This is a genomic window from Leucobacter sp. wl10 (genome assembly GCF_003569785.1).
Classification (GTDB): domain Bacteria; phylum Actinomycetota; class Actinomycetes; order Actinomycetales; family Microbacteriaceae; genus Leucobacter.
The window spans coordinates 115,074-172,744 of sequence record NZ_KZ983988.1 but is presented as its reverse complement, the minus strand read 5'-3'; the positions used below and the strand labels follow the sequence as shown (position 1 = coordinate 172,744).

The window sequence follows — 57,671 nt, the reverse complement described above, 5'->3', positions numbered from 1 at the left end:
CTCCGACGGGTTCTACGTGAACCGCGAGACCGGCGGGGCGATCGCGGTCCCGCGCGGCGACCGGCCCCCCGGGCTCGCGGCGGGCGACGGGTACACCGCCGACATGGAGACCGCGCCACCCGGCGGCGAGCTCGGCGGGCCGGGCAGCGAGGCGCCGCTCGTCGACCTGGAGGCCGCGCCGGAACTCGCCGCCTGGATCGAGCGCCAGGGCGTCGGGACCGACGCCGAAGGGCTCGCCGAGCTGATCGAGCGGCTGCGCGCCCGCGGCTACCTCAGTCACTCCATGAGCAACGGCGACGGCGAGCGGGCCTGGATCGATCGGCTCGGCGAGCGCTACGGCACGCGGTTCGAGCCGAGCCCGGGCGGGCACTCGCTCGCGCGGATCGAGGATCTCTTCGCGCAGCTCAACGCGCAGCAGTCGGCCGCCGGCGACCGGCCGGGGGAGGCGATGCTGGTGGCGGGCGTCGGCGACGACGAGCAGTTCGCCGCCGCCGCGGCCCTGCTGGCTCGGGCGCTCGGCTACGAAGCCCGGGTCGTGCTCGGGGTGCGGCTCGGCGGCGACGGGGTGCCCGGCGTGCCCGCCTGCACAGGTGCCTGCACGGGCGAGAATCTGGCCGCCTGGATCGAGGTGCGCGGCGACCGCGGCGAGTGGGTCTCCCTCGACGTCACCCCGCAGCTCGAGAACCGTCCGCAGCGGCTCGAGGAGGGCGAGCAGCTGCCGGAGTTCCCGACGACGCCCGAGGAGCGCGACGTGCGCGAGGTCGATCCGCCCAGGGGCCTCGGAGAGCCGGGCGAGAGCGACGGCGGCAACTCCGACGGGCAGGCGGCGTCGTGGCTGTGGCCGGTGCTGCGGGCGGCGGGACTCTCCCTCTCGGCGGCGCTGCTGCTCCTCGTCCCGCTGCTCTTCCTGCCGTGCGCGAAGCGGTTGCGGCGTCGGCGGCGGCGGGCCGATCCGGTGCCCGAGCTGCGCGCGCTGGGCGCTTGGGAAGAGATGCTGGATCGCGCCCGCGACGCGGGGGTGAGGATCCCCGCGGGCGCCACCCGCAGCGAGGCGGCCGCCGCCCTCGCGACGGCACCAGCCGCGTGGGCGGCGGCGCGGGTGGATCGGGCGGTGTTCTCGCCGGACGCCATCGGCGACGAGGAGGCCGCCCGACTGTGGCGCGCGGCGGACGACGACCGAGCCGAGCGGGCGGCGCGTATGTCGCGCCTCGCGCGACTGCGAGCCGAGTACTCGCTGCGCTCATACGGCATCGCCCCGCGCTCGGGCGGCATCGGACAGGGGAGGCGCCGGCCGGCGCCTCCGGAAAGCGAGGCCCAATGAACACGCGACACGACGGCGCGACGGCGAGCTGGGCGGTGAGGTGCCCGGATCCGGTGATCGAGGCCGCCGCCCGCAGCGACGTCGGCCTGCACCGCGCCGTGAACGAGGATGCGGTGCTGGCGCAGCGACCGGTCTTCCTCGTGGCGGACGGCATGGGCGGTCACGAGGCGGGCGACCTCGCGAGCGCGGCGGCGCTCGCTGCCTTCGCCGCGCTCGCCGCCGTGGGGCGCTCGCCCACGGTCGATGAGGTGGCGATCGCGGTCGGGGCGGCCCGGGAGGCCGTCGACGAGGTCGCGCTCCGCACTCGGCGCGGCGCGGGCTGCACGCTCACCGGGGTCGTGCTGGTGGAGCATCACGACGGGCCGCACTGGTATGTGCTCAACGTGGGCGACTCGCGCGTCTACCAGCACCGGGGCGCAGCGCTGGTCCAGATCACGATCGACCACTCGCTGCACGCCGAGCTCGCGGCCGCGGGAGACGAGGCCGCGGCGAGCACGCCTCGCAACGTGATCACGCGAGCGCTCGGATCCGATGACTCCCGGCACGACGCCTGGCTGCTGCCGGTGCGCGCCGGCACGCGCCTGCTGATCTGCTCGGACGGGCTGACGACCGAGCTCGGGGACGAGGAGCTGCGCGCGGTGCTGACGGTCGGCGGGCGCGCCGAGTCGGTGGCGGAGGAGCTGGTGCGCCGCGCCCGCGCGGCCGGCGGACACGACAACATCTCCGTGATCGTCGTCGACACGGTGACGGGGCCCGTGTCGCCCCCTCCGTCGGCCGAGTCCGCCGCGGTCGCCGAGATCGAGGAGGAGACGCTCGACGTGACGAGGCCGGTGCGATGACGGAGAGGCGGCGGGATCGGGATCGGGATCCGGATCGGGATCCGGGCGCAGAGACGCCCGACGAGGCGACGGTGGTCGTGCCGCGGCGCTCGCTGCAGGATCGAGCGCACTCGGGTCGCGCCCCGATCGTGCGCCCGTTCGAATCGGACGACGCCACGACGGTGGTGCGGCCGGAGCCGGTCGATGACGATCCGACGGTGGTGCGGCCCCGACGGGGGCTTGGCGCTCCTCGGCCGGGCGATCCGGCGCCCCCGCTCGCCGACCCCGAGCCTCCGCCGGATCCCCTCGCGGGTGCGCCCCCGATGCACGTCTACGGCGCCCGGGCGGTGCCCGAGGCGGGCCCGTCGGGGAGCGACGATGCGGAACCGCGCATCGGGCCTCCCCCCGCCTCCGGGTTTCGGCCCGCGTCCGAGCGACCGCCCCTGCCGTCGCTCGCCAAGCGCGCCCGGCGGGAGCGCGCGATCACGCTGGTGTGCTACGCCGCCGCGGTGGCGCTCTCGGCGGCCGGTCTGGTGCTGGTCGCGAGACTGGCCTTCGGGTGACAGAATGATGCCGCCCCCGCGCGATCCATGGCAGAGTTGTAGCGGTGCACCGGGCGTCGATGCGGCGCCGGGAGTGAGAGAACGGAACAGAGCAGATGGATAACAGCCCGAACGTGGACTTGACGCCGATCTGGGCGATCTTCGGCGTCTGGTCGCTGGTGGGCCTCGCCTACTACGTCTGGTATCTCTGGTCGCTGTCCCGGCTCTTCCCGAAGCTCGGGCTGCCCTCCTGGGCGGGCTGGGTGCCGCTGTGGAACCAGTGGCAGCTCATCCAGCGCGGCGGCCTGCCGGGCTGGACCGTGGTGCTCGGTCTGGTTCCCGGCCTCGGCATCGTCGTGCTCGTCATGACGATCATCGCGATCAACCGCCTCAACGCCGAGCACGGCAAGGGCCCCGGCTTCACGGTGCTCGGCGCCTTCATCCCTCCGCTGTGGGCGATGCTGCTCGCGGCGCACATCGACGACTACGGCTACTCGGGCCGTGACTACGGCTCCGTCGAGCAGGGCGGCTCTCCGCAGTATCAGCGAGGCGGGGCCTACCAGCCGGGAGCTCGGGAATACCAGCAGTCCACGGGTGACGGGTGGGCGGCGGTTGCGCCTCCGGGACCGGCCGCTCCCGGGGTGCCGGGTGCGCCGGCTCAGCCGCAGCAGTACGCGCCCCCGATGCCGGCCCAGCACGCCGTTCCGCCGCCCGCGCCGCAGGCCGCGCCCGCTGCCGGGTCTCCGCCCTCGGGCCCGGGGCAGCCGCAGCCGGTGAACGCGTGGGGGTTCAGCAGCACCACCGAGGGTGCCTTCGAGCGCCTCGCCTCAGACGAGCAGGCGCCGCGTAGCGCGCCTCCGCTCGGTTCGAGGACGCCCCCGCAGCCCTTCTCCTGGCCCGAGCCGCAGGAGGAACTCGAGGCTCGGCGCGCTCGTGAGCAGGCCGCGGCCCCGGGGCAGGTGCCGCCGGGGCAGGCGCTGCCGGGGCAGGCGCCGCCGGGGCAGGTGCCGCCGGGGCAGGCGCCGCCGCAACCGCCGCAGCCCCAGCCGCAGCCGGTCCGTCTGCCGGAACCGCCCGCCGGGCCCACCATCTTCGATCGTCCCGGGTATCCCGTACCGGAAGCGCCGGCCGTGCCCCGGGGCATCCCCGCCGCGGCAGGCCCGGAGCACGCGCAGGCCCCGCCGCCGCCCGTGGTCCCTGCTCCTGCTCCTGCTCCTGCTCCTGTGACGCCTGTGACGCCCGCGCCGGCCGCGGCGGCCCCCGACGATGAGGACAGCGACGACCGCACGGTCGTCGTCTCGCGGCGGGTGCGCTGGGGAGTCGAGCTGCCCGACGGAGAGGTGCTGGAGCTGGAGGGCGACGACATCGTGATCGGGCGCAAGCCCGAACCCGCGGGCGGCGCGACGGTGCTGCAGATCGCCGATCCCACGCGCACGATGTCGAAGACGCACGCGCGTCTGCGGCGCGACGGCGACGACTGGACCGTCGAGGATCTGCAGTCGACCAACGGCGTCGCCCTGATCGACGAGCGGGGAGAGACGGTGGCGCTCGAGCCGGGTCGCGAGTACGAGGTCATCGACCAGCTGGTCATCGGCACGCTGGAGGTGCGCCTGCGCCGGATCGGCTAGCCGGCGTCCGAGTGCGCTCGCGGCGCCCGGCCCTATTCGCCGCGCCCTGATCCCGCCCGCCGAACCCGGCCCTACCGCCGAACCGGGCCCTACCGCCGCGCCCCGATCCGTGTGCGCCTTTCGGCCGCTGTCCCCGCCCGGAAGGCCCCGGAAGGCGCACACACTTTGAGCGGGTCGTCGCCAGCGGGTCGTCGCCAGCGGGCCGTCGCCAGCGGGCCGTCGCCAGCGGGTCGGGGGATCCGGGGCGCGGGGATCCAGCGCGCGGAGACGACGGCGATTCGAGGCTAGATCAGCCCCTCTGACAGCTGGTTCGGCGTACCGAATCGGTGCCCGGTGATGGAGACGGCCTGCTCGTGCAGGTGGGGCAGCATCTCCACTCGGCCGGCCGAGACCACCTCGCCGCCGTAGACCGCGACGTCGGGCTTGCCCTCCGCGGCCTCGTACACCTTCGCGACCACGGCCTCGCGGGAGGCGCCGGCCACCACGCGGATGCGCGCACCGGCCCTCGGACCCTGCTGCGCCGCGAGCCGCTGCACGCGCGCGGTCCAGGCGGCGTCGTCCTCGAAGCGCACGGCCACGTCGGCGGCGGCGAGCGCGTCGATGACGGGCTGCGGCAGCGCGACGGGGGTGCTCACGGCCGGGGCGGATCCCGCGGCGAGCCCCGCGGCGATCGCGCGCACGGCGTGGTGCAGGGGGGCGTCCGCAGCGATCCGGATCGTGACCGGAACCGGCAGGTAGCGCAGCAGGTTGCGCTCGACGCCCAGTTGCGACGCGTCGTGCGCGATCCCGAACTCGTCGTCCCAGGCCGCGGCGTCGCTGCCGAGCGCGGCGCGCAGCCAGTCGAGTTCCTCGCCGGTCGCGGCCTGCTGGGCGGCGGCTCTCTCCATCGCGCTGAGCAGCGGAGCCACCCTGGGCAGGGGGGCCCACGGCTCGGCGGCGACGGGTGCGTCGACCCAGTCGCCGAGGCCGTGCAGGTAGTTGGGCCCGCCGGCCTTGGTGCCGGCGCCGATGGCCGACTTCTTCCAGCCGCCGAACGACTGGCGGCGCACGATCGCGCCGGTGATGCCGCGGTTCACGTAGAGGTTGCCCGCCTCGATGCGGCGCAGCCACAGGGCGAGCTCGTCGCGGTCGAGGGAGTGCAGGCCGCTCGTGAGCCCGTAGTCGATCTCGTTGACCATGTCGATGGCCTCGTCGAGGGTCTTCGCCGTCATGATGCCGAGGATCGGCCCGAAGTACTCGGTGAGGTGGTACTCGGAGCCTCGCTCCACGCCGTCGCGCACGCCGGGGCTCCACAGCTTGTTGCCGCCGTTCCCGTCGCGGGCGAGTGGGCTGTCGCTCTCGAGCGGCGCAGGCTCGATGAGCCACTTCTCGCCGGGGCCGAGGGTGGTGAGCCCGCGCAGCAGCTTGCCGTCCGGAGCCGTGATGACGGTGCCCATCTGGGTCTCGAGGTGCTCGGGCGTGCCCACCTTGAGCGAGCGCACCGCGTCGAGCAGCTGCCCGCGGAAGCGCTTGGAGGTGGCGACCGAGCCCACGAGGATGACGAGCGAGGCGGCTGAGCACTTCTGGCCGGCGTGGCCGAAGGCCGACAGCGCCACGTCCTTCGCGGCGAGGTCGAGGTCTGCGTTCGGGGTCACGATGATGGCGTTCTTGCCGCTCGTCTCGGCGAGGATCGGCAGGTCGCGGCGCAGTTCGCGGAAGCTGACGGCCGTCTCGTATGCGCCGGTCAGGATCAGCCGGTCGATGCGCGGGTCGGCGACGAGCTTCGAACCGAGTTCGCGGTCGCCGAACTGCACGAGCTGCAGCACGTCTCGCGGCACGCCCGCCTCCCACAGCGCCTCCACCATCACCGCGCCGGAGCGGGCCGAGTTCGAGGCCGGCTTGATGATCACCGAGGATCCGGCCGCCAGGGCCGACAGCACGCCGCCCGCGGGGATCGCGACCGGGAAGTTCCAGGGCGGGATCACGGCGATGAGCTTCTTCGGCCGGTACACGGCGCCGTCGACCTGCTCGAGCAGCTGCCCCAGCATGGCGTAGTAGTTCGCGAAGTCGATGGCCTCGCTCACCTCGGGGTCGCCCTGGTCGAGGGTCTTGCCGCACTCGGATCCCATGACCTCGAGCAGGTCGGCGCGGCGCGCCTCGAGGCGCTCTCCGGCGCGGTACAGGATCCGGGCGCGCTCGTCGGCGCTCAGCGCCTGCCAGGTCTCGGCGGCCGCGAGGCCGCGCTCGACGGTCTCGTTCAGCGTCGCCTCGTCGGCGATGCGCGACGACTCCACCAGTTCGGCGCCGAGGCGCGACGCGACCATGCGCTCCGCGATCCCGCGCCCCCACGCGCGGTTGCCCGGCAGGTCGGGATCGGTGTCGGGCGTGTTCTCGAAGCCGCCGTCGCGGCCGGCCGCCACGCGCGCCTCGACGCGCTCGTCGGCGCCGGCCTCGTCGTTCTCGCGGCGATCCTGCACGCGATTGGGCCGGGGCACCGCGTACGACTCGGCCGAGCTGTCGCCCGTGATGCCCTCGAGCTCGCCCAGCGAGGCGAGGAAGCGCTGCTTCTCGCGCTCGAACAGGGTCGGGTTGTCGTTCAGTTCGAAGACTGCCGACATGAAGTTCTCCTGGCTCGCGCCCTCCTCGAGGCGGCGGATCAGGTAGGCGATCGCCACGTCGAACTCCTGCGGGTGCACCACCGGGGTGTAGAGCAACAGCGATCCGACCTCGCGCTTCACGGCCTCGGCCTGCCCGGTCGCCATGCCCAGCAGCATCTCGAACTCGATCCCCTGCCGTGCAGGGCGGCCTGCAGCGCCCGTGGCGCCGTTCGCGTCGCGAACGTCGGCGGCCCCGCGCGCCTTCGCGAGCAGCCAGGCGAGGGCGATGTCGAAGAGGTTGTGGCCGGCCACGCCGATGCGCACGTTCTGCACGCGCTCGGGGGTGAGGGCGTAGTCGATGACGGCCTTGTAGCTGGTGTCGCTCTGCTGCTTGCCGCCCCAGGTCGCCGTGGGCCAGCCGTGGATCGCGGCGTCGACGTGCTCCATCGGCAGGTTCGCGCCCTTCACGACGCGCACCTTGATGGGGGCTCCGCCGTTCTGCACGCGGTCTGCCGCCCAGTCCTGCAGGTCCATCATCGCGCCGAGCGCGTCGGGCAGGTAGGCCTGCAGCACGATGCCGGCCTCGAGTGTCTGAAACTCGGGGCGCTCGAGAATGCGCTTGAAGACCGCGATGGTGAGGTCGAGATCCTTGTACTCCTCCATGTCGAGGTTGATGAACTTCTTCGGGCTCGCGGCGCTGGCGCGTTCGAAGAGGGGCACGAGCTGCTGCTCGATATGCCCGACGGCCTCGTCGAACGCCCAGTGGTTGTGCGGGGCAACAGTCGATGAGACCTTGATCGAGACGTAGTCGACGTCGTCGCGGGCCAGCAGCGCGTGGGTGCCGGCGAGGCGGCGCTCCGCCTCGTGCTCGCCGAGGATCGCCTCGCCGAGCAGGTTGATGTTGAGGCGCACGCCGTCCCGCTTGATCTTCGCGATCGCCGGGCCCAGCTTCGCGTCGCTCGCGTCGATGATGAGGTGGCTCACCATCTGCCGCAGCACCTTGCGCGCGATCGGCACGACCACGCCGGGCAGCGGCTTCGCGAACGCGCCGCCGAGCCCGATGGCGCCCCTCATGGGGGCGGGGAGAAACTTCGGGGTGAGCGTCGTGAGCTCGTTCAACTTCTTGGCCGCGGCGCTCAGGTCTTCCGGGCGCACGACGCCGTCGACGAAGCCCACGGTGAAGTCGAGGCCGTTCGGGTCGCGCAGCACGCCTGCGAGGCGCTCGGCCGAGGGATCGGCGGGCACCTGCGCCGCCTCGCGCAGCCAGCGCTGCACGAGCGCGACCGCCTCGTCGGCGAGATCCTGGGGGCGGGCGGAGGCGTCTGCGGTGGTCGAGGTGCTCACGGGGACCTTTCAGAGGGGTGAACTGCTGCGCTCGGTGATCATGTAATCCGTGCCGACGCGCGCGGGTGATGAGCACCAGTGTGAAGCCACTGAAGGATGAAGTAAAGCAAAAGTTTCTGGTGAATGATCGTAAAGTCGAGCTTAGCTATTATCGGGATCACGCATGAAGTCGAGGCGTGCGACGCGAGAGGACCGGAGGTTGTGGTGCTGGATATGAAACGATTGCGCCTGCTGTGGGAGCTGTCTGCTCGGGGAACGGTGGCCGCCGTGGCGGAAGCCCTGAACTACAGCCCCTCGGCAGTTTCCCAGCAGCTCGCGCAACTGGAGCGAGAAGCGGGTGTTCCTCTGCTTCGAAAGGTCGGACGTACGCTGGAGTTCACCGCGGCCGCGAAGGCGCTGGTGGAGGAAGTCGGAGAGCTCCTCTCGGGCCTGGAACGCGCAGAAGCCGCGCTGCACCGCGAGCACGACCAGGTGGTCGGCACGGTTCGCATCGCCATCTTCCAGACCGTCGCCCACGCTCTGATGCCCCAGGTGATGCGCGATCTTCGGGTGAAACACCCGGGGCTGCGGATCGAGATGACCGAGTACGAACCGGAGATGGCGCTCCGGGAGACCTGGACTCGCGGGTTCGATCTGGTCGTGGCCGAGCAGTATCCGGGGTATGCGCCCCGCCACTTCGAGGGACTGCGCAGCGAACGGTTGACCGGAGATCCGATCCGCCTCGCGCTGCCCGCTGATCCTTGGAATTGGGCGCGCAACTCGGAAGCGGTGCCGCCGCGTTTCGCCGTCGACGACGTGATCGCCACGCGGTTCGCAGAGGCGAAGACCCTGGTCGATGTTGCGGGCCTCCCCTGGGTGATGGAGCCGAAGGGGGCCGCCTCCCGCCACTTCGCCGAGCAAGCTTGCCGGCAGGCGGGTTTCGAACCCGACATGCGCTTCGAAACCCCCGACCTGCTATCGCACGCACGGCTTGTGGAGTCGGGTAACGCCGTGGCGCTGCTGCCCGGCCTACTCCATGCCGGCGAGGAGCACCGGTTGCGCTTCATCGAATTGGAAGGAGCTCCTCGGCGAACGGTGCTGCTTGCCGGCCGGGCCTCCAACGAGGCGAGACCTGCGCTGATGGCGGTGAGGGAGGCGCTCAAGCGTGCGGCGGACGAGCTGCCCTTCGAGTGAAGTTGGCGCCCCTCTCCCGCCGCTGGAGCGTGGAGTGACCAGCCGCCTATAGGTGAAGCTGAACTTCACGTTATCCTACATTTTTTACAGCTTTACTTCTTATTTTTTTGTGGATAACTTGGGCTCGAGAGACAGTGAGGTTGAAACTCGTGCACCAGGCCAGAGAAGTGAGCGTCGAGCTCGACGGCGTGTCATGCCGGTACGGCGACACCACCGTCGTGGCGGAGCTCGACCTGCAGGTCGGGCGCGGAGAGTTCTTCACGCTGCTCGGGCCGAGCGGTTGCGGCAAATCGACCACGCTGCGGACGATCGCCGGTTTCACCTTCCCGAGCGAGGGAAGCGTGCGTATCTCGGGCCACGATTACACCTACGCATCACCGAATGTGCGCCCGGTGAACTACGTCTTTCAGAACTATGCGCTGTTCCCGCACATGTCCGTCGTGCAGAACGTCGCCTACGGCCTGCGCCGCCGCGGCGTCGGCAAACGGGAGGCTCTGCTCCGGGCGAGGAAGGAACTCGACCGAGTGCGCATGTGCGACTTCTCGGAGCGCCTCCCCGCACAGCTCTCGGGCGGGCAGCAGCAGCGCGTCGCGTTGGCCCGTGCCCTCGTCAACCGCCCCGATGTGCTGCTGCTCGACGAGCCGCTGTCGGCGATCGACTCGCAACTGCGTCTCCAACTGCGTGCCGAACTCACGAAGCTGCAGAAGCAGACCGGCATCACCTTCGTGTTCGTGACGCATGACCAGGTCGAAGCACTGAGCATGTCGGATCGGATCGGGCTCATGGGCAACGGGAGCATCATCCAGGTCTCGACACCCGAAGAGATGTATCGGAGACCGAACTCCCTCGAGACGGCCGAGTTCATCGGCCACTCGGCCATCTTCGAGGGCGTGCTGCAGCAGCAACCGAGCGGGACCTGGAGCTTCGAGACTGCGCACCGCGAGTCGATCCCGGTTCCGGTCTCCTGCGTCGAGGCAGCGGTGAAACCGGCATCCGACATCTTCCACCTCGTGGTGAAACCCGAGGACGTCGTCATAGCCGGGCCGAATGCCGCAGCGTCGGGGCTCGAGGCGGTCGTGGTCGGCAGGCAGTATCAAGGCAGCGACATCGCGTTCGAGCTCAGACTCGCAGGCGACAAACGCATTGTCGTTACGCGCACCATCGCGGAGGACGGCGCCTCCCCGGAAAGCGCCTCCGTAGGAGACCGCGTCGCTCTGATGCTCCGAGACCCCGAGAACCTCACACTGCTGTAGCGCCCCGGCACGGCGCGAGACTGCACCGCCCCAGAACCATCATCAAGGAAGCAAAGGAAACCCGCATCATGACTCAGACTGTCTTGTTCCCCGTCAGCAAGGGCGTGCACACCATCAGCATCGATGATCCGGCGATCGAATGGAAGGAATACCCGCACGAGCTTCCCGGCGACCACAGCCCCGAGGGCACCGGTCCCGGCGAGCACGCAGTCGTCTTCGAATCAAGGGACAAGCGCATCGTGGTCGGCGTGTGGAGGCGCGAGGCCGATCTCGGCTTGATCGCAGGGTCCGGTCAGTGCATCGACGTGGTCGTCGAGGGTAGTGCCACCCTCGTCGACAAGGACGGTCGTCGGGTCACCGCCAATAGCGGTGATCTGATCATCTACAGCGGCGAGGACGAGGGCGAATGGCTGCAGGATGGTCCGATCAAGAAGTTCTACATCCAGATCCAAGACAAGTAATCGTCCCCTGCCCATCGGCAGCCGGGACCACATCGAGGAGGCAACTCATGAGCGCCACCATCAGCCGTCGCAGCTTTCTGCTCGGAACGGGTGCAGCCGTCGCCAGCGGATTCCTGCTGACCGCCTGCTCCACGGCCAAGAAGGGGACGGTCGGCGCATCGGATCTGCTCCGAATAGCCCCGGGGCCGGAGGTCGCCCCCACCGGGACCGTCCGTTGGACGGTCTGGCCGGGAGAGATCAACCCCGACTCGATCGCTCAGTTCGAGGATGAGACAGGTCTCAGTGTCGACTACGTCGAGTCGATGACTGATGCCCAGGCGTTCCTATCGACCGTCAGGCCGCAGTTCGAGGCCGGATTGCCGATCGGTTGGGACCTCATCTCGCTCAGCGGTGCGGTGGCGCCGGTGTTCCTGGAGAACGAGTGGCTCATGAGGCTCGATAAGAAGACGCTCCCCAACGTCACCGAGTACATGTACCCCGAGTTTCAGCAGCTCAAGGGCAACGAGTACATGACGCCCTTCGACCATGCGCCGCTCGGTATCGCTTATGCCGACAAACACTTCCCGAACAGCGTGGAGACGTGGGAAGAGCTGCTCGACCCGCGAGTGAAGGGCCGCGTTGCGCTCTACTCCGAGTTCATCGCGACGATCTCTTCATGGGCTGTATTCCTCAAGTCCACTGGCGAAGTCGCCAACTACCCTGCGAATCTGACCGTCGATGAGGCGAAGATCGTCATCGACTTCCTGCGCCCCCATATCAAGTCGGGTCAGCTGCGCACATCGTCGGGGGAGAACTTCACTCAGCAGTTGGCGACCGGTGACCTCTGGGCGGCGATCGCCTCGCCGCAGACGGTGGCCGCGAACCGCGAGAACGGCATCAAGTTTGCGATCCCGCGGGAGGGGGTCGCCGGCTATGTCGACTACCTCGCCATCCCGATCGGCGCTGAGAACCCCCGGGCATCCGAGGAACTCATGAATTTCCTCTACCAGCCCGAGCAGTTCGCGAGCTTCTTGGCGTGGACCCTTCAGAACCCTGTGATTGACGGTGTCGCCCAGGCGATGGAGAAGGTCGATCCAAGCCTAGTAAACGACCCGACCATCTTCCTCGACGAAGAACTGCGCAAGCGCGTCTACGTGTACCCTCCGGCCTGGAACGAGAAGGAGCGTGAGGAGGTCTCCCGTCTCTGGGCCGAGGCCACAGGGCTCTGAACCGACGCAGGCAACCGAATGGCAGGACGGACATCAATGGGGACCAAGCTGCGGAGACGGACCCGGGGCACGGGGCGGGTGATGACCGTGAGGTCGCTGCTCCTCGCCATCCCGGCGCTCTGGCTAGCGGTGTTCTTCGCACTGCCGCTGTTGTACTCGCTGATGCTGTCGGTCTCGGAGGGCAGTGTGGCAAGTGGGTTCCTGAGTCCGCCCGATGTCTTCACGCTCGACAACTACGAGCGAGTGCTTATGCAGAACGCGATGAACATCCGCAACTCGCTGACCATAGGCGTGCTTGCCACCGCACTCGCGTTCCTCATCGCCATCCCGCTGGCCTACGGGATTGTCTACCACGGCGGCCGCTACCGCAACGTGATGATGGCGCTGGTGCTGATGCCGTTCCTCACGAGCTACATCATCCGCATCATATCCTGGCAGCGGATCCTAGGTTCCGAGGGGCCTCTCGTCAGTCTCCTGCGCGCGCTGGGGATCGTCGATGAGCAGTTCACGATCGTCGGTACTCCCTTTGCGGTGGTCGCGGCACTGACCTATCAATCGATCCCGTTCGTGTTCTTGCCGGTCTATATCAGCTTCAGCAAGCAGGCACCGGCGCTGCGCGAGGCAGCCGAGGATCTCTACTCGGGCCCCTGGGGGCGCAACGGCTTCTGGGTCGGAGCCGGGGTCGGTCTCGGCATGTGCGTGCTCGCGTTCTTCGCGCTGAGGTTCGACGAGAACGACTCGTGGCTCGTGGCGGTGGCTGTGATCCTCGTCGTCGTCACGCTGTGCGGGGCTCTCGCCGCACGATTCATCTCTGCCACGTTCGCGCTGGTGCTCTTCCCGCTCATCAGCAACGGGCTCATGGGTGCGGCACTGCTCAGCCTCATCCCCGCCATCGGCGATTACGTGAACGCGTCGCTGCTCGGCAACACAAATACTCAGATGATCGGCAACGTAATCCAGCAGAAGTACCTGGTGCAAGGGGACTTCACCGGTGCGAGCGCGCTCGCCGCGCTCCTCATCATGCTGCTGCTCGTCATGATCGCCGTCTACGTCAGAATCGTCGGCGCGAAGAAGGTGTTCGACTATGTCGGTTGAATCCGGATCGCAGCGCTCCGATCGTAGCTCGCTCGACACGAGAGCGCTCGATGTGATTCCGCGCGACCTGAAAGATCCCCAGAAGAGTTATGCGAAGAGACCGAGGTTCTCGTCGGGGATGGGCATGCGCGTGTTCATCTGGATCACGGCCTTCTTGGTCAGCATTCCGCTGCTCGTCATGATCGTCTACTCGTTCAACCGGGCGCCTGGCCGCTTCAACTACCGGCTGAACGAGTTCTCGCTACACGGGTGGCTAGACCCTTTTGGGGTGCCGCAGCTCTTCGAAGCGCTGAGCAACAGCGTGCTCGTCGCTCTGTGCGCGGCGGCGGCGACAGCCGTGCTCGGCACGATCGCGTCGTTCGTGCTGACTCGAAAGGGTTTTCCCGCGAAGCAGTTCTGGAGTATGTTCACGTTCATCCCGCTGGCCACCCCCGAGATCATCCTCGGCGCGGGCCTGCTGAGCCTGTTCGTGTCCTCTGCGGCGCTTGAACCGTTCGCCTCGATCCTGCCGGAGGGGCTGCTGTACCCGCTCGGGATCTCCTCGGTGATGATCGCCCACATCACCTTCGGTATCGGATACGTCATCGTCACGACCCGCACGAGGTTCGTTGAGCTCGACAGCCGGTTCGAAGAGGCTGCTGCCGATCTCGGCGCATCCTCCGCGACAGTGTTCCGCACGGTCACGTTCCCACTCGTCTGGCCGTCCGTCCTGTCGGGCTCACTGCTCGTCTTCGCACTATCGCTCGACGATTTCGTGCTCACTAACTTCACTGCGGGCAACACCCCAATGTTCCCAACTTGGCTCTTCGGCTTGCTCAGACGCCAGTTGCCCACGCAGGTGGATGTCGTCGGCGTGATCCTCTTCCTGATCGCGAGCGTGTCGATGCTCGGCTCGCTGCTCATCATCAGGAGCGTGAACCGGGCGCGCAAACCCGGATAGCCTCAGTGGTTTTCTGCGGTCCTTATTCTATATCAGAAGCCCGGCCAGATCCGTATCCGAATGTCGCGGCTCCCAGGATTACGTGGCTCCAAGCCGTACTTCGCCCGACATTCAGCTTCTCGGGCGTATGGTGGTGAAGGTCGGAGTAGCGAGACCCGAGAAAGGGCGCGGCATGAAGATCATCAGCTACAACCTGCGCAAGAATCGAGCCCTGGCCGAGATCGGCGCCCTGGCCGACGAGCACGAGGCCGACGTGCTGTGCCTGCAGGAGGCCGAGTCGGTGGCGCTGCCCGCTCGTCTCGGGCACATGCACCTCGTGCACGCCACGGAGCGCAACCGGCTCGGGCTCGCGATGTACGTGCGCGAGGAGCGATTCCGCACACGTTCGGCGCACGCGTTCCAGCTGAAGAAGTCACTGCACGACCGCATGCTCGCTCCGGCCCATGAACGGTTGCTCGGTGCGCGGCTGCACGACCTCGAGACCGAGCGCGACCTCGTGGTCGCCTCCTTCCACGCGGCCCCGCTCACAGCGCTCAACTCGCTGCGCCGGCACCAGATCCACGCCGCGCTCGGCGAGCTGCGGCAGCTGGGCCCCGGGCTGCCCGCCCTCATGGTGGGCGATTACAACTACCCGGTGTTCAAGGGGCGCCTCGACACCGAGATGCGCAACCACGGCTACGAGCTCAGCCTGAGCGACAAGCGCACCTACACCCGCTACAAGATGTTCCGCGGGCACTTCGACTTCGCGACCTCCTCGGGGCTCGACATCAAGAGCGTGCAGACGCTCGGCCGCGGCCTCTCCGACCACCTGCCGATCCTCGTGTCGGCCGCGCTGCGCGAGGACACGCTCGTTCCGGTCCCCGCCTAGCCCCGGACCGTCGGGCCGCTCGCGCTACGCGCCGCCGGTCGCGAGGTAGGCCGGGATCTCGGCGACGGATCCGAGCAGCGTCGTGTACGGTTGCCCCTCGAACGCGTCGCGGTCGAGCTTGCCCGAGAGCACGCCGACGGTGATCGCGGCGCCCGAGCGGGCGCCCGCCTGCACGTCGACGGCCGTGTCGCCGGCGACGAGCACCTCGGCGACGTCGAGGGTGCCGGTGCGCTCCATGGCTCGGTGGATCATGTACGGCGCGGGGCGGCCCGCGGCGACCTCGTCGCCGCACACGAGGGCGTCGAGCTGCAGCGGTCCCTCGTCCGAGCCCACGACCCAGCCCAGCTGCTCGAGGATCCTTCCGGCCACGTCCACGGAGAAGCCCGTGGTGAGCGCCACCTTGACGCCCGAGGCGCGCAGGGCGGCGATGGTCTCGGGTACGCCGTCGATGGGTGCGGGGGGAGCGCCGGCGTAGAGCCCGTCGAGGATCGATCGGAAGCGGTCGAACGCCGTGTCCACCCTGCCGGGGAGCGCGGGGTCTCCGCCGCCGAGCTCGATGAGCGCGGCGATGGCGGCGCGCTTCTCGGTGCCCATCCAGGCCTGCAGGTCGGCTGGGGTGACGTTGACGCCCGTCTCCTCGACCGCGCGCCGCAGCGCCTCGTAGACGGCGCCCCCGTCGTCGATGGTGGTGCCCGCCATGTCGAAGACGGCGAGGGTGATCATGCGATTCTCCTTAGGCGCTATGGGTGTCGGGATGCGGCCGCCGCACTCCGCACCTGGAGTCAGAGGGGAGCGCGGGAGGGCCGATGCGGCGGGGAGGGGGTCAGTCGTCGTGCTCGAACAGATCGGCGGTGGTGTTCGCCGCCTGCCGGCTCAGCGGTGCGCGGCGCTCGACGGTGTTCTCGACGATGAATGCGGCCATCGAGGGCAGGTAGCGGTCGTCCGCGGTCTCGACGACGGTGCCCGATTCGTCGTAGGCGAGGCGCCGCACGCGCAGGAGCGGAGCCCCCGGGGCGACGTGCAACTGCTCCACCTCGAGCGGGTGCGCCGCGATCGCATCGATCACGTGGCGGGCGCGCACCGGCACCACGCCCACCCGACGCAGCGTCTGGTAGATGCTGCCGTTGTCGAGATCGGCGGGGAGCAGCTGCTTGCCGATCTCGTGGGGGAAGAGGGATCGCTCGAGCATCGCGGGCTTGTCGTCGAGCAGGCGCAGCCTGATGATCTCGACCACCGTGGCGTCGGGCGGGAGCTGCAGCTCCTGGGCGATCTCCTCGGTGGCGGGGCGTCGGCTCGCCTCGATCACCCGCTGGCCCGGCGCCATGCCGAGGTCGCGGGCCCACTCGGTGAACGACATGAAGGTGTCGAACGACTGGGCGGGCGCCGTGCGCTGCACTCGGGGCGGGGCTCCGCGGCCGCCGACGATCATGCCCTCTGACCGCAGTGCGGCCAGGGCCTGGCGCACGGGACCGCGCGAGGTGCCGAACTCGGCGATGAGCGACTTCTCGCTGGGCACGCGGTCGCCGGGCTGCCAGACTCCGGTGCGAATGCGCTGCACCATCTCCGCGTACAGCTGGGCGTGGAGGGGCGAGTTCTCGGTCATGCGGCAAGCCTATAAGTTGTCTTGACTAGTCAGGAGGACTCCCGGGTGAAGGGAGGGTGAATGCTCGATGGCCGTCCGGGGTCGGGATCGGCGTCTCGGTGAACGCTCGAAGAACAGCGCTCATAAAAGTTGTTATGACTACTTTTCGGCCGCACGATCGATGCATGACCTCAGCGAACCTCGCTCCGCGCCTCGCGATCGTCGGCGCCGGCATCGTCGGACTGGCGCACGCCGTGGCGGCGCTCGACGCGGGATACCGCGTCACGGTGATCGAGCAGGACGCCGTCGCCGTGCTCGCGAGCCTGCGCAACTTCGGCCACGTCGGCGTCTCCGTGCAGGCCGGTGAGCTGGGCGAGCTGGCGCGGGAGGCGCTGCCCCTCTGGTGGTCGCTCGCGGAGCGGGCGGGCGTGGAGGCGCGGCGATCCGGCACGCTCGTGGTCGCGCGCAGCGCGGCCGAGGAGGCCGTGCTGCAGGAGTTCGCGGCGGAGCGCGCTCCGGAGGACGCGCGCCTGCTGACCGGCGCCGAGGCCGCCCGGGCGCTGCATCTCGACCGCGTCGCCGCGACTGGGGCGGCCCGGCCGCTCGCGGGTCTCCTCCTGCCCCGGGATCTCACCGCCGACCCGCGTACCGCGGTGGCGCGCATCGCGGCGTGGGTGCACGCCCACGAGCGAGGGGAGGTGCGCTTCGCGACGACCGCGCGCGGCGTCGGCGTCGGCGCCGTCGAGACGAGCCGGGGTCTCGTCGAGGCGGATCACGTGATCGTCGCCGCCGGGCACCTCGTCGGGCGGCTCTTCCCCGAACTCGCCGACCGGGGCGGGGTGCGCGAGTGCGCGCTGCAGATGGCGCGGGTGCGGGCCCCGCACGCGATGGGGATCGGCCCGGCCGTGCTCACGGGCACCTCGATGCTGCGATACGGCGCCTTCGCCGGGCCCGCCCTCGAGGCGCTGCGCGCCGAGATCGCGGCCGAGCGCCCCGAGCTGCTGCAGATCGACGCCAACGTGATGTTCACTCAGCAGGTCGACGGCACCCTCATCGTGGGCGACTCCCACGCCGGTCACGATACGGCGCCGCCGTTCCTCGACGAGCGCTGGTCGCAGATCCTGCTCGACGAGGTCGCCGCCGTGCTCGGCGCCCCGAGGCTCGAGGTGCTCGAGCGCTGGCAGGGTGTGTACGCCACGAGCCGCAGGCAGGACATCCTGCGGGTCAACCCGATCCCCGGAGTCACCGCGGTCTCGGTGACCACCGGCACCGGCATGACCGTGGGCCTCGCAGTCGGGGCCCGCACCATCGCCGGCCTCTGAACCTCCTCTCATCGCACACATCCAAGGAGAACCGTGAAGAAGACCACCATCATCGCCGCCTCGGCGGTCGCCCTGCTGGGCTTCGGCCTGGCCGGCTGCTCGACCTCCGCGGACACCACCGCGTCGGCGGAGGCCTCCCCCACCTGCCCCGGCGGCAGGATCCGCTTCGGCATCCTGCCCTACGAGGACCCCGAACGCCTCGAGCCCGCCTACCAGGTGCTCGCCGGAGCCCTCTCCGAGAAGCTCAACTGCCCCGTCGAGGTCAGCATCACCGAGGACTACGCGGCCGAGGTGCTCGCGATGGAGAACGATCAGCTCGAGATCGCCCAGTTCGGCCCGCTCGGCTTCGTCTTCGCCAGCCAGCGCGCCGACGCCAAGGCCATGGTCTCCTTCGGCGACGCCGACGGCAACCCCACCACCTACACCGGGGGCATCTGGGTGCCGAAAGACTCCGACATCCAGACCATCGAGGACCTCAAGGGCCGCACGCTGGCGCTGGGGAGCCCGGGGTCGACCTCGGGCGACGCCCTGCCGATGTCGGGGCTGGTCGAGGCCGGCATCGAGGACGAGGTGCAGTGGGACTACGCCGGCGGGCACCCGGAGGCGCTGCTCTCGCTCGTCAACGGCACGGTCGACGCGGCCCAGATCAACTCGCAGACCCTCGCGACCGCGAAGGCGGAGGGCACCTTCGACGAGTCCAGGTTCCGCCAGATCTGGAAGTCGGAGCCGATCCCGAACGACCCGATCACGGTGCGCGGCAACCTGCCGCAGGAGTTCCAGGACGCCGTGGAGAGCGCGCTGCTGAGCCTCTCGGCCGAGGACGTCGAGCAGGTCGGCGCCTTCCTGGGCGTCGATCCCGCCGGTCCGCTCATCGCGGTCGACGACAGCACCTATCAGCCGCTCTTCGACCTCGCCGAGCTCATGGGCCTCACGGAGAAGGACGTCTGATGATCGCCGCCGTGCAGGGCGAAACCGCCCCGGCCGAGCGCACGAGAGAGGTGCTGCTCGACGTGCAGGCCATCTCCAAGAGCTTCGGCGACCGCGTCGTGCTCAGGGACCTGAGCATGCGCGTGCACTCCGGCGAGGTCGTCGCCTTTCTCGGGGCCAACGGCTCGGGCAAGTCGACCACCCTGCGCGCGGTGAACGGCCTCATCGAGGCGGACTCCGGCGACATCGTGATCGCCGGGGTCCGCCTCACCGAGGCCAGCCCCCAGCGCCGAGCCGAGGCCAGGCGCACCGCCGCGACCGTGTTCCAGAAGATTCACCTGGTGCGGCGCCGCACGGTGCTGCACAACGTCTGCGCCGGCGGCTTCGCCCGGCTGCCGGGGTGGCGCTCGCTTCCCCCGCTCTTCCCGCGCGGGCTGAAGGAGGAGGCCATGGCCTGTCTCGACCGCGTGGGGCTCTCGGATCGCGCCCACGACCGCGCGGGCAGCCTCTCGGGCGGCCAGCAGCAGCGCGTGGCCATCGCCCGCGCGCTCTGCCAGCGCCCCCGCATGATCCTCGCCGACGAACCCGTCTCGGCGCTCGACCCCAGGGCCGCAGACGACGTCATGCGTCTGCTGCGCGAGCTCGCGATCGAGGAGAATCTCGGGGTCGCCGCGGTGCTGCACCAGCCGCACCTCGCCCGCGCCTACGCGCACCGCGTCATCGGCCTGCGCGGAGGCGCCCTCGTCTTCGACGCCCCCACCGATGAGATCGACGACGCCGAACTGGCGTCCCTGTACCCGTGAGGATCCGCCCGTGACCGACGCACTCACCCGCGAGCGCCCCGAGCACTCGAAGCGCGCTCAGCATCCGCCCGCCGTGCCCCGGGATCCGCGCACGCCCTATCGCGCCGGATCCTGGACCGCGATCATCGCGGTGCTGCTCGTGCTGCACGTGCTGGCCTTCCAGGCCACCGACTTCGAGCCCGAGGCGCTCGTCACCGGCGCCAGGGGCATGTTCAACTTCATATCCGAGGCGTTTCCGCCCGACTTCGGCTCCGAAGTGCTGCGGCAGGGGGTCGAGGGCGCGCTCACCACGCTCTGGATCGGCCTGCTCGGCACGACCATGTCGGTGCCGTTCGCGCTGCTGCTCGCCGTGCTCGGCGCGCGCACCACCTCGCCCAACGGCTTCGTCTACCAGATCGCGCGCGGGATCCTCTCGTTCCTCCGCGCCGTGCCCGACATCGTGTTCGCGCTCGTCTTCGTGACCGCCGTGGGCCTCGGGCCCTTCGCCGGCGTGCTCGCGCTCATCTGCCACAACACCGGGGTGATGGGCAAGCTCTGGTCGGAGGCGATGGAGGACATCGACCCGGGCCCCGAACAGGCGCTGCGCACCGCCGGGGCGAGCCGCTGGCAGGTGGTCGCGAACGCCACGATCCCGACCGTGCTCCCGCAGCTCACCGGCCTGCTGCTCTACCGGTTCGACGTGAACGTGCGGTCGTCGCTCGTGCTGGGCCTCGTCGGCGCCGGCGGTATCGGTCTGCTCATCAACAAGGCCATCAAGACCTTCCAGTTCGACGAGATGCTCACCTACCTCATCATCATCCTCGTCGTGATCGTCGCGGTCGACCTCGCCTCCGCCTGGATCCGCAAGCGACTGCAGTAGCGGCGCACCGGTCGGCCGGGGCGCCCGCCGGCCGTCGGCCCTCGGCGAGAGGGGTACACTGGAGCGCAGGGGGAAGCGTTGCTGTGACACGTTTCGATCGATGGCGCGTAGAGGCGCCGGCGGTCGTGGGCTCGGGTGAGGGAGGACATGGACACGCCAGCCCTGCGCTTTCCCGCGCTTCGCCGCGGGCGCATCACCGAGCTCATCGGAGGGTCGCCCGACGAGCTCTCGCCCCTGACACTGCTGCGCGCGCCCGCCGGATTCGGCAAGACCACGGCCGCCGCGCACTGGGCGGAGGAGCTCCGCGAGGCGGCGGACATCGATCTGCGCTGGGTGCGCTCGGCCGAGCCCGGGAGCGACCCCCGCCTCATCTGGTACCGGATCCGGGAGTCGCTGGGCGGCGACGATCGGCGGCGCGAGCTGTCGCAGGTGCGTGACGACGTCGATCGGATCCTCACCGGGCTCCGACGCCCGATCGCACTGGTGATCGACGACTACGAGCGCGTCACCTCCGGCGAGCTCGACCTCTCGCTGGCGAGGCTCCTGGAGCGCAGCGACCGGCTCTACCTCGCAGTGCTCGGCCGCCGGTTCACCGCGCTCGACGGGCCTCTCGTCAGCAGCCGCGTCGGCGTGACGCTGCTCTCCGGCGAGCAGCTCTCGCTGACGGAGCACGAGAGCGTCGCGCTCGCGGCCCTCTACGGGGTCGTCGATCTCGAGTACATCGCCCAGCTGCACCGGAGGGCCCACGGCTGGCCGGTGATGATGCGGACGATGCTGCAGCGGCTCTCCGAGGGCGCGGGTCCGCGCGACAGCGCGCGCACCCTCGCCGTCTTCGGCCGCCAGCTGCTCGACGAGATGACGGCGCCCGGGGCCAGGCGCGCGCTCCTCGGGGCGGTGCTCTGCCCCGGGATCAGCGTCGAGCTGCTCGCCGAGCTCATCGGCGAGGAGCCGGAGGGGGCCGAACGCACGGCGCGGGAGCTGTGCGAGCGGGGGCTGCTGCAGGAGAGCTTCTGGGAGCACACGACGCGCTACCGGTGCCATGATGGGCTCGCCGGCCCGCTCGGCCCGCTCGCGCTGCAGGAGTTCGGCGACGATGCGCGCGCGATCCGGCTGCGTCACGCGGCGGATCTCGGCCGCGACGACTCACCCGCGGCCGCCATGCAGCTGCTCGACGCCGAGGAGTACGACGGCGTCTCGCGTCTGCTCGCCCGCTACTTCCTGGAGATCCTGCACCCGGGCAGCGGCGTGATCCAGCGCCTGCAGCGGATCCCGGACCAGACGCTCCGCGGCTACCCGGTGCTGATCGGCGCGGCGCTGTACTTGGTGGGGCCGGAGCACGAGGCGCCGGATCAGCGCACCGAGCAGCTCCACCAGTGGCTGCGGACCTCCATCCGGAGCGAGCTCCGCGAGGGCAACTACGAGCAGAACATCGCCGCGATCGGCCTGCTGCTCGTCGCGGAGCGCATGCGCGGGGACGGCGCGGAGGCGCTGCGCATCAGCCGCGACGCCGAGACGAGGATCGGGCAGGTGCCGGAGGGTCGCCTGTCGAGCTACCGCTTCACCCTCCCGCTGCTCTTCGCCGCGCTCGGCCTCGCCGGCCTGGTCGCGGGGGATCTGGAGCTCGGCGAGCGGGGCTACCGGCGCGCCGTCGAGATGGCCGAGCGCTACGGGATCGACTTCGAGGCGCTTCGCGGCTGGAACGGCGTCGCCGCGGTCACGGCGACCGCCGGCGACCTGCGGGCGGCCGAGGAGCACCTGAGGCGGGGGCGGATGCTGAGCGAACGGGCCGGTATCGAGGCTCCGCAGTTCAGCGGGTTCAACGTGGTGCTCGCCGAGGCGCTGATCGCGATCGAGCGGGGCGACGCGGAGCGCGCCTCGGCCGCGCTCGAGGCCGGGCACGGCATGCTGCACCGGATCGAGCAGTGGCCGCTGCTCGTGATCGCGGAGGCGCGGGCGCGCGAGCTGTGCGACGGACCGTGCGCCGCGATCGAACTGCTCGAGCGGCGCAGGGCCGAGGCGCAGGGCGGTCTGCCGGCCACGCTCTACCTGCGCTGCGCGCTCTCCGCGCACGCCGCGCGCCTGCACGTGCGCGTCGGCAATTACGCGGAGGCGGGGCGCCTGCTCGATGCGCTGCCGCAGCCGCACCCCGACGTCGTGCTGGCGGGCGCGCTGCTGCTGCTCTACCGGGGCGACGCCGACGGCGCGCTGCGGCGCACCGAGCAGACCGCCGACCTGCGGCTCTCGCACCGGCAGCGCATCGAGGGGATGCTCGTCGCGGCGGCCGCGCACTGGGCCGGGGGCGACGCCGAGCGCGCCGTCGAGCGCTTCTCCGAGGCCGGGCGGCTCATGCGCGAACTCGGTCTCGGGCAGCTGCTCGGCGCGGTGCCGTACAAGGCGGCCGTCGCGATCGCCCGGGCCGCGCGCGACGCCGGGGAGGCCGACCTCGTCGCGGAGGTCGAGGGCCTTCCCGCGACGATGCGCGCGGAGACGTTCGATCCGCTCACCAGGGCCGAGCTCCGCACCCTCGAGGTCCTCGCGACGGGGCTCACGCTGCCGAGGATCGCCGACCAGCTCTTCATCACCGAGAACACCGTCAAGTTCCATCTCAGGCGGATCTACCGCAAGCTCAAGGTCGTGGGCCGTGCGGAGGCCGTCGAGCGCGCCCGCGAGATGCGACTGGTGCCCGCCGATCCGGAAGCGTGAACCGCGGCGGACGGGCGATCAGGTCTCGGGATCCGACCCCGCTCCGCCCCCGCGCCCGCGCGCGCACCGCGTCGCCGGCCCGTCCTGCGGCAGCTCCCCGCCTGCCGTATTGAAGCGGTGGAGGCTCCTGCGCAGCTGCTCCAGTTCGCCGATGCTCCACCCCTCGAAGCGCTCGTGGTAGAGGTGCGCCCAGCGCTCGCGCAGCTGGGACATGAGCTCCTGTGCGCGGGGGGTCGCGGTGAGCAGCACGACCCGGCGATCCTCCGGCGCCGGCTCGGCGGCCACGAAGCCGAGCTCTCGCAGCTTCGCGATCTGGCGGCTCACCAGGGCCTTGTCCATGTCGAGCATCTGGCTGATGCCGGTCGCGGTGACCGGCCCCTTTCTCAGCACCAGCTGCATCATCATCAGCCCGACGCCCTTCAAGTCGGCGTGCACGTCGTTCGCGTAGCTCGACCAGCGGCTTCGGGTGAAGGCGAAGAACTCGGAGAACTCGGAGATGATGGCCGAGATCTGCTCATCCTCGGGCGAAGAACCGGAACCCGATCCTTCGCCCGGGGTCCGCCGATCCGGGTCGCTCTGCGCGTGCACGGACCCGATCCTACCGACCCTCGTCGGAACCGCGGAAGCGGCGGTCGTCGCGCGCCTCCCCGGATCCCTCCCTCGCCGGCGCCCCGCCCACGGGGACGGCCCCGGTCGCGACCTTGATCGCCTCGTCGAAGGAGTGGTCGTCGACCATGCTGACGGCGCCGGCGGCCGGCATCGCGTCGCGCTCCATCTCGGCGCGCTGCTGCGCGGCGCTCTTCGTGCTGAGCGGGAGATTCGGGATCAGCGCGATCGCGATGATCGCCACGAGGGCGACGGGCGAGGCGGCCAGGAACGCGTTGCCGATGGCGTGGCCGTAGGCGTTCTCGACGACCTCGCGGATCGGTGCTGTGAGCTCGGCGATCTTCGGGATGGCGCCGCCCGACAGCCGGTCGGCTCCGGCCAGAGCGGCGGGATCGGTCTTGGCGAGCGCCGCGAGGCCCTCCTTGACGAACTCGACGACCTGCTGCGAGAGCATCGCGCCCATCGCCGACATGCCCGCCGTGCCGCCGATGGTGCGGAAGAAGGTGACGGCCGAGCTCGACACGCCGAGCTCGTCGGGGGAGACCGTGTTCTGCACCACGAGCACGAGGTTCTGCATGCACATGCCGACGCCCGCGCCCAGCACGAACATCGCGACGCCCACGAACCAGAACGAGGTGTCGTAGCGCAGCTGCCCCATCATCACGAGGCCGGCGAGCATGATGAACGAGCCGGCGACCATGTAGCGCTTCCACTTGCCCGTGCGCGAGATGATCTGGCCGACCAGTGTCGACGCCAGCAGCAGGCCGGCCATCATCGGGATGGTGAGCAGGCCCGACTCGGTGGGGGTCTTGCCGCGCGCGAGCTGCATGTACTGGCCCAGGAAGATCGAGGTGCCGAACATGGCGAGGCCGACCGCGATCGACGCGATGACCGCCATGGTGAAGGTGCGGTTCCTGAACAGGTTGAGCGGCAGCAGGGGTTCCGGGGTGCGCAGTTCGACGACGACGGCGAGGACGAGCAGCAGCAGGCCGCCGCCGACCATCGCGAGCGTCTCCCACGACCACCAGTCGAACTGGGCGCCGCCGAGGGTCACCCAGATGAGCAGGCTGGCGAACCCGGTCGAGATGAGCGCGGCGCCGAGGTAGTCGATGCGCACCCTCCGCTTCTCGGTGTGCAGATGCAGGGTCTGCTGCAGCACGATGATCGCGACGACCGCGATGGGGGCTGCCACGTAGAAGTTCCAGCGCCAGCCGATGGCGTCGGTGATCCCCCCGCCGAGCAGGGGGCCGCCCACGGTGGAGACGGCCATGATGGCGCCCATGATCCCCATGTACTTGCCGCGCTCGCGCGGGCTGATGATCTCGGCGAGCACGATCTGGCCGAGCGCGCCGAGGCCGCCGGCTCCGAGCCCCTGCAGCACTCGGAAGGCGATGAGCCAGCCGGGATCCTGCGCTATCCCCGCGAGGGCCGAGCCGACGGTGAAGATGACGAGCGATGCCTGCAGCAGCGCCTTCTTGCTCGTGAGGTCGGCGAGCTTGCCCCAGATGGGCGTCGAGATCGCGCTGGCGAGCATCGTCGCCGTGACGACCCAGGTGAAGGCGGCCTGGTCGCCGCCGAGGTCGGCGATGATGATGGGCATCGAGGTGCCGACGACGGTCATCGAGAGCATGGACACGGCCATGCTGAGGAAGAGTCCGGTGAGTGCGAGGTTCTTCGCGCGCCCGGTGAGCACGCCCTCGGCGGGCGGGAGCTGCTGGGTCTGGGTCTGTGCCATTCGGAGTGTGGAGTCTTTCGTGGTGCGGGATCGCTGCTTAGTTGACGGATATCAACTATATACAGTTGGTTGATCTGTGTCAACCAACTTCGGGATCGCGCCGCCGGAGCCGTGCGCCGGCGCCCGGCACGGGTAGGGCAGAATGGACGGCATGGGCGTGGAGAGCGGCAGCATCAGGATCGGCGTGATCGGGGGCGGGCAGCTCGCCCGCATGATGGTGCCGCCGGCCCTGCACCTGGGCCTCGGCATCAGCGTGCTGGCCGAGACCGAGGGCTCCAGCGCGGAGCGTGCCGCCGACGCGGTGGGGGACTACCGGGATTCCGAGACCGTCTACGCCTTCGCCGGCGCCGTCGACGTGGTCACCTTCGACCACGAGCACGTGCCGGGCGAGATCCTGCGCGAGCTCGAGCGACGCGGCGTCGCCGTGCACCCGCGCCCCGACGCCCTGCAGTACGCGCAGGACAAGATCCTCATGCGCGAGAAACTGGGCGAGCTCGGCGTGCCGATCCCGGCGTGGGCGGCCGTGGAGGACGAGGCGCAGCTGCAGCGCTTCATCGAGGCCCGCGGCGGCCGCGCGGTGGTGAAGACCGCCCGCGGCGGCTACGACGGCAAGGGGGTGCGCGTGGTCTCGGACGCCGCCGAGGTGCGCGACTGGTTCACCGCCCTGGCCGAGGACGGCCGCGGGGGCCGGCTGCTCGCCGAAGAGCTCGTCGATTTCACGCGCGAGCTCTCGCAGCTGGTGGCGCGGCGGCCGAGCGGCGAGACCCGCACCTGGCCCGTGGTCGAGACGATTCAGCGCGACGGCGTCTGCGCCGAGGTGCTCGCGCCCGCGCCCGTGCAGGATCCCGCCACGCTCGTCGAGGCCGCGCGCATCGGCACGGCGGTCGCCGAGGGCGTGCTGGTCACGGGAGTGCTCGCCGTCGAGATGTTCGAGACGCGCGACGGCCGCGTGCTGGTGAACGAGCTCGCGATGCGCCCCCACAACTCCGGGCACTTCTCGATCGAGGGATCCGTGACCAGCCAGTTCGAGCAGCACCTGCGCGCCGTCGCCGACCTGCCGCTGGGCGACACGTCGATGACGGCGCCGGTCGCGGTCATGGTGAACGTGCTCGGCGGCCCCCCCGAGGGACCGATGCCGGTGCGCTACCCCGCAGTGCTGGCCGAGCACCCGCGCGCCAAGGTGCACAGCTACGGCAAGCAGCCCCGGCCCGGCCGCAAGGTGGGGCACGTCACGGTGACGGGCGAGCACCTGCACGAGGTGCTCGCCGAGGCGCGGGCGACGGCCGCCGCGTTCGCCTGAGCCGGGATCCCGCCCGCGCGCGGGATCCAGCCGGCCCGCCTGAGCGACGACCCCCTGCCTGAGCGGCGGCGGGAGCGGCGGCGGTGACGGGAGCGGCGACGGTGGTGGCGGCGGCTACGATGGGTCGCATGAGCGACACCACCGCGGCGCCCCTCGTCGGCGTGATCATGGGCAGCGACAGCGACTTCCCGGTGATGGGCGACGCCGTGCAGGTGCTGCGCGACTTCGGGATCCCGCACGAGGTCGAGGTGGTCAGCGCGCACCGCACCCCCGACAGGATGGTGGCCTACGCGCGAGAGGCGGCCGGGCGCGGGCTGCGGGTGATCATCGCGGGCGCGGGGGGCGCGGCGCACCTGCCCGGCATGGTCGCCTCGATGACCACGCTGCCCGTGGTCGGCGTGCCGGTGCCGCTGGCCCGTCTCGACGGCCTCGACTCGCTGCTCTCGATCGTGCAGATGCCCGGCGGCATCCCGGTGGCGACCGTGTCGATCGGGGGCGCGAAGAACGCGGGCCTGCTGGCGGCGCGCATCATCGGGGCGAGCGATGCGGGCATCGCCGATCGGCTCGGCGCCTATGCGCGCGGGCTCGCCGACACGGTCGAGGAGAAGAACGCGGCGCTGCAGAGGCGCATCGCCTCGGACCGGTAGGTGCCCGCGTCGGAGGCCGGCGATCCGCGGGCCGCAGCCGGAAGCCGCCGGTACCGGCGCGCCCTGATCGCGCTCTTCTGCGCGGGGCTCGCGACGTTCGCGCAGATGTACTCCCCGCAGGGGATCCTCCCCGATCTCGCGGTCGAGTTCGGAGTCGCCGCGGGCGTCTCGTCGTGGGCGGTGGGCGCCACCACGATCGGCGTGGCCCTGGGCGTGCTGCCGTGGGCTCGCGCGTCAGACCGCTTCGGGCGGGTGCGGACGATGCGCGCGGCCATGGCAGCGGCGATGGCGATCGGCCTCGTCGCGCCGCTCATGCCCGGCTTCGGCCTCTTCATCGCCGCGCGAGCGCTCGAGGGGATCGCGCTCGCGGGCCTGCCCGCCATCGCGGTGACGGCCATCGCCGAGACGGTTCGGCCCGGTGCTCTCGGCGGCGCGGTGGGCACGTACATCGCGGGCACCACCATCGGCGGGCTGCTCGGGCGCATCGTCGCGGCCCTCGTCGGCGAGCCGCTCGGCTGGCGCTGGGGGGTGTCCGCTGTGGCGGTGCTCGCGGCGATCGCGACGATCCTGTTCCTGCTGCGGATCCCGCCGACGGTCGTTCCGGCGCGCCGGGGTGCGCCTACCCCGAGCGCGCTCGCCTCCAACCTGCGCACGCCGGGCGTGATGGTGCTCGTGGCGCAGGCGTTCCTGCTGATGGGCGGCTTCGTGGCGGCCTACAACTACCTGGCCTTCCGGCTGCAGCACGACCCCTTCGGCCTCACACTGGCGCAGGTGTCGTGGATCTTCCTCGCGTATCTCGCCGGCGCCGCGGCCTCGCGCTGGGTGTGGAGGCTGGCGCGCAGGATCCCGCCCACGGGAGTGCTGCTGGGGTGCGTCGGCGTCATGCTCGCGGGCATCGCGCTCACGCTGCCCGCCTCGCTGCCGCTCGCGATCCTGGGGCTCGTGCTGTTCACGGGCGGCTTCTTCGCCGCCCACTCCATCGCCAGCGGTCTCATCGAGCGCCGCGCGAGCGCCGAGGGGCGCAGCGTCGCGCCGCCGCTGTACAACCTGGGCTACTACGCCGGGTCGAGCCTGCTGGGGTGGCTCGGCGGCGTGGCCTTCGCCCTGGCCGGCTGGACCGGCACGGCCCTGATGGTCGGCGGGGCCGCGCTCGCGGCCGGGGCGCTGGCCTGGGCCTACGCGCTGACCCGCGGCGGCATCGCCGCGGCCGACCGCCCCGCGGAGTGAGCGTGGGGCGCACGGCTCGGCGAGCCCGGTTCGGCGGTTCGGGATCGGCGCCCGGGGCGCCGGCCGAGGGCAGACGAGGTCAGAGGTTGGCGTGCGTCTCCCAGAGCTGCCAGGCCGCGCCGTGCCAGCTGAAACCCCGGCTGCGGTCGCAGGCGAGCACGGCGAGCTGGGCGAGCGCGGCGGTGTCGCGGAACAGGCGGGTGTACTCCGCGGCGAAGGGGCCGGCGCTGTCGGCCGAGAAGCCCGCGTCGAGCACGAGCTCCGCCGTGGCCGGGTGCCCCGCGTGGAGCACCGGAACCGCCGCGCACATGGCGCCGAGCAGCGCGTATCCGGTGCTCGAGAAGTTCTGCGGCTGGAGCATCAGGGCGGCGCCGGAGAGCGCGGCGCCGACGTCGGCGAGCTCGCGGGGCCGCACGACGACCACCCGGCTGCGGAGCTCGTCGGGCACCTGGACGCCGCGCGGCGCGGCGCCGTCCCGGTCCCGTGGGGAGACGCCGGGATCGAATCCTTCGATCACCGCGAGCGGGGGCAGCGAGGGGTCGAGGCGCAGCGCGTCGAACAGCCATTCGAGGCGGCCGTGCTCGCCGTTGAAGGCCGTGGTCACGGCGTACCGCTCCGGGAGGCCGAGCGCTGCGCGCCGCTCGGCGGCGTCGGGGCCCGGGAGGAACTCGGCGGGCGGCGCGAGCTGCAGCACCTGCACCGGCAGGTGCTCGCCGTACTGGTGCTGCAGCACGCGCGCGGTGGCGTGCGTGGGGGTGAGGATCACGTCGGCGAGCTTCACCGCGCGGCGGGTGAAGGCGCGGAAGAGGCGGGCCTGCGATCCTCCGAGCAGCGCCGGGGATTCCCACGCGATGGAGTGCGGGATCGTGACCGAGGTCTGAGAGCCGTCGTCCTCGCCGCGGGCTCGCAGCGGCATCATGGGCGTGAGCGCGTGCACGAACTCGCCGTCCAGCGGGCGGGCGGTCGTGCCGCTCTGCCACACCAGCGGCAGCATGCTGGCGCGCATCGGCAGGTGCTCGATGCGGATCAGCGGCGAGTCGAAATCCGGGGCTTCGCTGCCGCGGGCGACGAGGAATCGGGCGCTGCAGCTGCGCGGCGCGGTGTCGGCGACGGCCTTGGTGAGGTCGCGCGCCGCCGCCGCGTGGAACTCGGCCTCCCAGTCGGGAAAGGGCTCGGCAATGAGGGTGAGCGTGGCCATGTTCCCCTCCCCCTTGCCGTTCGACAGCCGACCAAACGCGTGTCTAACGCCTTCACAGTCATTGTATTGAGTCCCCGCGTCGAAGTCTGAGGGATCGGCGAGGAGGAAGGGCGTCAGGTGTAGCCGTGATGAAACCGTGATCTTGGGGATCGCCCATTCGGGCCAAGTACGCTAGTGCGCATGCGTGTTTTGCTGACAGGCGGTGCCGGGTACATCGGCTCGCACACCGCCCTGGTACTCATCGAGCGGGGTCACGAGGTGGTGCTGCTCGACGACTTCTCGAACAGCAGCCCTGAGGCGGTGCGCCGTGTCGAGGAGCTCACCGGAGCCCGCATCCCGGTGATCGAGGCCGATCTGGCCGACCGCTCCGCGGCCGCAGCAGCGCTCGAGGGCGTCGACTTCGACGCCGCGATCCACTTCGCGGGCCTCAAGGCGGTCGGGGAGTCCGTGGTCGAGCCGACCCGCTACTACCGGGTCAACATCGACTCCACCCTGGCCCTCCTCGATCTCATGCGCGAGCGCGGCGTGACGAGGCTGGTCTTCAGCTCGTCGGCCACCGTGTACGGCGATCCCGAGTACGTGCCCGTCGACGAGGCGCACCGGGCCGGCGTCGGCCTCACCAACCCGTACGGCTGGTCCAAGTTCATGAACGAGCAGATCATCCGCGACGCCCAGGCCGCCTGGCCCCGGCTCGGCGCCGTGCTGCTGCGCTACTTCAACCCGGTCGGCGCCCACCCCTCCGGCCGCATCGGCGAGGACCCGAGCGGCATCCCCAACAACCTCATGCCGTTCATCGCGCAGGTCGCCGTGGGCAAGCGCGAACGGCTCAGCGTGTTCGGCGACGCCTACCCGACGGTCGACGGCACCGGCGTTCGCGACTACATCCACGTGATGGATCTCGCGGAGGGGCACGCGGCCGCGCTCGAGCGCATCGAGGCCGGCGTCGAGGTCTACAATCTCGGCTCCGGCACCGGATCGAGCGTGCTCGAGGTCGTGCGCGCGTTCGAGGAGGCCTCCGGCCGCCCCGTGCCCTACGCCGTCGCGCCCGCGCGGGCGGGCGACGTCGCCGAGATCGCCGCCGATCCCTCGCGCGCCAACGCGCGGCTGCGGTGGCGCACGACCCGCAGTCTCGCCGACGCCTGCCGCGACGCCTGGACGTGGCAGTCGGCGAACCCGGACGGCTACGCCGCATGAGGCTCGACCTCGAGCGGCCGCTCCGCCACCCCGACGCGGAGTCCGAGCCGTTCATGGGCAAGCGCGCCCGGTGGCTGGTCGTGATCGGCTTCGTGCTGCCGGGCAGCGCGCAGGTGCTCGCCGGCAGCCGTCGGCTGGGCCGTTTCGGGCTCATCGCCACCTTCCTGCTCCTCGCTGGCGGACTCGCCGCACTGCTCGGGCTGCTGCTGGCGCGCGTGCCGACCCTCTCCTTCTTCACCGACGGCATCGTGCTGCTCGTGGTGCAGATCCTGCTCTTCGCCTACGCGGTGCTCTGGCTGGTGCTCGGCTTCGACACCCTGCGCCTCACGCGCCTGGTGCGCGTGCAGCGGGGCTGGCGCGTGCCGATCGCGGTCATCTCCGTGCTGCTCACGGTGCTGCCCTCGCTGGGTGCGGCCTGGGCGGGCACCGCGGTGAACGCCGGCCGCAACCTGCTCGGCGATCTCTTCCAGGGGGCGCCCGCGGTCGAGCCGGTGGACGGCCGCTACAACATCCTGCTGCTCGGCACCGACGCGGGAGCCGACCGCGAGGGCATGCGCCCCGACAGCATTTCGCTCGTGAGCGTCGACGCCGAGACGGGCCAGTCGGTCATCGTCGGCCTGCCCCGCGAGCTTCAGGGCGCACCGTTCCCCGAGGAGTCGCCGATGGCCGCGGTGTTCCCGCAGGGGTACTGCGACGAGGTGAACAACTACGAGGTCATCGAGGGCGGCGGATACTACTGCTACACCACGGGCAATCTGAACTCGCTCGTCACGGAGGTCGAGGATTCGGGATCCCCCTCCTACGCCGGCATGTACTCGGACGCGGTGTCGCGGGGCTCCACCCCGGGCATCGAGGCCACCAAGGACGCCGTGGAGGGGGCGACGGGGCTGCAGGTGCAGTTCTACGTGCTCGTGAACATGGACGCCTTCTCGAGCCTCATCGACGCGCTCGGCGGAGTGACGGTCGACGTGAAGGAGCCGATCCCCGTCGGCGGCCAGATCGACGAGGCCACGGGCGAGCTGACCGGCGTGGAGTGGTGGATCGAGCCGGGCAGGCAGGGCCTCGACGGCTACGCGGCGCAGTGGTACGCCCGCTCCCGCTACGGTTCGGTCAACGGGGACTACGACCGCATGGCCAGGCAGCGCGAGCTGCAGGCCGCGATCCTCGCCCAGATGAGCCCGGCCAACGTGCTCGCGAAGTTCCAGGACGTCGCGGCCGCCGGCACCCAGCTGGTCGAGACCGACATCCCGCAGTCGATGCTGGGCCGCTTCGTCGACCTGGCCGCCAAGGCGCGCGCTTACGACCCGGTCAACGTCGAGCTCGTGCCGCCCGCGGTCGACCCCGCGGCGCCCGACTACGCCGTGATCCAGCAGCTCGTCGCCGACGGCGTCGCGGCCGCATCGCCCGCCCCGAAGGAGGAGACTCAGTGAACCGCGGGTGTCCTGTTGATAAACTCTGGCCACTGTGGCGAGCAACGAGCATGATCCCGGTGAGCCGTCGGTAACCCCCGAGGCCGAGGGGGAGCGGCGGCAGGCGCGGGCCGGTCGGCCCCGTCTCCTCTGGGGCGCGGCCATCGTGGGCTTCTGGGCGCTCGTGCTGGTCGGCGCCGTGCTCGCGGGGATCGGCCTCTGGGTGCGCCGCACCTTCGGGCCCATCTCGGTCGACCAGCTGCTCAGCAATCTTCCCGGCGGGGGAGGCGCGGGCGCGGGCGGCGGCGAGCTGATCACCGGTGCGGTGGTGTCCGGCCTCGTGGTGCCGGTGGCCTCGGTGCTCGCCGCGGCCCTGGTCGTCGAGTGCGGGCGTCGCGCGCTGCGTCGGCGCGGTGCGGTGCGCGGCCTCCGCACGCTGCTGCTGCGCGGGATCGCGGCGGTGCTCGCCGTGGTCGTGCCGCTCGGCGGCGCGTCGTTGCTCGGCTCGACCATCGGGTTGAGCGACTACGTGCAGGCCCTGATGCGGGAGAACGCCACGGGCGTCGATCTCGCCGACTACTACGTCGAGCCCCGGCCCGCCATCGACTCCTCGGTCTCGGGCGGGCGCACCGCGCGGTCGAGCGAGCGGACCGGGCCCGGCGCGGGCGAGCGCAAGAACCTCGTGGTCATCTACCTCGAGTCGGTCGAGGACTCCCTCGCCGACGACAAGCTGTTCGGCCGCAACATGCTCGCCCCCGTGCAGCGGGCGACCGAGGGCTGGGCGTCGATCCCGAGCCTGCAGCAGTACGACGGCGGCGGCTGGACCATGGCCGGCATCGTGAGCACCCAGTGCGGCATCCCGCTGCGCACCGCGAGTGCGCTCACCGGGTCCACGGAGCTCAACAACCTGGGCACCGAGGGCAACGAGGTCGGCGACTACATGGGCGGCGCGACCTGCCTGGGCGACGTGCTGGCGAACGAGGGCTACCGCAACGTCTATCTCGGCGGCGCAGACGGGCGCTTCGCCGGCAAGGAAGCCTTCCTGCGCACCCACGGCTACGACGACGTGTACGGTCTGAGCGACTGGCGGCGGCTGGGCGAGACCGAGGTGCGCGAGGACTGGGGGCTCTCCGATCGCAGGCTCTTCGCCCGCGCCCGTGAGGAGGTGACGCGGCTGTACGAGTCCGGCGATCCGTTCAACCTGACCATGCTGACGCTCGACACCCACGAGGGGCCGCGCGTCTACGAGTACTGCGACTGGAACAGGGGCAGCGAGGCGGCGATGACCGCGATCACCAGCTGCTCGATGCAGCAGGTGTCGGGGTTCGTCGACTACCTGGACAAGCAGGGCTATCTGAAGAACACGGCCGTCGTGCTGATGGGCGATCACCGCAAGATGATCGCGGAGGGCGGCAGCTTCTGGAAGGAGCTGAAGGGCCGCGAGAATCGCACCGTCTTCAATCGCGTGTGGAGCCCCGACGGCGCACGGTTCGCGCGCAACGAGATCGACCAGTTCAGCATGTATCCCACGCTGCTCGAGCTCGCGGGCATCGAACTGCAGGATCGCCGGGCCGGGATCGGGGTGTCGGCGCTGGCCGCAGCCGACGAGGTGCCCAAGGGCACGATCCTCGATCTCAGCGACCAGGAGTACGAGGATCTCGTGCGCTCGCGCTCCGTCGCGTTCTATCGCGAGCTGTGGGGCTGAGACTCGTTACACTTGAGGCCGATGCGAGCGAAATGGAGAGTGTGCGCATGCGCGTGACCGCCGTACTGGTGGCCTACAACCGGCGGGAGCTGCTGCGGGAGTCGCTCGAGGCCCTCGCCGCCCAGAGCCGTCCGGTGGACCGCCTGGTCGTGGTCGACAACGCCTCCGACGACGGCTCGGACGAGGCCGCCGCCGAGCAGCTCGACCACTGGGGCGAGCGCGCCCGCCTGCTGCGCCTCACCGAGAACACGGGGGGCGCGGGCGGCTTCGCAGCGGGGATCGCCGCAGCCGTGGCCGAGGACGACGTCGACTGGGTGTGGGTGATGGACGACGACACCGTTCCCGGCCCAGACGCGCTCGCGGGCGCGCTTGCCGCGCACGAGCGGTACCGCGAGACCGGGCAGGACGACCTCGCCGTGATGGGATCCCGCGTCCTCTGGACCGACGGCGACGACCATCCCATGAACACCCCCAAGCCCAAGATCCGGGCCTCGGCCGACGAGCGGGCCCGGGCGGGGGAGGCCGGGTGCGTGGAGATCCGCTCGATCTCGTTCGTCTCCGCCTTCCTGCGCGCGGCGCGGGTGCGCGAGCGGGGGCTGCCGGTCGCCGACTACTTCCTGTGGAACGACGACTTCGAGTACTCCGCACGGCTGCTGCGCGGGGCCCGCGGCCTGTTCGTGCCGGGGTCCGTGGTGACGCACAAGACGGCGAAGCGGGGCTCGAGCGACCTCGATCCCGGCCCACGCTTCTACTACGAGGTGCGCAACAAGCTGTGGGTGTTCCGCCTCTCCCGGGCGCTGTTCGGCTGGGAGAAGCTGCTCTACGCGGCGGCGACGGCGCGGCGCTGGTTCCGCACCTTCCGGGCCTCCTCCGATCGAGCGCAGCTGCGCGACTGCCTGCGCCGCGGGTGGCGGGACGGCTGGCTGCGCGCTCCGCGACCCACGCGGGTGGTGCTGCGCGACACGGGGGTGCCCGTCGACGTGATGATCGAGGTGGAGCGCCTCTCCAAGCTCGGGGAGCGGTAGGGCGCTGCTCGCGTTTTCCGCTGCCTGCTGCCGCGCCCGCGGTCCCGTCCCCGCCGTCTGCCGCCCCGCCCCCGCCTGCCCCGTCCCTGCCCCGCCTCGTCCCTGCCCCGCCTCAATCCGTGTGCGCCTTTCGGGCGCTTGACCGCCGCGCGACCGCCCGAAAGGCGCACACGGATGCGCTGACGCGGGATCCGATGCGACCGCACTCCGCCCCCAGGGCACGAGTTCCCCGGTTCCTGCGGAAGTTGCTCACATTCGCGGTTTCTCGGTGGCATCGCCGGGGGTCGTGCTGCCATCGTGAGGTCATGGCACCGCGACCGCACCCTCTCCCCGATGCCCTCGGGTCCGAGTTCTCGCGTGCGTCCGCCCACGCGCACGGCGTCGGAGACCACCGGCTTCGCCGGCTCGACCTCGAGCGCCCGTTTCGCGGGGTGCGGCGGCGCAGGGGAGTGGGCGGCCGGCTCGGTGCGCGATCCGGTGGAGCGGACGAGCCGCACCCCGCCGAGATCTGGCGCGACCGCCAGCGGGAGTCCGCGCGGGCCTACTCCACGATCATGCTCGAGCACCAGTTCTTCGTGGGGATCACCGCTGCGCTTGTTCGCCGGCTCCCGGTGCCCGCGCCCCGGGAGCTCTGGCGTCCGTGGGATCGCGACGCCACGGCGAGGCTGCTCGACCCGAGCGATCCCGACCACCCCGTCAACCGCATCGAGATCGGGGTGTTCGCGCCGGGTCGGGCGCCGAACCGCACCAGAGTGCGCGGAGTCAAGATCCAGCCGCACCTGGCGAAGATCTGCGAGCACGATGGGCTGAGGATGCTCGACGCGGCCAGTCTGTGGGCGACCCTGGGGCCTCGTCTGGACCTGCCGGATCGTGTCGCGCTGGGCGACGCGATCATCCGCATCCCGCGCATCGGGGGCAACCTCGGGCCGCCGCCGAGGCGAGCGTACGCGACGCTCGACCAACTCGTCGCCGTTGCCGCGGTGAAGGGCCGCATCGGCCGGTCGAAGCTGCTGGAAGCGCTTCCGCTGCTGCGGGAGGGGATGGCGTCGGCGGCCGAGTCGCACCTGAGGCTGGCGATCGCCGACGCGGGGCTTCCCGAACCGGAGCTCGACTACGACGTTCACACCGACGGCGGTATGTACCTGGGCACCACCGAGTTCGTGTATCCGCAGTTCCGGCTGGCGGTCGAGTACGAGGGCGATCATCATCGCACCGAGACCGGGCAGTGGAACCGCGACATCGACAAGCAGGCCGCCTACCGGGACGCGGGCTGGGAGACGATCCGCGTGACCGCGGAGAAGCTGTATCGTCGACGCCCGGCTCTGATCGCGGAGATCCGTGCCGCGCTGATCCGTAGGGGGTGGCGCCCGTGACGGAACGCCCGACGCCGATTCCCCGAGGCATGTGCCCCCCAGGGCCCGTGCCGCCCGTGCCTTCTTGGGCCCGATCCGTGTGCGCCTTCTGGGCGCTCCACTGCCGTGTGAGCGCCCAGAAGGCGCACCTCGATCGCGGAGCGACCGGCGCGGGCGGGGGCCACCGGCACCGCGCCACCGGGGGCCACCGGCCCCGCGCGCTACCGGGCGGCACCGGACCACCGCGAGCCGGCCGCCACCGGTGTTCCCGGGGCGACCCCGGTAGGCTGTGGGACCATGGCAGACCCCGATGCTGCGAGCCCCGATCCCGCCCGCCCGGCCCGGGCCGATTTCTCCCTGCTGCTCCCGGTGTACGGAGGCGACGATCCGGGCTTTCTCCGGCTTGCGTTCGAGAGCTCGGTCGACCTCCAGACGCTGCGGCCCGCGGAGGCCGTGATCGTGCAGGACGGCCCGGTACCCGAGGCGCTCGCCGCCGAACTCGCGCGGATCGAGGCCGAGAGTCCGATCCCGGTTCGCGTCGTGCGCCTGCCGGAGAACCGAGGCCTCACCGAGGCGCTCAACCGCGGTCTCGAGGCCTGCGACCATCCCGTGGTGGCGCGCATGGACGCCGACGACGTGTCGCGGCCCGAGCGCTTCGAGCGCCAGTGGGAGCTGCTGCAGCGCGGCTACGACCTCGTGGGCACGGGAATGGAGGAGTTCGAGTCGGATCCGGGGCGCCCGAGCGGACTGCGCACGCCGCCGGTGGGCTCGCAGCGCATCCGGGATCACGCCCGCACCCACAACCCGTTCAACCACCCGACCATGATGTACCGCGTCGCGGCGCTTGAGCGGGTGGGGCGATACGAGCCCTTCGGCAGGATGGAGGACTACTGGCTCGGGATCCGGCTCATCGACTCGGGCGCGCGGGTGGAGAACATCGCCGAGCCCCTCGTCGGGTACCGGGTCGGATCCGGCGCCTTCGCGCGCCGCGGCGGCTGGAGCGAGGCGCGCACCGAGTGGCGGCTGCAGCGGGAGATGCTGCGCATGGGATTCGTGACCCCCGGCCAGTACGTGCGCAACGTGGTGATGAAGGGCCTCTACCGTCTGCTGCCGGCCGGGGTGAAGCGGGTGCTGTTCCGGCGGCTCATCGGCCGCGGGCTGCCCGCGGATCGCGGGTGATCCTGCCGAAGACCGGCACGGCGCCGGGCGCGATCTCCTCGACGAGTCGGGGCGGATCCTCGTTCCGTCGACGGCGTTCGGAGCTGTAGAAGACGCCGCGCTCGCGCCGACCTCGGCGTCCCGGCTCCGAGCAGCACCGCGCCCGGCCCGCCCATCCTCGCATGCTCAGCGGGCGGAATCTTCGAAGACCCTCTATGCTGGACAAAGCTTCAACTAGGGGATGAGGGTTCGACGATGCTTTACGCCGAGAGGGAGACTCGCGCGTCCACAGCCCGGCGGGCCACACCGCCGACGCGCCTGAGATTGCTCGGGATCGCGATGTTCGCCGCGCTCTGCACCGTGCTCTCGCTGTTCGCCGTTCCGACGGCCGCGCAGGCGAATCCGTCGGCGGGGTTCAACCCGGGTCAGATCATCTCGGACGCGAATTTCTACGACGGCGGAGCGATGCCGGCCGAGCAGATCCAGAGCTTCCTGAATCAGCAGGTACCGCGCTGCACCATCGGAGACCCGGGGCGGCTGGCCTGGTCGCCGTACGGCAGCACCATGATCGCGGGCAGCTGCCTGAAGGACATCCGTTTCTCGACCGCGTCGCGCGCCGCGAACGCCTACTGCGGGGCGTATCCGGGGGGCACGAACGAGACGGCGGCGACCATCATCTCAAAGGTCGGCCGGGCCTGCGGCATCAGTCCGAAGGTGCTGATGGTGATGCTCGAGAAGGAGCAGAGCCTCATCACGGACACGTGGCCGACCGTCCGCCAGTACGACCGAGCCATGGGGTACGCGTGCCCCGACTCGGGCCCGAACAACTCGGCCAACTGCGACCCCAGTCAGACCGGGTTCGCGCAACAGGTCTACCGGGCGGCCTGGCAGCTGCAGGTGTACAGGGCGAACCCGGCGGGCTACAACTACCGGCCGTTCCAGACCAACACCATTCAGTGGAATCCGAACGCCGGCTGCGGGACGTCGCGGGTGTACATCGAGAACTGGGCGACGGCCGCCCTCTACATCTACACGCCCTACCGGCCGAATCAGGCCGCCCTCGACGCCGGCTGGGGCACGGGCAACAGCTGCTCGAGCTACGGCAACCGCAACTTCTACAATTTCTACAAGCAGTGGTTCGGGTCGCCGGTCTACCAGATCGACGGCAGGTTCGCGGCGCTCTACCAGTCGATGGGGGGTGCGCAGGGCGAGCTCGGCTACGTGGCGGACAACGTCAGAACGCGCTCGAACGGCGACGCCGGGCAGCTGTTCCAGAACGGCGGCCTGTACTGGTCGGCGTATGCCGGAGCGCAGCCCGTCGTCAAGGGGTTCCACAAGGTGCATCTCGCGCAGGGCGGATTGAACGGCAGGCTGGGCGTGCCCTTCGAGGCGGAGCAGAGAATCGCCGCGAACACGGTGAAGCAGGACTTCCGCGGCGGATCGATGTACTGGTCGAAGGCGGCCGGGACGCACATCGTGTACGCCGGCGCGATGCGCGACGCCTACCGCGCGGAGGGCGGCCACGCGGGCTATCTCGGGGTGCCGGTCAGCGGCGAGGCCAAGCCCCGCGGCGGCATGGCGCGGCAGGACTTCGTCGGCGGATCGCTCTACTGGTCGCGCGCGGGCACCTACGCCGTGAAGAACGGCGCGGTGATGAGTCTCTACCGCTCGCTCGGCGAGGTGACGGGCAGGCTCGGGCTGCCCACGAGCGCCGAGCGCAAGCCGCTCCCCGGCATGGCGGTGCAGGACTTCGAGGGCGGAGCGATCTTCTGGAGTTCGGGCCGCGGGGCGAGCATGCTCCAGGGCGCAATCCTGCAGGCGTATCGGTCTGGTGGGAAGGAGACGGATCCCTCGTACCTGGGGGCTCCCGTCGGCGGCGAGGACAAGCGCGTGTGGAACGCCGCGAAGCAGTCCTTCGACCGGGGCGCCATCTACTGGACGAAGGAGCACGGCGCCTACCTCGTGCGGCTCGGCGGGATCCGCGATCGCTACCTGCAGCTCGGAGATTTTACCGGTTCGCTCGGGCTTCCGGTGAGCAACGAGATCAAGCAGAAGCGGGCCGGCAACGTGCCTGTCGCCAAGCAGCAGTTCGAGAACGCCACGATCTACTGGTCGCGCACCACGGGCGCGCAGCCGGTGCGCGGCGGTATCCTGAAGACCTACGTGGCTCAGAAGGAGAACGTCGGAGACCTCGGCAGCCCGCTCGGGCCCGAGCGTCGTCTGAACGCCACCCAGGCGGAGCAGCGCTTCGAGAAGGGCACGATCCTGTGGACCACGGGGAAGGGCGGAACGGTCACCCTCGGCGATCAGCCGATCATCGCCCCGCCGGCGGTGGGATCGCCCGCCCCGCCGCAGGGGGTGGAGGGGACGCCCGGAGGCGACGCACCGAATCCTGAGGATCCCCCCGCGCAGGAGCCGCCGGTGACCCCCGGAGATCCGGCAGCTCCCGAGCCCCCCGCGGGCGAGGAGCCGCCGGGACCGGGGCAGGAGCCGCCGGGACCGGGTGAGGAGCCGCCGGGTTCCGGGGAGCCCGTGCTCCCCGGCGGGGTGATACGGCGCGAGGGCGCGGATCCCGCCGCGGATCCGGTGCCCGCGCCCGGGCCCTAGCACCGCCGCGCCTGCGCGCGAAGGCGCAGAAGCGGCAGAAGCACAGACCGATAGATTGGAAGACATGAGGGCAGGTCCGCGGGTTCTGGTGTTCCCGGCGTGGCGGGACAATCCGTATCTCAATCTGCTGGGGCTCAATCCGCAGACGGCGGGGTACGCGTTCCTGCGCACGACCTCGTTCCACGGCCTCCTGGAGCGCCTCGACGAGTTGCGCGACGGAGACGTGGCGCACATCCACTGGACCACGCCGATCCTGCAGAACGCCGACACCGAGGAGGAGGCGAGCCGACGTCTGGCCGAGTTCTCGGCGGCGCTCGAGCATGTGCGCGGCCGAGGGGTGAGCATCGTCTGGACGCTGCATAACCGCCTGCCGCACGAGACCCGCTATCGCGAGCTGGAGGTCGAGCTCTACCGTGTCCTCGAGCGGGCGGCAGACACGATTCACGTGATGGCTCCGGCGACCGCCGAGGTCGTGGCCGACGTGGTGCGGCTCTCCCCCGAGAAGGTGCGCGTGATCCCCCATCCCAGCTACACCGGCATTTACGACACCGGATTCAGCAGGGCGGCGGCGCGCGACTCCTTCCAGCTCGGCGCAGACGACTACGGCGTGCTCTTCCTCGGCCAGATCCGCCCGTACAAGGGCGTCGACGCGCTCGCCGCCGCCGCGGGCATCGCGCAGAGGCCGGACAAGCGCCTCGCGCTGATGCTGGCGGGAGCCGTGAAGGATGTGCCGCTCGAGGCGTTCCTCGACTCGTTGCCGTCCGGGGTGCGCACGGTGTCGCACTTCGGCTTCGTGCCCGACGGCGACCTCGACCGCTGGTTCACCGCCGCCGATGTGGCGGTGCTGCCGTACCGCGCGATTCTCAACTCCGGCAGCCTGCACCTCGCGGCCACCTTCCGGGTGCCGGTGGTGCTGCCGGACGAGGCGCATCTGCGGGAGCAGTTCGGCGCGCTGCCCTGGGTGGCGTTCTTCGACACAGAGCGACCGGTCGAGTCGATCGCCGAGATGCTCGGCGATCCCGGGCTCTTCGCCGGAGTGACGGGCGAGGACTTCGACCGTTTCAACGCCGAGATCACGCCCTGGAAGGTTTCGCGCCGCTACCGCGAGCTGCTCGACGAGCTCACCCGCGATTCGCGTCCTCTCACCCGCTGACGGCCTGCCGCAGCCGCTCCGAGAGGTAGGGCTTCATCGTCGCCAGATAGCTGGCGGTGAGGTGTCCGTCGGCGTCTCGATACGCGACGACGTTGCCGACCACGGAGGGGCAGCGGTCCGCCTCGCAGACGAGGTCGATCGTGGAGACGACGCTTGCGGCACCGGGAAGGCCGTTCGCGATCTCGGCGATGGCGTCGGGGTACGCGGTCGCCGCAGCCAGCGGGGTTGCGCAGTCGTTGTTGGTCACGTCGAAGCCGACGCGCTGCACGCACTGGAGCGACTCCTCGGACGGGATCGGTACCGACTCGAGCGCGACGATGGACGCCCCGCTGTCGGCGGCGGCCCGCCACAGCTCGGTGCTCTGCCGCACGCCCTCCGCGTCGAGGCTCTTCAGCGCCTTGCGGGAGGCGGCCGTGAGGATCAGGTCGTACGACCCGGGGGCGGTGAGCGCGTTTTGCGCGAGCGTCGCCTGGCTCTCGCACGGCTGCCCCGGGTGCGGTACCCATGCGCAGCCCCAGCCGACATAGGTGGTGACCTTCCAGTCGAAGTCGCCCGCGAGTTCGCGCAGCACGGGGATGTACATCGCGGCCTGGCTGTCCCCGATCAGCGCGACGCGCTTGGCCGAGGGACTGTCGCTGCCGAACGTGCACGACTTCGGCGCGTCGTTCTCCGCCCGCCAGCACTCCGAGGAGTAGGCGCCGCCCGTGTCCTGCTGGAGTCCGTCCAGCGCCGGGACGATGGTCGAGCTCGGCTCGCACCGGGCGCCGGTCTGCAGCGACGCGGCGCCCAGGCACTCGGTGGCGACCGACTCCGCGGTCCCCGTGCCGGCGGCCTCGGCCGCGTCGGCGATGCGCTGGTACCCGACGAAGGTGAGCGCGAGCGTGAGCGCGCCCGTCGTGAGAATCGCCGTGGCCTCCATGGCGCCGATGCGCCGCTTGGAGGGGCTCTTGCCCGGCGTGAGCCAGTCGGAGTAGCGGACCGGATTCTCGACGAAGCGATAGGTCAGCGTCGAGAGCAGCCACGTGAGCACGATGATGCCGAGGAGCACCGGGCCGGTGACCGGCAGGATCTCCGGCGCCAGGACGATGAGCGGGAAGTGCCACAGGTAGAGCGAATACGATCGGTCGCCGAGGTGCTGCGCGATCCGGTTCGTCAGCGGCCACGCGAGGCGATCGTAGCGATCCGGGGCGTCGACGCCCGCGGCGATGACCGCGGCGGACCCGAGCACCGGAAGCAGCGCGAGGGAGCCCGGGAACGGGCTCTCGGGCTTGAGCACGAATGCCGCGACGAGGATGAGCGCGAGTCCGCCGTAGAGCAGGATCGCCCGCAGCGCGTCGGGGAGCCGCCTGAAGAGCGGAGCCGCGCAGGCGAGCGCGGCGCCCACCGCGAGTTCCCAGAACCGCGTGAACGACGAGAAGTACGCGAAGGCGGCGTTGGTGGCCGTGTCGTAGATCGACCAGGCGAGCCCGAGCGCGATGAGGGCCGCGAGAAACCCGCCCACCGCGAGCACGCGTGCCCGCGGCGTCTTCGCGAGGGCGAAGAGCAGGATCAGCGCGAGGGCCAGATGAGGTAGAACTGCTCCTCTACCGAGAGGGACCAGTAGTGCTGCAGCGGGGAGGGCGGAAGGCCCTGCTGGAAGTAGTCGGTGCCGGTGGCGGCCATGCGCCAGTTCGCGAAGAAGAGCGTCGAGGCGACGGCGTCCTTCCACAGCGAGCGGAACTGGTCGAGGCTGAACAGCGCGAAGCCGGCGATGGTCGTGACCGTGATCACGAGGACGGCGGCGGGCGCGATCCGTTTCGCCCGCTTGATGTAGAACGTCTTCAGGGAGATCCGGCCGCGGCGCTGGTGCTCGCGCAGCAGCAGGCCCGTGATGACGAACCCCGAGATGACGAAGAAGACGTCCACGCCGATGAAGCCGCCGGACGGGAAGTCCAGGGCGTGGGCGAAGATGACGAGGAGGACGGCCAGCGCGCGGAGCCCCTGGATGTCGAGCCGCAACCGGTGCGAGACGGGTGCATTCATGTCCGCGGCGGCCGACCGGGGAGCGGGTGCGCGAGATTGTCCACCCGGGAAGAATAGCAAGCGAGACGGACCGGGTCGGTGTGCGAACGCTCCAAGGGCGGTGTGGGAGGATGATATGTTGAGGCGTTCATCGCGCGTGCGCGCAGTGCAACGCATGCAAATGCCGTGTACCCGGAGGTCCCCGTTATGAAGCTGAGCGTTAAGGGTTGTGGTTATCTGGGGGCGGTGCACGCGGCTGCCATGGCCTCGCTCGGGCACGAGGTCGTCGGCGTCGATCCCGATGCTCGGAAGATCGCCGCGCTCGCGGAGGGGCGGCCCCCCTTCTTCGAACCGGAGCTCGCCGAGCTGCTCCGGTCGAGCCTCGAGTCGGGGCGCCTCACCTTTACGACCGACACCGCCGCTGTCGCCGACGCCACCGTGCACTTCATCGCCGTCGGCACTCCGCAGGGTGCGGACGGCCTGGGCGCCGACCTTCGGTTCGTGGATGCGGCGATCGACGACCTGCTGCCGTTCCTCGAACCCGGCGACCTCGTCGTGGGAAAGTCGACGGTACCCGTCGGCACGGCTGCACGCCTCGCTGAGCGCGTGCGTCAGACGGGGGCCGCACTGGCCTGGAACCCCGAGTTTCTGCGCGAGGGGTTCGCGGTGCGAGACACCATCGCGCCGGACCGCATCGTCTACGGGCTCGCCTCCGACACGGGCGAGCGCGACGCCGAGATCCTGGACGCGGTGTACGCCGCAGCGCTGCAGCGGGGCACCCCGCGTCTGACGACGGACTACGCCACGGCCGAACTGGTGAAGGTGGCCGCGAACTCGTTTCTCGCGACGAAGATCAGTTTCATCAACGCGATGGCCGAGATCGCCGAGGTCGTCGGGGCGAACGTGGTGGAGCTCGCCGATGCCATCGGGTACGACGAGCGGATCGGCAGGAAGTTTCTGGGCGCCGGCCTGGGCTTCGGGGGCGGCTGCCTGCCGAAGGATATCCGGGCGTTCACCGCTCGCGCCGAAGAGCTGGGCCGGGGCGAGTCGGTCGTCTTCTTGCGCAACGTCGACGAGATCAACCTTCGCCGCCGCAGTCGTGCCGTCGAGATGGTCGCCGAGGCCCTGGGCGGAGAGGTGCGGGGCCGTCGCGTCTCGATCCTCGGACTGGCCTTCAAGCCGAACTCCGACGACATCCGCGATTCTCCGGCGCTCGATGTCGCGGTCACCCTGCACGATCTCGGCGCCGAGATCGTCGCCTACGACCCCGAGGCGATCGCCAACGCGAGGGTCGGACACCCGCAGCTGCGCTACGCCGACGGCGTCGAGCAGGCCCTGCAGGGCGCGGAGGCCGTGGTGCTCGCGACGGAGTGGGCGGAGTTCAAGGCACTCGATCCCGAGGCCGCGGGGTCGCTGGTCGCGCAGCGGAGCATCATCGACGGACGCAACGTACTGGTCCCGGAAGACTGGCGCGCGGCCGGCTGGGACATCCGCTCGATGGGACGATGAGATGAGCGGGAGCCAGACGCCACGGGCGGCGGTCGTCGTGCGCACGAAGGATCGCCCCGAGTTCCTGCGCCGCGCGATCGGGAGCATCGCGGCGCAGAGCCTCGCCGCCTGGGAGGCGGTGATCGTCAACGACGGCGGCGATCCCGACGGCGTCGACGGGATCGTCGCGGAGTGGCCCGATGCCGTGCGCGATCGCATCCGCGTCGTGCACTCTCCGGAGTCGCGGGGCCGGTGGGTGAGCGCGAACGCCGGGGTGCTCGCCACGACCGCCCCCTACCTGGTGCTTCACGACGACGACGATTCGTGGCACCCCGATTTCCTGCGCCGAGGGGTCGAGTACCTCGACGACCGCCCCGAACGCGGCGGGGTCGTGTCCCGCATCGAGATCGTGTGGGAGGAGAACCGCGACGGCGCTCTCGTGGAGACCGGTCGCGAGATGTTCCAGGAGCATCTCCCCGCGCCGCTGCTCGGAGACACGCTGCTCTTCAACAGGTACGTGCCGATCGGCTTCCTCTACCGCCGCGCGCTCCATGAGGAGCTCGGCCTGTACGACGAGCGCCTTCCCGTGGTGGGTGACTGGAGCTTCAACCTCAAGGTGCTCGTCCGCGGCGCCCTGGAGTATCTGGGCGACACCCCGTACGCCTACTGGCACCAACGTGCCGCGGCCTCCGGGCTGGACGGCAACAGCGTGATCGCCGCGAGCGAGGATCACGTGAAGCACGATGCCCTCATCCGCGATCAGGCGCTTCGCGAGTACATTCAGGAGCACGGCCCGGGCCTGGCGCTCTACCTCACGAAGTTCGTCGATCAGCGATTCGTCGAGGTCGAGAACGGCATCCGCGACGAGATCAGGCGGTCCAGCCTCGTCGGGCGGGTCTATCGGAAGGTGCGCAACCGGCTCCGGTAGGCCCGTTTCGGCGCGGTCAGCCGTTCAGCGCCTTCACGGCGTCGTCGATGCCGCCGTCGAAGACGACCCTGCCGTTCTTCAGCACGATGCCGCGCTCGCAGAGTTTCCTGACCTCGCCGGCGTTGTGGCTCACAACGAACATGGTGATGCCCTGCTGCTGCAGTTCGAGCATCTTCGCGGTGCACTTCTCCCGGAACGGGGCGTCGCCGACCGACAGGATCTCGTCGACCAGCAGCGTGTCCACCCTGGTGTGCACGGCGACGGAGAAGCCGAGTCGCGAGTACATGCCCGAGGAGTAGCGCTTGACCTCGGTGTCGATGAACTCGCCGATCTCCGAGAACTCGACGATCTCGTCGAAGCGCTCGTCGGTCTCCTCCTTCGACATGCCCAGGATGGCCGCGTTGAGGTAGACGTTGTCGCGCCCCGTGAGATCGGGGTGGAAGCCCGCGCCGACCTCCAGCAGGCCGGCGGTGCGGCCGCGCGTGCGCACCCACCCGTGATCGGGCTGGAGCACGCCGGAGAGGAGCTTGAGCGTCGTCGACTTGCCCGATCCGTTGCGCCCGAGCAGGGCGACGGACTGGCCCTCGGGCACCTCGAAGCTCACGCCGTCGAGCGCGTTGAAATCGCTCGAGATCTCCTTGCGCTTGATCGCGGAGATGAAGGTCTCCTTGAACGAGTGCGTGTGCTTGATCTTGAAGGTCTTCCGAACGTCGTCGAGCACGATCGCGGGCCTGTCGCGGTCGGCCGGGTCAGAGGTTCTGGGCAAAGGAGTCCTCCAGCCGGCGGAAGGTCAGCTGACCGATGAGCAGTGTGATGAGCGCGATGACGGCCGCGATGAGCGTGAAGCTCAGCAGCTGCTCGGGGCGCGCGGAATCCGGCTCCAGGGGAAGCCAGAACGCGTCGTGGAACATCTCGACGGCGGCGGTCATCGGGTTGACCATGTAGAGGTGGTAGAGCCAATCCGGCGCGCGGTCGCGCACCATCTCCCACGAGTAGAGCACGGGCGAGGCCCAGGTGGAGAACATGAGGATGAGATCGACGATGTTGCGCGCGTCGCGGTACGCGACGTTGATCGAGCCGAAGAACAGGCCGAGCCCGAGCGCGAAGCAGAGGATCACCAGGACCCCGACGATGAAGGTGACGATCTGCAGCCAGGTGAGGGTCCAGCCGACCACCAGGGCGACGGCGAGCAGGAGCGCCGCCTGGGGGAGGAAATGGATGAGCGCGACGCCCAGCGCGGACACCGGGAACAGCTCGCGCGGCAGATAGATCTTCCTGATCAGGGATCCGTTGTCGGTGATGGAGCTCGTCGTGTTGCGCAGGGCCTCGCTGAAGAGGTTGACCGCGACGATTCCCGAGAAGAGGTACACGGGGTAGAACTCGAAGCCGCGGTTGACGCCCATGATGATGCCGACCACCACGTAGTACATGAGGAACTGGGCCGCGGGCCTCACGTACGACCACACCCACCCGAGCACCGAGCCGTGGTACCGGGTGGCGGTGCCCTTCTTCAGCAGCAACGAGAGCAGGTACCGATGGCGGAACACATCGAAGAGCCCCTTGCTCTTGCCGGGAGTGTCGAACTCCGGATCGGACAGGGCGGAATATTGGGTCACGGACGAGTAGTTTACTCTTTTCCCGGCAAAGGCCCGCTCAGACACCGGGAGCCACGGAGACGGGTCGCAGCTCGTGCCGGGCCGACCACCACGCCACGGTCTCCCCGAGCGTGCCGAGATTCGCGGACTCCGGATCGGAGCCGGTGAGCAGATCGCCCGCGCGATAGCGGGCCATGAGCGCCTCCGAAAGGGCCGCCTCGTGCCCGGCGCGCTCGAGACCGACGGCGTTCACCCCGAAGAGACGCGGGGGCGTGCCGTAGACCTTCGCGAACGGCGGGACGTCGCGGGTGACCGGCGTGCCCATGCCGATCATCGCGCCGGGCGAGATGACGCGCCGCTGGTGCACGACCGCGTTCATGCCGATGTTCACCCGATCACCGATGACGCAGTGCCCCCCGATCGAGACGCCGGCGGAGATCGTCGCGTCCGCGCCCAGGAGCACGTCGTGCGCCAGGTACGCGCGATTCAGCACCCAGCTCCGCTCGCCGACCTCCGTCTCGCGGTAGGTGCCCTGATGGATCACGGCGCCCTCGCGAATCACGGCGCCGGCCCGGATGCGCACGCCCGCGTGCTGCAGATCGCCGGTCCAGGCCGCGTTCTGCGGCAGGCTCGACATCTCGGGTGGAGCTCCGATCTGGGCGCCCGGCCCGATCCAGACGCCGTCCTCGAGCACGCACGGGCCGAGGATCACGGCGCCCGGCCCGATCCTGACGCCGTCGCCGACGTCGACTCCTTCACCGATGATCGCGTGCGGGCTGATGTCGCTCATGGCAACGAGCATAGTGCGCCGGAAACGCCCGGATGATCAGCAGGAGATGCGGAAGAGCGCGGCATCGCCCTCCCGGTCGACCTCGGTGAGGACCGGGGAGCGGTCGAGATCCTTCATGCGCTTGAACGGCTGCTCGCGGGCCGTGTCGTTCTTGAAGATGTATCGCGTGCCGAAGTCGAGCACATACTCGACGTCGAGCTCGCGGGAGAGCTCGCACGCCGTCGCCGGGTTCGGCACGAGCGCGTCGACGAGCTGGTAGAAGCGCTGATCGTAGTTGCCGTTCGCGTGGGGGAAGAAGACCTCCCGGTCGGCCAGAGCGTAGGCCAGGGCGCTGCCGTTGAGCGGATTGTTCGCGATGACCTCGTCCTCGGGCACCTCGTCGGGAAGGCGCTCCAGCAGGCGCAGCTCGTCCTCGCTGAGCAGCGTGCCCTCTTTCGGATCGTAGCGCGTCTGCACCTCCCGCAGCGCAGAGTCGCTGCCGGCCTGACCGACGGCGACGAGAAACACGAGGGCCGCCGCCGTCAGCACGCGCAGCGAGCGGCGGGGACGCGCCGACATGGCCGCCAGGCGGCGCAGGCCGGGCCTGAGCATCGTCCACCCGGCGGATGCGCCGAGCACCGCGAGCGGGAATGCGCCGAACGGCACCAGCGCGGCGAGCCTGCGCGGATCGTTGTACCACGGGCTCAAGAAGAGCGTGCGCCAGTCGGAGGAGGGGAACGCGTCGGAGATGAAGTAGAACGCCGCGAGGGCAGCCGCGCTGCCGATCAGCCAGCGCAGGGGGCGGAAGCGCCACGCCAGCACCGCGCCGAACAGCACGAGCGCCGAGACGGCCCAGGCGTGCCCCTCGAGGAAGGGCGTGCCGCCGATGATCTCGAGTACCGCCCGGCGAGGGCCGTAGAAGCCCGACCACGAGTTGTCGGAGGTGCGTCCCACGATCCACGCCCCGATGGCGAACAGCGCGAACGCGAGCACGCCGACCACCGCGGCGAGGCGGCGCAGCCATCTGCGAGCGCCGCCGGGGACCCTGTGACCCCCGGCCCCCGGGACCGCGGCTCCGAGCCAAGCTCGCACCGCCGCGAAGAGCACGGGGGCGGCGGCCCAGATGAGGAGCACGTAGAGCACGCCGGGGTGGGCGAGCACGGCGGCGCCGAGCGCGCCGAGCGCGAGGATCCAGCGCGTACCCGCCGACAGCGGCATCGCCCGGCGGGCGGGACCGACGTTGAGCAGCTGCAGCATCGCCATGAGCAGGAAGGGCAGCAGCGCGAGCGAGAACAGGTTGGGGTAGAGCACCCCGTAGCCCGCCAGGAACAGCGGGAAGGTGGCGAACGCCGCCGAGAGCGCGCCGGAGACGAGCGTCACCCTGGTGCTCGGTCCGGCGACCGCGCGTCCGAGGGCGACGGCGCCGAGGGGCCAGACCACCGCCGAAACGGTGATGAGCGCCGCGTTGGTGGCGACGGGGATGGAGACGCCGCTCAGCTGCACGATGAGCGAGACATAGGCGTGCCAGAGCGTGGGATAGAAGGCCGGGGCACCGGGAGAGGTCAGGTCCATCGCGAACGGCGACGCCGACCCCGAGTCCATGATGTGGCGCACCGCGTTCAGATGGAACATCGCGTCGAAGGTCTGCGACACCGCGCCCGGGGCGCCGAGCCCGGCGAGCAGCGACAGCGCGATCGCGCCGCCGCCCACGGCAGCCGCTCCCACGGGAATCCAGAGCGCCCGCATCGATGAGCCCGGGTTCCGGGGCCGCGCCGCGACGCCGAGCCATCTGCGCAGGAGGAGCAGGAGGAGAGCCAGGGCGGCCGCGCAGATGAGTGCCGGCAGCAGGGACCAGCCGAGCCCGGCGATCGGAGCGAGCAGGCTTGCGAGCGCTATGACGGCGAGACCCGCCGGGATCGCGACGACCACCACGGCGAAGCCGCGCAGCCGGAGGGCGAGGGCGGCCGGGATGCCGAGCACCGCGATGATGGCGACGGCCAGGGATGAAGCCGCCGCGAGTGCGATCCAGGAGCTCACTCGTCGGTCTCCCCGGTGCCGGAACGCGGCCGCGGCGGGTGCTCGGCGTCGCCCCGCTCCCGGATCCGCGCCTCCATCAGGGCCACCGCCCGAGCCAGCTCGGTCACCCGCGCGTCGCTGCGGGCCTTCGCGCGCACCACCGAGACCGCGAAGATGAGCATGGCCACGATGAAGAGGTAGAGCAGCAGGTCGGTGCCGCGCCCGATGCCGAAGAAGTTCGCGACGGTCGTCAGCATCCCGGGGAACAGGATCGCCACGACGGCCGCGGTGACGAAGAGGATCGCGAAGATGCGCTTGAGCGCGAGCGACCGCTCGCCCGGCAGGAAGCGCACGGCGAGCGATGCCGCGATCACCACGATCGCGATGAGGAGCACTTGGAAGAGGGTCATGGCGCGCCTAACGGATGATCAGGTCGACGAGGATGTTCACGGAGTTGAGCAGCGACTGCCCCTTGGCCCTGGAGTAGTCGGAGTAGATCACCTCGACGGGGTGCTCAGCGTACGGGAGGCCCGCGCGCCCCAGCTGCACGACGATCTCGGTTCCGTGGGCCATGCGGTCCTGCCGCAGCTTGACCCGGCGCAGCGCGTCCTCCCGGATCACGCGCAGGCCGTTGTGCGCGTCGGTCAGGCGGGTGCGTGTGGTGACGTTGGTCACCGCCACCGCCGTCTTGAGCACGATCCTCTTGAGCACGCCGGGGTCGGTGCGGTCGTCGAGGAACCGGGATCCGAACACGATCGCCAAGTCCTCGTCGCGGGCGCGCTCGAGCATCGCGGCGGCGTCCTCGGCCCGATGCTGACCGTCGGCGTCGAACGTCACCACGTAGCGGGCGCCCCGCTCGAGCGCGTACTCGAACCCGGTCTGCAGCGCCGCCCCCTGCCCCAGGTTGATCGGGTGGGTGACCAGGCGGGCGCCCGCCGCCGACGCGATGCCCCCGGAGCCGTCGCGCGATCCGTCGTCGACGCAGACGACGTTCGGAAACGCCGGTACGAGACCGCGCACCACGTCGGCGATGACGGAGGCCTCGTTGTAGAGCGGGATGACGACCCAGGTGTCGGTGTTGGCGATCGCACTGGGTGCCGCCGGGTCTCGGGTCATACAGGTATTCTGACAGACCGCGGCTGCGGGGGAGCGAACTCCCGCACCGCGCGGGCGGGGATCGGCGGACGATCGGCGCCCGTTTCCGACGGGAGCACCCCGGCTGCGGGGGCGCTCCCGCACATGCGGGTATTCTGGCAGATGATGAGTGCGCGATCCCGTGCGCGCGAAAGGTGGATCCATGTCAGCTGAGTTCATTCCCGCGGCGAGGCCGATCGTCGGCGACGAGGAGCGGGAGGCGGTGGACCGGGTGCTGCGGTCGGGGATGATCGCGCAGGGTCCGGAGGTGGCGGCGTTCGAGCGGGAGTTCGCCGAGCACTTCGTGCGCGGGCGCGCGACGGTGGCGGTGAACTCGGGTACGAGCGGCCAGCACCTGGGCCTGCTCGCGGCGGGCGTGGGGCCGGGGGACGAGGTGATCGTGCCGTCGTTCACCTTCGCGGCGACGGGCAACTCGGTGGCGCTGACAGGGGCGACGCCGGTGTTCGCGGACATCGAGCCGCGCACGTTCACGCTCGACCCCGAGTCGGTGCGGGCGTCGATCACGCCGCGCACCAAGGGGATCATGCCGGTGCACCTCTACGGGCACCCGTTCCTGGTGGACGAGCTCGAGGCGATCGCGAAGGAGCACAGCCTGGCGATCTACGAGGATGCGGCGCAGGCGCACGGAGCGTCGTGGCGGGGTCGGCCGGTGGGCACCCTGGGCGACTTCGCGATGTTCAGCCTGTACCCCACGAAGAACATGACCTCGGGCGAGGGCGGCATGGTCTCGTGCGCGAGCGAGGAGATCGCGCGGGGGGTGCGTCTGCTGCGCAATCAGGGCATGGAGACGCAGTACGCCAACGAGGTGGTGGGGTTCAATGCGCGGATGACGGACGTGCACGCGGCGATCGGGCGGGCGCAGCTGAGGAAGGTGGACGCGTGGACCGAGCGCCGCCGCAGCAACGCGGCCGTGCTGAACGCCGGGCTCGCCGGGGTGGCCGGGGTGACGACGCCCCACGTGGCCGAGGACGCGGTGCACGTCTACCACCAGTACACGATCCGCGTCGACGCGGCCGAGCGCGATCGCCTGCGCGACGCGCTGAAGGAGGAGCACAACGTCGGCTCGGGCGTGTACTACCCGATCCCGAATCACCGCCTGCCCTCGCTGGCCCCGTTCGCGCCGGGTCTGGAGCTGCCCGAGACCGAGCGGGCCGCGGCCGAGGTGCTGTCGCTGCCGGTGCACCCCTCGCTGAGCGAGGGTGATCTCGACCGGATCGTCGCCGGCGTCACCGCCGTGCTGAGCGCGGGTGCATAGACCCCGCGCATGAAAGAGATCTGGCGGGTCCTCCTGCAGCTGCTGCCGCTCCTCCCGAAAGGCGCGCAGCGCTACTTCGTCGGCTACGTCGTGGTGACGAGCCTGATCGCGGGGCTCGACGCGCTCGGCATGTCGCTGCTCGCGCTCACCCTCCCGCGCGCGATCGAGAGCCAGCCGATCTCGGTGCCTCTGGTGGGCGAGGTGCCGGCCGAGGCCGCGCCGGTGCTCGTGCTCATCGCGCTCGCGCTCATGATGCTGAAGTCGGTGCTCAACGTGGTGCTGCAGTGGTTCGCCACGCGGCGCTTCGCCAAGTACGAGCTCGAGATCGGCGACCGGCTCTTCCGCGCCTACATCAACTCCAGCTGGGAGGAGCGGTCGAAGCGCTCGGTGGCGGAGATCACGAGGATCGCCGACGCCGGCATCGCCAACACCATGGCCGGCTTCGTGCTGCCGCTCACGCGGGTGCCCTCGGCGTTCTTCACCTTCGTGCTGGTGCTGGGCGTGCTCGTGGCAGCCGATCCCCAGACCTCGGTCATCGCGTTCGTGTACCTCTCGCTCGTCATGCTGCTCGTGCACTTCGTCGTCACGAAGCGAGCGCTCGAGGCCGGCCAGGTCAACCTCGACTACAGCTACCGCGTGGCCAACCTCATGACCGAGATGATCGAGGCGCTCAAGGAGCTCAGCCTGCGCAACCGTCTCGGCGAGGTCGCCGACCTCGTCACCGCCAATCGACGTCACAGCACGCGGGCCCGGGCGAACGGGTCGTTTCTGGGGGTGCTGCCCGGCTTCGCCTACGAGGCCGCGCTGCTCGGCGGCATCGTGCTCATCGGCGGCTTCTCGGCCTGGCAGGGGAGCATGCAGTCGGCGCTCGCGTCGGTCGCGCTGTTCGCCGCCACGGGGTTCCGGCTGATCCCGGCCCTGACCGGCATGCAGGGCGGCATCGTGCAGGCGACCGCGAGCATCCCCGGCGCGCGCGACGTGGTCGGCGACCTCATCACCTCGGAGCGCGACATCCAGACCTCGCAGACCCCTGCCGACACGGCCGAGCTCGCCGAGAACCCCCGCCGCCTGCGTCTCGACGACGTGCGATTCCGCTACCCGGGCGCCGACGAGGACGTGATCCGGGGCATGTCGCTCGACATCCCGCTCGGCAGCTCGGTCGGCATCGTCGGGCCGTCCGGCGCGGGCAAGTCGACGCTCATCGACCTGCTGCTCGGCCTCAGCCAGCCCTCCTCGGGCGAGATCTCGCTCGACGGGGAGCCCCTGCGGTCCGTGCTGCGGCAGTGGCGCGGGCGCGTGGGCTACGTGCCGCAGCGGGTGGCCCTTTTCGACGGCACCATCGCCCAGAACGTCGCGCTCACCTGGGCCGACGAGATCGACCGCGACCGCGTGATGCACGCGCTCGAGCGGGCGCAGCTGGGCTCGCTCATCGCGTCGCGGGCCGGCGGCATCGACGAGCGCATCGGGGAGCGGGGCGTCTCCCTCTCGGGCGGGCAGCAGCAGCGGCTCGGGATCGCCCGCGCGCTCTACACCGATCCGCTCGTGCTCGTGCTCGACGAGGCGACCAGCTCGCTCGACACGAAGACCGAGGACGAGGTGACGAGGTCCATCAAGGCGCTGCAGGGCGAGGTGACCCTCATCTCGGTGGCGCACCGCCTCTCGACCATCAAGGACTACGACCGGCTGTGCTACCTCGACGACGGCGTGATCGTGGCGCACGGCACCTTCGCCGAGGTGGCGCGGCGGCACCCCGCCTTCGGCGAGCAGGTCGCCCTCGCGGGCCTCGCCGACTACGTGCGGTAGGGGGCGGCGGTGTGCCGCGCCGCCGCTCCCCGGGCATCCCCGCACCCGGCCTCGGGGCGACGCTTCCCCTCGAGCACCGTTTTACCCAGCGGCACAGATTCACCTTCAAGCACATCGGATCCGGGAAAACACGTGCTTGAAGATGAATCTGTGCCGCTGGGCGGGGCTGGGGGCGGCGAGGCTGGGCGGGGCGAGGCGAGGCGAGGCGAGGCCGGGCGCCGCGCATCCCGCGCCGCTCAGTACGTGCGCCGCATGATGCGGTACCCCGCGAAGAGCGTGCGGAACGGAGCCTGCGCGCGCAGCGCCTGGAGCGGGTTGCGCGTGAGCAGCGACGCCGGCGACAGGTAGGCGTGGCGGGCGTCGAGCGCGCTCGCGATCGAGGCGGGGGTGCTCGCGAGGTTGCGCAGCGCGTCGAACACGGCGTGGTCGGCGCGCGAGAGCAGCCGGTCCGCGCCCGGCGCGAGCCGCTCGAAGCGCTGCAGCAGGGCGAGCAGTTCGTCGCGGTTGGCGGCCAGGTCCTCGGCGTTGCGGGTGCGGGCGAGGATCGCGTCGAACACGTGGATGCGGATCAGCTTGAGCACGATCGCCGTGCGCTCGGCGAGGCCGGCCGTCGCGAACCACGGTGCGGCCTCGATCTCGTCGAGAAACGCGAAGTCCTGGGCCACGGGGCGGGGAGCGAAGGTGACCCGGTCGCCGGCGTCGGCGTTGATCACGTACGCCGGTCCGCGGAGGTCGTAGGCGAGGTCGCGCCCCGTGAACCAGACCGTGAGCGAGTAGGCCAGATCTTCGCCCGAGGGCAGCCCCGCGGTCAGGCGGAGCTCGCCGAAGCGGCGGCGGTCGATGAGCCCGAGCGGCGCACTGCGGTAGGCGAGGCGGTCGCGGCGCGGATCGAGCCGGCGCGTGCGCCGTCCCCACCGCACAGGGGGGTAGGGATCGGTCTTGCCGTCGGCCAGCTGGATGCGTGCTAGAACGGCCTCGGCCCCGGTGGCGGCCTGCAGCGCGAGCCAGGAGTCGATCGCCCCCGGCGCGAGCTCGTCGTCGGAACCCATCACCGAGATGAAGGGCGCGGTCGAGTTCGCGAAGCCGTGGTTCATGGGCCCGGCGGGGGAGCGGATGCCGTCCTGCAGTTCGAGCAGTCGCAGCCGGGGATCGTCGGCGTGCGCGCCCAGGTTGCGGCGGATGATCTCGGGATCGATGTTGTGGGCCACCACGTTGACGCGCACGGGCGCCTCGGTGTGGTCGAGCACTGAGGCCGCGGCTCTCGCGATGGGCCGCGTCTCGGAGTGGACCGCGATGGTGAGGTCGACGAGCGGCTCGGTCATGGTTCGATGCTATCGCGGCGCGAGGGAGCGGATCGGCCGGCGCGAGTCACGCGACCATGTCGCGCATGGTGCGGCGCGGCCCCTGGCGGTGCAGCGAGAGCAGCGGGTTGCGGGTCAGGATCGCGTCGAGCCCGCCCAGCCAGCGGGCCTCGAGCAGCGCCATCACCCGATCCGCGTCGGCGTCGGGAGCGGTGGCCGCGTCGATCGCGGATCGATCCCTGCGCGACAGCAGCGCGAGCGAGCCGGGCGCCATGCGCTCGACGCGGTCCACGAGGTCCCGAAGGTCCGTGACGTGGTGCGCGAGGCCGCCGCCGTTCGGCGAGCCGTCGTCGTGCAGCCGCGCCAGCACCGCGTCGAAGAAGTGCAGGCGCAGCACCTTGACGCCGAGCACGCGTCGCTCGCGGCGGGTCAGCCGCTCGAACCAGTCGCTGCCGGCGATGGCGTCGAGGAAGGCGAAGTCGTCTTCGAGGCTGCGGCGCTCGGCGGTCACCCGGTCGGCGGCGTCGTCGCCGACGAGGTAGGCGGGACCGCCGCGATCGTAGGCGATCGAGGCGCCGCTGAAGCAGATGCGGGCGGTGAGCTCGAGATCCTCGCCCGAGCGCAGGCCGGGGGTGAAACGGAGCGCGCCGAGGCGTGTGCGGGAGAGCAGTCCGAGCGGCGCACTGCGATAGACGAGGCGGTCCTTCACGGCGTCGAGGTCGCGCGTGCGGCCGGGGCGCGTCGGCGGGAGCGGATCCGCAACCCCCTCCGCACCGTGCTCGATGCGGGCGAGCACCGCGTCGGCCTCCGCGTCTGCGGCGAGCGTCAGCCACGAGTCGAGGGCCCCTGACCGGAGGGTGTCGTCGGAGTCGAGGAAGGCGAAGTAGGGGGCGGTCGCCCGCTCGATCCCGAGGTTGCGCGGCCCGGCGGGAGAGGGGATTCCGTCCTGCAGTTCAAGCACCTCGACCGCGGGATGCTCGGCGAAGCGGCCGAGCGCCGATCGGATGCCGGCGACCTCGGTGTTGTGCGCGACGACGAGCACGCGCACGCGCGCCGACGTGCCGTCGAGCACCGATGCGACGGCCCGCTCCACGGGCCGCGTCGCGGCGTGCACCGGGATGATCACGTCGACGGCGTACTCGCTCATGCCTCGATGGTACCGGTGGGCGGGGCGGGGTCCGCCGTACGCATTCGCCTCCGTGGTCGCCCGAGCCCGCCCGAGCGCTCCGGCTCAGACGTCGATCCAGCGGCCGAGCAGCGCCCGCGCGCTCGCCTCGCCGGAGTGCACGGTGCGCACGAACCCGGGGCCGGCCGCTGCGCGCGCGCGCGCCTGCTCGGGGTACGCGACGAGACCCTCGAGCACGTCGCGAAGCGTTTCGGGCGTGGCCTCGACGATGGGGAGCGGCAGGCCGAACTCCCGCTCCACCCGCTCGCGGACGAACGGGAGCACGTGCCCCACGACGATGCGGCCGGCCGCCATGGCCTCGCAGGCCGCGACGCCGTACGAGCCGAGCCGGAACTGGTCGAGCACGATGTCGGCGCCCGCGAAGACGCCGGGCATCTCGGCCGATGGGGTGCCGGTGATGAGCGCGTAGTCGATGGCGCCCGAGTCGATGAGGGG

At 70.8% G+C, this 57,671-nt stretch carries 48 protein-coding genes (2 of these 48 cut by a window edge); 31 read left to right on the top strand and 17 right to left on the bottom strand.

Annotated elements, in window-relative coordinates; translation table 11 throughout:
- The 4 genes from D1J51_RS03025 to D1J51_RS03010 form a co-directional block, all read left to right on the top strand.
- A protein-coding gene (locus D1J51_RS03025; protein WP_119073697.1) for a transglutaminase domain-containing protein crosses the window boundary here: on the top strand, window positions 1-1,321 show its 3' portion. 1,133 nt of this gene lie to the left of the window's left edge; 1,321 of the gene's 2,454 nt are visible here — the last part of the coding sequence; its start codon lies off the left edge, out of view; it ends in the stop codon at window positions 1,319-1,321.
- On the top strand, window positions 1,318-2,160 hold the full coding sequence (locus D1J51_RS03020) for a PP2C family protein-serine/threonine phosphatase (RefSeq protein ID WP_119073696.1): 843 nt from the start codon (window positions 1,318-1,320) through the stop codon (window positions 2,158-2,160). The genes D1J51_RS03025 and D1J51_RS03020 overlap by 4 nt, the downstream gene beginning before the upstream one ends.
- Entirely contained in the window at window positions 2,157-2,702 is a 546-nt protein-coding gene (locus tag D1J51_RS03015; RefSeq protein WP_119073695.1) for a hypothetical protein, read from the top strand. Before D1J51_RS03020 ends, D1J51_RS03015 begins: the two co-directional genes overlap by 4 nt.
- Before the next feature lie 95 nt (window positions 2,703-2,797).
- Window positions 2,798-4,309 carry a DUF5684 domain-containing protein gene (locus D1J51_RS03010; RefSeq protein ID WP_119073694.1) on the top strand — a complete coding sequence of 504 codons (1,512 nt, stop codon included), beginning with the start codon at window positions 2,798-2,800 and terminating at the stop codon, window positions 4,307-4,309.
- 284 nt (window positions 4,310-4,593) lie between these two features.
- Here D1J51_RS03010 and D1J51_RS03005 read toward each other — a convergent pair whose 3' ends face one another.
- Window positions 4,594-8,229, bottom strand: a complete 3,636-nt coding sequence (locus D1J51_RS03005; protein WP_119073693.1) for a proline dehydrogenase family protein — start codon at window positions 8,227-8,229, stop codon at window positions 4,594-4,596.
- 123 nt (window positions 8,230-8,352) lie between these two features.
- On the opposite strand from D1J51_RS03005, the gene D1J51_RS03000 reads away from it, so the two are divergent.
- The 7 genes from D1J51_RS03000 (at window position 8,353) to D1J51_RS02970 (ending at window position 15,227) form a co-directional block, all read left to right on the top strand.
- Complete coding sequence (locus D1J51_RS03000) at window positions 8,353-9,402, top strand: LysR family transcriptional regulator (protein ID WP_371414069.1); 1,050 nt, start codon at window positions 8,353-8,355, stop codon at window positions 9,400-9,402.
- 149 nt (window positions 9,403-9,551) lie between these two features.
- On the top strand, window positions 9,552-10,655 hold the full coding sequence (locus tag D1J51_RS18295; RefSeq protein ID WP_240422860.1) for an ABC transporter ATP-binding protein: 1,104 nt from the start codon (window positions 9,552-9,554) through the stop codon (window positions 10,653-10,655).
- A 68-nt stretch (window positions 10,656-10,723) separates the two neighbouring features.
- Complete coding sequence (locus D1J51_RS02990; protein WP_119073691.1) at window positions 10,724-11,116, top strand: hypothetical protein; 393 nt, start codon at window positions 10,724-10,726, stop codon at window positions 11,114-11,116.
- Window positions 11,062-12,324 carry an ABC transporter substrate-binding protein gene (locus D1J51_RS02985; protein WP_119073690.1) on the top strand — a complete coding sequence of 421 codons (1,263 nt, stop codon included), beginning with the start codon at window positions 11,062-11,064 and terminating at the stop codon, window positions 12,322-12,324. Before D1J51_RS02990 ends, D1J51_RS02985 begins: the two co-directional genes overlap by 55 nt.
- Window positions 12,325-12,405: 81 nt before the next feature.
- Entirely contained in the window at window positions 12,406-13,419 is a 1,014-nt protein-coding gene (locus D1J51_RS02980) for an ABC transporter permease (protein WP_119073689.1), read from the top strand.
- A 124-nt stretch (window positions 13,420-13,543) separates the two neighbouring features.
- Complete coding sequence (locus tag D1J51_RS02975) at window positions 13,544-14,359, top strand: ABC transporter permease (RefSeq protein WP_162903637.1); 816 nt, start codon at window positions 13,544-13,546, stop codon at window positions 14,357-14,359.
- A 172-nt stretch (window positions 14,360-14,531) separates the two neighbouring features.
- The gene (locus tag D1J51_RS02970; RefSeq protein WP_119073687.1) at window positions 14,532-15,227 is read left to right on the top strand and encodes an endonuclease/exonuclease/phosphatase family protein; all 696 of its coding nucleotides are present in this window, start codon (window positions 14,532-14,534) and stop codon (window positions 15,225-15,227) included.
- Between the two features lie 24 nt (window positions 15,228-15,251).
- Here D1J51_RS02970 and D1J51_RS02965 read toward each other — a convergent pair whose 3' ends face one another.
- A complete protein-coding gene (locus tag D1J51_RS02965) occupies window positions 15,252-15,950 on the bottom strand; it encodes a phosphonatase-like hydrolase (protein ID WP_119073686.1) in 699 nt (232 codons plus the stop codon).
- Window positions 15,951-16,050: 100 nt separating this feature from the next.
- Window positions 16,051-16,830 carry a GntR family transcriptional regulator gene (locus tag D1J51_RS02960; protein ID WP_119073685.1) on the bottom strand — a complete coding sequence of 260 codons (780 nt, stop codon included), beginning with the start codon at window positions 16,828-16,830 and terminating at the stop codon, window positions 16,051-16,053.
- A 164-nt stretch (window positions 16,831-16,994) separates the two neighbouring features.
- Here D1J51_RS02960 and D1J51_RS02955 point away from each other — a divergent pair, with 164 nt between their 5' ends.
- From D1J51_RS02955 to D1J51_RS02935, 5 genes are all read left to right on the top strand, one after another.
- Complete coding sequence (locus tag D1J51_RS02955) at window positions 16,995-18,131, top strand: TIGR03364 family FAD-dependent oxidoreductase (RefSeq protein ID WP_119073684.1); 1,137 nt, start codon at window positions 16,995-16,997, stop codon at window positions 18,129-18,131.
- 33 nt (window positions 18,132-18,164) lie between these two features.
- Entirely contained in the window at window positions 18,165-19,079 is a 915-nt protein-coding gene (locus tag D1J51_RS02950) for a phosphate/phosphite/phosphonate ABC transporter substrate-binding protein (RefSeq protein ID WP_119073683.1), read from the top strand.
- Entirely contained in the window at window positions 19,079-19,861 is a 783-nt protein-coding gene (locus D1J51_RS02945; RefSeq protein WP_240422824.1) for a phosphonate ABC transporter ATP-binding protein, read from the top strand. Before D1J51_RS02950 ends, D1J51_RS02945 begins: the two co-directional genes overlap by 1 nt.
- A gap of 10 nt (window positions 19,862-19,871) precedes the next feature.
- A complete protein-coding gene (gene phnE, locus D1J51_RS02940; RefSeq protein WP_240422822.1) occupies window positions 19,872-20,720 on the top strand; it encodes a phosphonate ABC transporter, permease protein PhnE in 849 nt (282 codons plus the stop codon).
- 147 nt (window positions 20,721-20,867) lie between these two features.
- Window positions 20,868-23,423 (top strand): LuxR C-terminal-related transcriptional regulator, encoded by a 2,556-nt coding sequence (locus D1J51_RS02935; RefSeq protein WP_119073681.1) that lies wholly within the window; start codon window positions 20,868-20,870, stop codon window positions 23,421-23,423.
- 18 nt (window positions 23,424-23,441) lie between these two features.
- Here the strand turns inward: D1J51_RS02935 and D1J51_RS02930 are convergent, their stop codons facing one another.
- Window positions 23,442-24,011, bottom strand: coding sequence for a MarR family winged helix-turn-helix transcriptional regulator (locus D1J51_RS02930; RefSeq protein ID WP_119073680.1), 570 nt, complete (start codon window positions 24,009-24,011; stop codon window positions 23,442-23,444).
- Window positions 24,012-24,021: 10 nt separating this feature from the next.
- Window positions 24,022-25,764 carry an MDR family MFS transporter gene (locus D1J51_RS02925; protein WP_119073679.1) on the bottom strand — a complete coding sequence of 581 codons (1,743 nt, stop codon included), beginning with the start codon at window positions 25,762-25,764 and terminating at the stop codon, window positions 24,022-24,024.
- Between the two features lie 151 nt (window positions 25,765-25,915).
- Here D1J51_RS02925 and D1J51_RS02920 point away from each other — a divergent pair, with 151 nt between their 5' ends.
- From D1J51_RS02920 to D1J51_RS02910, 3 genes are all read left to right on the top strand, one after another.
- Complete coding sequence (locus D1J51_RS02920) at window positions 25,916-27,064, top strand: 5-(carboxyamino)imidazole ribonucleotide synthase (RefSeq protein ID WP_205547672.1); 1,149 nt, start codon at window positions 25,916-25,918, stop codon at window positions 27,062-27,064.
- A 128-nt stretch (window positions 27,065-27,192) separates the two neighbouring features.
- Window positions 27,193-27,711 (top strand): 5-(carboxyamino)imidazole ribonucleotide mutase, encoded by a 519-nt coding sequence (gene purE, locus D1J51_RS02915; RefSeq protein ID WP_119073678.1) that lies wholly within the window; start codon window positions 27,193-27,195, stop codon window positions 27,709-27,711.
- Window positions 27,712-28,938 (top strand): MFS transporter, encoded by a 1,227-nt coding sequence (locus tag D1J51_RS02910; RefSeq protein WP_240422820.1) that lies wholly within the window; start codon window positions 27,712-27,714, stop codon window positions 28,936-28,938. It abuts the gene before it with no gap.
- A 79-nt stretch (window positions 28,939-29,017) separates the two neighbouring features.
- On the opposite strand, the gene D1J51_RS02905 is transcribed toward D1J51_RS02910, so the two are convergent.
- On the bottom strand, window positions 29,018-30,136 hold the full coding sequence (locus tag D1J51_RS02905) for a glycosyltransferase family protein (RefSeq protein WP_119073677.1): 1,119 nt from the start codon (window positions 30,134-30,136) through the stop codon (window positions 29,018-29,020).
- A gap of 180 nt (window positions 30,137-30,316) precedes the next feature.
- On the opposite strand from D1J51_RS02905, the gene galE reads away from it, so the two are divergent.
- The 8 genes from galE (at window position 30,317) to D1J51_RS02860 (ending at window position 41,739) form a co-directional block, all read left to right on the top strand.
- Window positions 30,317-31,330 carry a UDP-glucose 4-epimerase GalE gene (gene galE / locus D1J51_RS02900; protein ID WP_119073676.1) on the top strand — a complete coding sequence of 338 codons (1,014 nt, stop codon included), beginning with the start codon at window positions 30,317-30,319 and terminating at the stop codon, window positions 31,328-31,330.
- The gene (locus D1J51_RS02895; protein ID WP_119073675.1) at window positions 31,327-32,760 is read left to right on the top strand and encodes an LCP family protein; all 1,434 of its coding nucleotides are present in this window, start codon (window positions 31,327-31,329) and stop codon (window positions 32,758-32,760) included. The genes galE and D1J51_RS02895 overlap by 4 nt, the downstream gene beginning before the upstream one ends.
- A gap of 34 nt (window positions 32,761-32,794) precedes the next feature.
- Entirely contained in the window at window positions 32,795-34,444 is a 1,650-nt protein-coding gene (locus D1J51_RS02890; RefSeq protein ID WP_119073674.1) for an LTA synthase family protein, read from the top strand.
- 47 nt (window positions 34,445-34,491) lie between these two features.
- A complete protein-coding gene (locus D1J51_RS02885) occupies window positions 34,492-35,469 on the top strand; it encodes a glycosyltransferase (protein WP_119073673.1) in 978 nt (325 codons plus the stop codon).
- Between the two features lie 305 nt (window positions 35,470-35,774).
- Window positions 35,775-36,842 carry a hypothetical protein gene (locus D1J51_RS02880; protein ID WP_119073672.1) on the top strand — a complete coding sequence of 356 codons (1,068 nt, stop codon included), beginning with the start codon at window positions 35,775-35,777 and terminating at the stop codon, window positions 36,840-36,842.
- Window positions 36,843-37,118: 276 nt separating this feature from the next.
- Window positions 37,119-38,000, top strand: a complete 882-nt coding sequence (locus tag D1J51_RS02875; RefSeq protein ID WP_119073671.1) for a glycosyltransferase — start codon at window positions 37,119-37,121, stop codon at window positions 37,998-38,000.
- Between the two features lie 318 nt (window positions 38,001-38,318).
- Complete coding sequence (locus D1J51_RS02865; protein ID WP_162903636.1) at window positions 38,319-40,586, top strand: hypothetical protein; 2,268 nt, start codon at window positions 38,319-38,321, stop codon at window positions 40,584-40,586.
- A 64-nt stretch (window positions 40,587-40,650) separates the two neighbouring features.
- Window positions 40,651-41,739 carry a glycosyltransferase gene (locus tag D1J51_RS02860; protein WP_119073668.1) on the top strand — a complete coding sequence of 363 codons (1,089 nt, stop codon included), beginning with the start codon at window positions 40,651-40,653 and terminating at the stop codon, window positions 41,737-41,739.
- Here D1J51_RS02860 and D1J51_RS02855 read toward each other — a convergent pair.
- Entirely contained in the window at window positions 41,729-43,249 is a 1,521-nt protein-coding gene (locus D1J51_RS02855) for an acyltransferase family protein (protein WP_119073667.1), read from the bottom strand. The two genes, D1J51_RS02860 and D1J51_RS02855, sit on opposite strands and share 11 nt — an antisense overlap.
- Before the next feature lie 38 nt (window positions 43,250-43,287).
- On the bottom strand, window positions 43,288-43,761 hold the full coding sequence (locus D1J51_RS02850; protein WP_162903635.1) for an acyltransferase family protein: 474 nt from the start codon (window positions 43,759-43,761) through the stop codon (window positions 43,288-43,290).
- A gap of 186 nt (window positions 43,762-43,947) precedes the next feature.
- Here D1J51_RS02850 and D1J51_RS02845 point away from each other — a divergent pair, with 186 nt between their 5' ends.
- Window positions 43,948-45,249 (top strand): UDP-glucose dehydrogenase family protein, encoded by a 1,302-nt coding sequence (locus tag D1J51_RS02845; protein WP_119073665.1) that lies wholly within the window; start codon window positions 43,948-43,950, stop codon window positions 45,247-45,249.
- Between the two features lies 1 nt (window position 45,250).
- The gene (locus D1J51_RS02840; RefSeq protein WP_119073664.1) at window positions 45,251-46,156 is read left to right on the top strand and encodes a glycosyltransferase family 2 protein; all 906 of its coding nucleotides are present in this window, start codon (window positions 45,251-45,253) and stop codon (window positions 46,154-46,156) included.
- Between the two features lie 16 nt (window positions 46,157-46,172).
- Here D1J51_RS02840 and D1J51_RS02835 read toward each other — a convergent pair whose 3' ends face one another.
- From D1J51_RS02835 to D1J51_RS02810, 6 genes are read right to left on the bottom strand one after another with little or no spacing between them, the layout of a single operon-like run.
- The gene (locus D1J51_RS02835; RefSeq protein ID WP_119073663.1) at window positions 46,173-46,922 is read right to left on the bottom strand and encodes an ABC transporter ATP-binding protein; all 750 of its coding nucleotides are present in this window, start codon (window positions 46,920-46,922) and stop codon (window positions 46,173-46,175) included.
- Window positions 46,906-47,772, bottom strand: coding sequence for an ABC transporter permease (locus tag D1J51_RS02830; RefSeq protein ID WP_119073662.1), 867 nt, complete (start codon window positions 47,770-47,772; stop codon window positions 46,906-46,908). Before D1J51_RS02830 ends, D1J51_RS02835 begins: the two co-directional genes overlap by 17 nt.
- 37 nt (window positions 47,773-47,809) lie before the next feature.
- Window positions 47,810-48,541 carry an acyl-ACP--UDP-N-acetylglucosamine O-acyltransferase family protein gene (locus D1J51_RS02825; RefSeq protein ID WP_119073847.1) on the bottom strand — a complete coding sequence of 244 codons (732 nt, stop codon included), beginning with the start codon at window positions 48,539-48,541 and terminating at the stop codon, window positions 47,810-47,812.
- A gap of 36 nt (window positions 48,542-48,577) precedes the next feature.
- Window positions 48,578-50,557, bottom strand: coding sequence for a DUF6541 family protein (locus D1J51_RS02820; protein ID WP_119073661.1), 1,980 nt, complete (start codon window positions 50,555-50,557; stop codon window positions 48,578-48,580).
- A complete protein-coding gene (locus D1J51_RS02815; protein WP_119073660.1) occupies window positions 50,554-50,946 on the bottom strand; it encodes a DUF2304 domain-containing protein in 393 nt (130 codons plus the stop codon). Before D1J51_RS02815 ends, D1J51_RS02820 begins: the two co-directional genes overlap by 4 nt.
- 7 nt (window positions 50,947-50,953) lie before the next feature.
- Complete coding sequence (locus D1J51_RS02810; RefSeq protein ID WP_119073659.1) at window positions 50,954-51,652, bottom strand: glycosyltransferase family 2 protein; 699 nt, start codon at window positions 51,650-51,652, stop codon at window positions 50,954-50,956.
- A 181-nt stretch (window positions 51,653-51,833) separates the two neighbouring features.
- Between D1J51_RS02810 and D1J51_RS02805 the strand changes: the two genes are divergently transcribed.
- Both D1J51_RS02805 and D1J51_RS02800 read left to right on the top strand, forming a co-directional pair.
- Entirely contained in the window at window positions 51,834-52,946 is a 1,113-nt protein-coding gene (locus D1J51_RS02805) for a DegT/DnrJ/EryC1/StrS family aminotransferase (protein WP_119073658.1), read from the top strand.
- Between the two features lie 9 nt (window positions 52,947-52,955).
- Window positions 52,956-54,749, top strand: coding sequence for an ABC transporter ATP-binding protein (locus tag D1J51_RS02800; RefSeq protein WP_119073657.1), 1,794 nt, complete (start codon window positions 52,956-52,958; stop codon window positions 54,747-54,749).
- 236 nt (window positions 54,750-54,985) lie between these two features.
- Here the strand turns inward: D1J51_RS02800 and D1J51_RS02795 are convergent, their stop codons facing one another.
- The 3 genes from D1J51_RS02795 to D1J51_RS02785 form a co-directional block, all read right to left on the bottom strand.
- On the bottom strand, window positions 54,986-56,071 hold the full coding sequence (locus D1J51_RS02795) for a glycosyltransferase (protein WP_119073656.1): 1,086 nt from the start codon (window positions 56,069-56,071) through the stop codon (window positions 54,986-54,988).
- Between the two features lie 46 nt (window positions 56,072-56,117).
- A complete protein-coding gene (locus tag D1J51_RS02790) occupies window positions 56,118-57,197 on the bottom strand; it encodes a glycosyltransferase family A protein (RefSeq protein WP_119073655.1) in 1,080 nt (359 codons plus the stop codon).
- Between the two features lie 84 nt (window positions 57,198-57,281).
- A protein-coding gene (locus D1J51_RS02785) for a glycosyltransferase (RefSeq protein ID WP_119073654.1) crosses the window boundary here: on the bottom strand, window positions 57,282-57,671 show its end. Its footprint extends 828 nt past the window's final position; 390 of the gene's 1,218 nt are visible here — the last part of the coding sequence; its start codon lies beyond the right edge, outside the window; its stop codon occupies window positions 57,282-57,284.

Coding starts and splice junctions, on each gene's coding strand:
- D1J51_RS03020 (WP_119073696.1), top strand. CDS start 1,318: ATGAACACGCGACACGACGGCGCGACGGCGAGCTGGGCGGTGAGGTGC.
- D1J51_RS03015 (WP_119073695.1), top strand. CDS start 2,157: ATGACGGAGAGGCGGCGGGATCGGGATCGGGATCCGGATCGGGATCCG.
- D1J51_RS03010 (WP_119073694.1), top strand. CDS start 2,798: ATGGATAACAGCCCGAACGTGGACTTGACGCCGATCTGGGCGATCTTC.
- D1J51_RS03000 (WP_371414069.1), top strand. CDS start 8,353: ATGATCGTAAAGTCGAGCTTAGCTATTATCGGGATCACGCATGAAGTC.
- D1J51_RS02990 (WP_119073691.1), top strand. CDS start 10,724: ATGACTCAGACTGTCTTGTTCCCCGTCAGCAAGGGCGTGCACACCATC.
- D1J51_RS02985 (WP_119073690.1), top strand. CDS start 11,062: ATGGCTGCAGGATGGTCCGATCAAGAAGTTCTACATCCAGATCCAAGA.
- D1J51_RS02980 (WP_119073689.1), top strand. CDS start 12,406: ATGACCGTGAGGTCGCTGCTCCTCGCCATCCCGGCGCTCTGGCTAGCG.
- D1J51_RS02975 (WP_162903637.1), top strand. CDS start 13,544: ATGCGCGTGTTCATCTGGATCACGGCCTTCTTGGTCAGCATTCCGCTG.
- D1J51_RS02970 (WP_119073687.1), top strand. CDS start 14,532: ATGAAGATCATCAGCTACAACCTGCGCAAGAATCGAGCCCTGGCCGAG.
- D1J51_RS02965 (WP_119073686.1), bottom strand. CDS start 15,950: ATGATCACCCTCGCCGTCTTCGACATGGCGGGCACCACCATCGACGAC.
- D1J51_RS02960 (WP_119073685.1), bottom strand. CDS start 16,830: ATGACCGAGAACTCGCCCCTCCACGCCCAGCTGTACGCGGAGATGGTG.
- D1J51_RS02955 (WP_119073684.1), top strand. CDS start 16,995: ATGACCTCAGCGAACCTCGCTCCGCGCCTCGCGATCGTCGGCGCCGGC.
- D1J51_RS02945 (WP_240422824.1), top strand. CDS start 19,079: ATGATCGCCGCCGTGCAGGGCGAAACCGCCCCGGCCGAGCGCACGAGA.
- D1J51_RS02935 (WP_119073681.1), top strand. CDS start 20,868: ATGGACACGCCAGCCCTGCGCTTTCCCGCGCTTCGCCGCGGGCGCATC.
- D1J51_RS02925 (WP_119073679.1), bottom strand. CDS start 25,764: ATGGCACAGACCCAGACCCAGCAGCTCCCGCCCGCCGAGGGCGTGCTC.
- D1J51_RS02920 (WP_205547672.1), top strand. CDS start 25,916: ATGGGCGTGGAGAGCGGCAGCATCAGGATCGGCGTGATCGGGGGCGGG.
- purE (WP_119073678.1), top strand. CDS start 27,193: ATGAGCGACACCACCGCGGCGCCCCTCGTCGGCGTGATCATGGGCAGC.
- D1J51_RS02905 (WP_119073677.1), bottom strand. CDS start 30,136: ATGGCCACGCTCACCCTCATTGCCGAGCCCTTTCCCGACTGGGAGGCC.
- galE (WP_119073676.1), top strand. CDS start 30,317: ATGCGTGTTTTGCTGACAGGCGGTGCCGGGTACATCGGCTCGCACACC.
- D1J51_RS02895 (WP_119073675.1), top strand. CDS start 31,327: ATGAGGCTCGACCTCGAGCGGCCGCTCCGCCACCCCGACGCGGAGTCC.
- D1J51_RS02885 (WP_119073673.1), top strand. CDS start 34,492: ATGCGCGTGACCGCCGTACTGGTGGCCTACAACCGGCGGGAGCTGCTG.
- D1J51_RS02880 (WP_119073672.1), top strand. CDS start 35,775: ATGGCACCGCGACCGCACCCTCTCCCCGATGCCCTCGGGTCCGAGTTC.
- D1J51_RS02875 (WP_119073671.1), top strand. CDS start 37,119: ATGGCAGACCCCGATGCTGCGAGCCCCGATCCCGCCCGCCCGGCCCGG.
- D1J51_RS02865 (WP_162903636.1), top strand. CDS start 38,319: ATGTTCGCCGCGCTCTGCACCGTGCTCTCGCTGTTCGCCGTTCCGACG.
- D1J51_RS02860 (WP_119073668.1), top strand. CDS start 40,651: ATGAGGGCAGGTCCGCGGGTTCTGGTGTTCCCGGCGTGGCGGGACAAT.
- D1J51_RS02850 (WP_162903635.1), bottom strand. CDS start 43,761: ATGAATGCACCCGTCTCGCACCGGTTGCGGCTCGACATCCAGGGGCTC.
- D1J51_RS02845 (WP_119073665.1), top strand. CDS start 43,948: ATGAAGCTGAGCGTTAAGGGTTGTGGTTATCTGGGGGCGGTGCACGCG.
- D1J51_RS02840 (WP_119073664.1), top strand. CDS start 45,251: ATGAGCGGGAGCCAGACGCCACGGGCGGCGGTCGTCGTGCGCACGAAG.
- D1J51_RS02825 (WP_119073847.1), bottom strand. CDS start 48,541: ATGAGCGACATCAGCCCGCACGCGATCATCGGTGAAGGAGTCGACGTC.
- D1J51_RS02815 (WP_119073660.1), bottom strand. CDS start 50,946: ATGACCCTCTTCCAAGTGCTCCTCATCGCGATCGTGGTGATCGCGGCA.
- D1J51_RS02810 (WP_119073659.1), bottom strand. CDS start 51,652: ATGACCCGAGACCCGGCGGCACCCAGTGCGATCGCCAACACCGACACC.
- D1J51_RS02805 (WP_119073658.1), top strand. CDS start 51,834: ATGTCAGCTGAGTTCATTCCCGCGGCGAGGCCGATCGTCGGCGACGAG.
- D1J51_RS02800 (WP_119073657.1), top strand. CDS start 52,956: ATGAAAGAGATCTGGCGGGTCCTCCTGCAGCTGCTGCCGCTCCTCCCG.
- D1J51_RS02795 (WP_119073656.1), bottom strand. CDS start 56,071: ATGACCGAGCCGCTCGTCGACCTCACCATCGCGGTCCACTCCGAGACG.
- D1J51_RS02790 (WP_119073655.1), bottom strand. CDS start 57,197: ATGAGCGAGTACGCCGTCGACGTGATCATCCCGGTGCACGCCGCGACG.